Origin of the sequence: Halomonas sp. (assembly GCF_052095765.1) — a bacterium.
GTDB lineage: Bacteria > Pseudomonadota > Gammaproteobacteria > Pseudomonadales > Halomonadaceae > Halomonas.
In genome coordinates this window covers 1-49056 of record NZ_JBQDJZ010000006.1, presented here as the reverse complement: position 1 = coordinate 49056, position 49056 = coordinate 1, and the positions used below count along the sequence as shown (strand labels likewise).

At 59.6% G+C, this 49056-nt stretch carries 42 protein-coding genes, 4 tRNA genes and 1 pseudogene; 17 read left to right on the top strand and 30 right to left on the bottom strand.

Features of this window, described 5'->3' with window-relative positions; translation table 11 throughout:
- Positions 1–121: 121 nt before the first annotated feature.
- From rpsL to ACTH3D_RS01820, 18 genes are all read right to left on the bottom strand, one after another.
- Positions 122–496, bottom strand: a complete 375-nt coding sequence (gene rpsL, locus ACTH3D_RS01905; protein WP_027966104.1) for a 30S ribosomal protein S12 — start codon at positions 494–496, stop codon at positions 122–124.
- A gap of 154 nt (positions 497–650) precedes the next feature.
- Entirely contained in the window at positions 651–4868 is a 4218-nt protein-coding gene (gene rpoC / locus ACTH3D_RS01900; protein ID WP_441664676.1) for a DNA-directed RNA polymerase subunit beta', read from the bottom strand.
- Positions 4869–4953: 85 nt separating this feature from the next.
- Positions 4954–9033 carry a DNA-directed RNA polymerase subunit beta gene (rpoB, locus tag ACTH3D_RS01895; protein WP_441664674.1) on the bottom strand — a complete coding sequence of 1360 codons (4080 nt, stop codon included), beginning with the start codon at positions 9031–9033 and terminating at the stop codon, positions 4954–4956.
- A gap of 228 nt (positions 9034–9261) precedes the next feature.
- Positions 9262–9633: a 50S ribosomal protein L7/L12 gene (gene rplL, locus ACTH3D_RS01890; protein WP_441664672.1), complete on the bottom strand. Its 372-nt coding sequence runs from the start codon at positions 9631–9633 to the stop codon at positions 9262–9264.
- Positions 9634–9720: 87 nt separating this feature from the next.
- The gene (rplJ, locus tag ACTH3D_RS01885; RefSeq protein WP_441664670.1) at positions 9721–10224 is read right to left on the bottom strand and encodes a 50S ribosomal protein L10; all 504 of its coding nucleotides are present in this window, start codon (positions 10222–10224) and stop codon (positions 9721–9723) included.
- A 260-nt stretch (positions 10225–10484) separates the two neighbouring features.
- Positions 10485–11177 carry a 50S ribosomal protein L1 gene (rplA, locus tag ACTH3D_RS01880; RefSeq protein ID WP_441664668.1) on the bottom strand — a complete coding sequence of 231 codons (693 nt, stop codon included), beginning with the start codon at positions 11175–11177 and terminating at the stop codon, positions 10485–10487.
- A gap of 2 nt (positions 11178–11179) precedes the next feature.
- Positions 11180–11611: a 50S ribosomal protein L11 gene (gene rplK / locus ACTH3D_RS01875; protein ID WP_441664666.1), complete on the bottom strand. Its 432-nt coding sequence runs from the start codon at positions 11609–11611 to the stop codon at positions 11180–11182.
- A 75-nt stretch (positions 11612–11686) separates the two neighbouring features.
- On the bottom strand, positions 11687–12220 hold the full coding sequence (gene nusG, locus ACTH3D_RS01870) for a transcription termination/antitermination protein NusG (protein ID WP_441664664.1): 534 nt from the start codon (positions 12218–12220) through the stop codon (positions 11687–11689).
- A gap of 8 nt (positions 12221–12228) precedes the next feature.
- Positions 12229–12597: a preprotein translocase subunit SecE gene (gene secE / locus ACTH3D_RS01865; RefSeq protein WP_441664662.1), complete on the bottom strand. Its 369-nt coding sequence runs from the start codon at positions 12595–12597 to the stop codon at positions 12229–12231.
- A gap of 68 nt (positions 12598–12665) precedes the next feature.
- Positions 12666–12741: transfer RNA gene (locus ACTH3D_RS01860), tRNA-Trp, on the bottom strand.
- 206 nt (positions 12742–12947) lie between these two features.
- Positions 12948–13022, bottom strand: a tRNA-Thr gene (locus ACTH3D_RS01855).
- Between the two features lie 24 nt (positions 13023–13046).
- Positions 13047–13120, bottom strand: a tRNA-Gly gene (locus ACTH3D_RS01850).
- 67 nt (positions 13121–13187) lie between these two features.
- Positions 13188–13271, bottom strand: a tRNA-Tyr gene (locus ACTH3D_RS01845).
- 120 nt (positions 13272–13391) lie between these two features.
- Positions 13392–14231: a type III pantothenate kinase gene (locus ACTH3D_RS01840; RefSeq protein ID WP_441664660.1), complete on the bottom strand. Its 840-nt coding sequence runs from the start codon at positions 14229–14231 to the stop codon at positions 13392–13394.
- Positions 14228–15211 (bottom strand): biotin--[acetyl-CoA-carboxylase] ligase, encoded by a 984-nt coding sequence (locus ACTH3D_RS01835; RefSeq protein ID WP_441664658.1) that lies wholly within the window; start codon positions 15209–15211, stop codon positions 14228–14230. Before ACTH3D_RS01835 ends, ACTH3D_RS01840 begins: the two co-directional genes overlap by 4 nt.
- The gene (gene dxs / locus ACTH3D_RS01830) at positions 15208–17118 is read right to left on the bottom strand and encodes a 1-deoxy-D-xylulose-5-phosphate synthase (protein WP_441664656.1); all 1911 of its coding nucleotides are present in this window, start codon (positions 17116–17118) and stop codon (positions 15208–15210) included. Before dxs ends, ACTH3D_RS01835 begins: the two co-directional genes overlap by 4 nt.
- 58 nt (positions 17119–17176) lie before the next feature.
- Positions 17177–18049 carry a (2E,6E)-farnesyl diphosphate synthase gene (gene ispA, locus ACTH3D_RS01825; protein WP_441664680.1) on the bottom strand — a complete coding sequence of 291 codons (873 nt, stop codon included), beginning with the start codon at positions 18047–18049 and terminating at the stop codon, positions 17177–17179.
- 4 nt (positions 18050–18053) lie between these two features.
- Entirely contained in the window at positions 18054–18368 is a 315-nt protein-coding gene (locus tag ACTH3D_RS01820) for an exodeoxyribonuclease VII small subunit (RefSeq protein WP_441664654.1), read from the bottom strand.
- 260 nt (positions 18369–18628) lie between these two features.
- Here ACTH3D_RS01820 and serA point away from each other — a divergent pair, with 260 nt between their 5' ends.
- The 4 genes from serA to ACTH3D_RS01800 all read left to right on the top strand — a co-directional run bounded on the left by serA (position 18629) and on the right by ACTH3D_RS01800 (position 22717).
- Positions 18629–19879, top strand: a complete 1251-nt coding sequence (gene serA / locus ACTH3D_RS01815; protein WP_441664652.1) for a phosphoglycerate dehydrogenase — start codon at positions 18629–18631, stop codon at positions 19877–19879.
- A 127-nt stretch (positions 19880–20006) separates the two neighbouring features.
- Positions 20007–20924 (top strand): DMT family transporter, encoded by a 918-nt coding sequence (locus ACTH3D_RS01810; protein WP_441664650.1) that lies wholly within the window; start codon positions 20007–20009, stop codon positions 20922–20924.
- A gap of 82 nt (positions 20925–21006) precedes the next feature.
- Positions 21007–21795, top strand: a complete 789-nt coding sequence (locus ACTH3D_RS01805) for an enoyl-CoA hydratase (protein WP_441664648.1) — start codon at positions 21007–21009, stop codon at positions 21793–21795.
- A gap of 100 nt (positions 21796–21895) precedes the next feature.
- Positions 21896–22717, top strand: coding sequence for an IclR family transcriptional regulator (locus ACTH3D_RS01800; protein ID WP_441664646.1), 822 nt, complete (start codon positions 21896–21898; stop codon positions 22715–22717).
- 64 nt (positions 22718–22781) lie between these two features.
- Here ACTH3D_RS01800 and ACTH3D_RS01795 read toward each other — a convergent pair whose 3' ends face one another.
- The gene (locus ACTH3D_RS01795) at positions 22782–25577 is read right to left on the bottom strand and encodes a DUF349 domain-containing protein (RefSeq protein ID WP_441664644.1); all 2796 of its coding nucleotides are present in this window, start codon (positions 25575–25577) and stop codon (positions 22782–22784) included.
- A gap of 225 nt (positions 25578–25802) precedes the next feature.
- On the opposite strand from ACTH3D_RS01795, the gene minC reads away from it, so the two are divergent.
- The 4 genes from minC (at position 25803) to sbcB (ending at position 29297) form a co-directional block, all read left to right on the top strand.
- Positions 25803–26546 (top strand): septum site-determining protein MinC, encoded by a 744-nt coding sequence (gene minC, locus ACTH3D_RS01790; protein ID WP_441664642.1) that lies wholly within the window; start codon positions 25803–25805, stop codon positions 26544–26546.
- 95 nt (positions 26547–26641) lie between these two features.
- Positions 26642–27460: a septum site-determining protein MinD gene (gene minD / locus ACTH3D_RS01785; RefSeq protein WP_441664640.1), complete on the top strand. Its 819-nt coding sequence runs from the start codon at positions 26642–26644 to the stop codon at positions 27458–27460.
- On the top strand, positions 27457–27708 hold the full coding sequence (gene minE / locus ACTH3D_RS01780) for a cell division topological specificity factor MinE (protein WP_441664638.1): 252 nt from the start codon (positions 27457–27459) through the stop codon (positions 27706–27708). Before minD ends, minE begins: the two co-directional genes overlap by 4 nt.
- A 101-nt stretch (positions 27709–27809) precedes the next feature.
- Positions 27810–29297: an exodeoxyribonuclease I gene (gene sbcB / locus ACTH3D_RS01775; RefSeq protein ID WP_441664636.1), complete on the top strand. Its 1488-nt coding sequence runs from the start codon at positions 27810–27812 to the stop codon at positions 29295–29297.
- 164 nt (positions 29298–29461) lie between these two features.
- Here sbcB and ACTH3D_RS01770 read toward each other — a convergent pair whose 3' ends face one another.
- A complete protein-coding gene (locus ACTH3D_RS01770) occupies positions 29462–30076 on the bottom strand; it encodes a hypothetical protein (RefSeq protein WP_441664634.1) in 615 nt (204 codons plus the stop codon).
- A gap of 393 nt (positions 30077–30469) precedes the next feature.
- Between ACTH3D_RS01770 and ACTH3D_RS01765 the strand changes: the two genes are divergently transcribed.
- From ACTH3D_RS01765 to ACTH3D_RS01750, 4 genes are all read left to right on the top strand, one after another.
- A complete protein-coding gene (locus tag ACTH3D_RS01765; protein ID WP_441664632.1) occupies positions 30470–33376 on the top strand; it encodes a ribonucleoside-diphosphate reductase subunit alpha in 2907 nt (968 codons plus the stop codon).
- 72 nt (positions 33377–33448) lie between these two features.
- The gene (locus ACTH3D_RS01760; RefSeq protein WP_441664630.1) at positions 33449–34684 is read left to right on the top strand and encodes a ribonucleotide-diphosphate reductase subunit beta; all 1236 of its coding nucleotides are present in this window, start codon (positions 33449–33451) and stop codon (positions 34682–34684) included.
- A 124-nt stretch (positions 34685–34808) separates the two neighbouring features.
- Entirely contained in the window at positions 34809–35129 is a 321-nt protein-coding gene (locus ACTH3D_RS01755) for a hypothetical protein (protein WP_441664628.1), read from the top strand.
- Positions 35130–35211: 82 nt separating this feature from the next.
- Entirely contained in the window at positions 35212–35982 is a 771-nt protein-coding gene (locus ACTH3D_RS01750; protein WP_441664626.1) for a DUF1499 domain-containing protein, read from the top strand.
- Between the two features lie 41 nt (positions 35983–36023).
- Here ACTH3D_RS01750 and ACTH3D_RS01745 read toward each other — a convergent pair whose 3' ends face one another.
- Complete coding sequence (locus ACTH3D_RS01745; RefSeq protein ID WP_441664624.1) at positions 36024–36362, bottom strand: hypothetical protein; 339 nt, start codon at positions 36360–36362, stop codon at positions 36024–36026.
- Between the two features lie 42 nt (positions 36363–36404).
- Between ACTH3D_RS01745 and ACTH3D_RS01740 the strand changes: the two genes are divergently transcribed.
- Positions 36405–36620, top strand: coding sequence for a DUF3820 family protein (locus tag ACTH3D_RS01740; protein WP_441664622.1), 216 nt, complete (start codon positions 36405–36407; stop codon positions 36618–36620).
- Positions 36621–36628: 8 nt separating this feature from the next.
- Positions 36629–37042, top strand: coding sequence for an alternative ribosome rescue aminoacyl-tRNA hydrolase ArfB (gene arfB, locus ACTH3D_RS01735; protein ID WP_441664620.1), 414 nt, complete (start codon positions 36629–36631; stop codon positions 37040–37042).
- A 4-nt stretch (positions 37043–37046) separates the two neighbouring features.
- Here the strand turns inward: arfB and ACTH3D_RS01730 are convergent, their stop codons facing one another.
- The gene (locus tag ACTH3D_RS01730) at positions 37047–37766 is read right to left on the bottom strand and encodes a DUF3581 family protein (protein ID WP_441664618.1); all 720 of its coding nucleotides are present in this window, start codon (positions 37764–37766) and stop codon (positions 37047–37049) included.
- A 259-nt stretch (positions 37767–38025) separates the two neighbouring features.
- Here ACTH3D_RS01730 and nhaD point away from each other — a divergent pair, with 259 nt between their 5' ends.
- Positions 38026–39519, top strand: coding sequence for a sodium:proton antiporter NhaD (nhaD, locus tag ACTH3D_RS01725; protein ID WP_441664616.1), 1494 nt, complete (start codon positions 38026–38028; stop codon positions 39517–39519).
- Positions 39520–39899: 380 nt separating this feature from the next.
- Here the strand turns inward: nhaD and ACTH3D_RS01720 are convergent, their stop codons facing one another.
- Positions 39900–40667 carry a trimeric intracellular cation channel family protein gene (locus tag ACTH3D_RS01720; RefSeq protein ID WP_441664614.1) on the bottom strand — a complete coding sequence of 256 codons (768 nt, stop codon included), beginning with the start codon at positions 40665–40667 and terminating at the stop codon, positions 39900–39902.
- Positions 40668–40839: 172 nt separating this feature from the next.
- Between ACTH3D_RS01720 and ACTH3D_RS01715 the strand changes: the two genes are divergently transcribed.
- Both ACTH3D_RS01715 and ACTH3D_RS01710 read left to right on the top strand, forming a co-directional pair.
- Entirely contained in the window at positions 40840–41325 is a 486-nt protein-coding gene (locus tag ACTH3D_RS01715; RefSeq protein WP_441664678.1) for an NfeD family protein, read from the top strand.
- Between the two features lie 41 nt (positions 41326–41366).
- Positions 41367–42428 (top strand): SPFH domain-containing protein, encoded by a 1062-nt coding sequence (locus ACTH3D_RS01710; protein ID WP_441664612.1) that lies wholly within the window; start codon positions 41367–41369, stop codon positions 42426–42428.
- A 7-nt stretch (positions 42429–42435) separates the two neighbouring features.
- Here the strand turns inward: ACTH3D_RS01710 and zapE are convergent, their stop codons facing one another.
- From zapE to ACTH3D_RS01675, 7 genes and pseudogenes are all read right to left on the bottom strand, one after another.
- Positions 42436–43554 (bottom strand): cell division protein ZapE, encoded by a 1119-nt coding sequence (gene zapE, locus ACTH3D_RS01705; RefSeq protein WP_441664610.1) that lies wholly within the window; start codon positions 43552–43554, stop codon positions 42436–42438.
- Between the two features lie 39 nt (positions 43555–43593).
- Positions 43594–44538 carry a DUF808 domain-containing protein gene (locus ACTH3D_RS01700; protein ID WP_441664608.1) on the bottom strand — a complete coding sequence of 315 codons (945 nt, stop codon included), beginning with the start codon at positions 44536–44538 and terminating at the stop codon, positions 43594–43596.
- 130 nt (positions 44539–44668) lie between these two features.
- Positions 44669–44986 (bottom strand): chaperone modulator CbpM, encoded by a 318-nt coding sequence (locus ACTH3D_RS01695; protein WP_441664606.1) that lies wholly within the window; start codon positions 44984–44986, stop codon positions 44669–44671.
- Entirely contained in the window at positions 44986–45939 is a 954-nt protein-coding gene (locus tag ACTH3D_RS01690; RefSeq protein WP_441664604.1) for a DnaJ C-terminal domain-containing protein, read from the bottom strand. The genes ACTH3D_RS01695 and ACTH3D_RS01690 overlap by 1 nt, the downstream gene beginning before the upstream one ends.
- Before the next feature lie 46 nt (positions 45940–45985).
- Entirely contained in the window at positions 45986–47341 is a 1356-nt protein-coding gene (gene astB / locus ACTH3D_RS01685; RefSeq protein ID WP_441664602.1) for an N-succinylarginine dihydrolase, read from the bottom strand.
- On the bottom strand, positions 47338–48807 hold the full coding sequence (gene astD / locus ACTH3D_RS01680) for a succinylglutamate-semialdehyde dehydrogenase (RefSeq protein ID WP_441664600.1): 1470 nt from the start codon (positions 48805–48807) through the stop codon (positions 47338–47340). Before astD ends, astB begins: the two co-directional genes overlap by 4 nt.
- Positions 48807–49056, bottom strand: a pseudogene (locus ACTH3D_RS01675) (arginine N-succinyltransferase); the annotation flags it as partial. The gene astD and the pseudogene ACTH3D_RS01675, both read right to left, overlap by 1 nt.

The following is a 49056-nucleotide window of genomic DNA, read 5'->3' as shown; positions in this document are numbered from 1 at the left end:
GATAAGCCCTCAGTTAAAGGATCCTTCAGGTAAACCTGAGACAGCGCTCAGCCTAACTCTTATCAGACCGTATCAAATATGTACTTCGTGGTGACAAGCACCACCGCGCCAAGTGCCTGGATCAGGACTTCGGACGCTTGGTACCGTACTTGGAACGACCCTGCCTGCGGTTCTGAACACCTGAGGTGTCCAGCGCACCACGAACGGTGTGATAACGCACACCGGGAAGGTCTTTCACTCGGCCGCCACGAATCAGGACCACAGAGTGCTCCTGAAGGTTGTGACCTTCACCACCGATATAGGAAGACACTTCAAAGCCGTTGGTCAGGCGCACACGGCACACCTTACGCAGGGCAGAGTTAGGCTTCTTCGGGGTAGTAGTGTAGACGCGGGTGCAAACACCGCGCCGTTGCGGACAGGCCTGCAGCGCAGGGACGTCTGTCTTGGTCACCTGGCGCTTGCGCGGCTTACGCACGAGCTGATTAATCGTTGCCATGTTGTATCGCTGACTCCAATGGGTTGCCATATCCCTCAATAGCGAGGCAGATATAACTGGCCCACTATTAAAGGCTGCGTATTTTAAAGGCTGATGTCTGACTCGTCAAGCCCGATGCCTTGCGACACCGGGCAAAGCCAGTCCTCAGGCGTTACTATTTGTTGCCATCGTCGGCGTCCAGCGCGGTCAGCTGAGCGCCCAGTTCCTGCTCTACATCAAGTGCAGACGGGCGCTCTGCCACTTCGCCACCGTCACGTAAGCGACGACGTTCCATATGGTGGGTCAGACCGGTACCTGCCGGAATCAGACGCCCCACCACAACGTTTTCTTTCAGACCGCGCAGATGGTCACGCTTGCCGGTCACCGCCGCCTCCGTCAACACCCGCGTGGTCTCTTGGAAAGAGGCCGCAGAGATGAACGACTCAGTGGCCAAACTGGCCTTGGTGATACCCAGCAGCAGGTGCTCGTATCTAGCCGGGAATTTGCCGGCTTTTTCCAGCCGTGCATTCTGTGCCAGCACCTGATTGAGCTCGACCTGGTCGCCGGATATGTAGTCAGAATCACCCACTTCGGTAATTTCGACCTTGCGCAGCATCTGACGCACAATGACTTCGATGTGCTTGTCGTTGATGCCAACACCCTGCAGGCGATAGACCTCCTGCACCTCGGCGGTGATGTACTTGGCCAGCTCGGCGACGCCTAGCAGGCGAAGAATATCGTGGGGGCTGCTAGGTCCGTGCGAGACAACCTCACCCTTCTCGACGGTTTCACCCTCGAACACTGCGATCTGGCGCCACTTGTGAATCAACGCCTCGTAGGCATCACCTTCTTCCGGCGTGATCACCAAACGACGCTTGCCCTTGGTTTCCTTACCAAAGCTGACTACACCGCTGATCTCGGCAAGAATTGCCGGATCCTTTGGCTTACGTGCCTCGAACAGATCGGCTACACGCGGCAGACCACCGGTGATGTCCTTGTTGGCAGTCGCCTCTACAGGAATCCTGGCGACGACCTCACCCACACCAATGGGCGAGCCGTTGTCGGCGGTAATTATCGCCTTGCCGGGCAACGGATACTGCACTGGCGTGTCAGAGCCGGGCAGCGTGACGGTGGCACCGCTGTCATCAGACAACAGAATCATCGGGCGCTTGTCACGACCGGCCATCGGTCGGGCTGCCGACTCGATAACCTCGATGGACGACAGGCCAGTCATCTCATCGACGCTGCGGTGCATGGTCAGGCCCTCCTCCAGCTCGGCGTACTGCACCATGCCTTCGGCTTCGGCGATGATCGGGTGAGTGTGCGGATCCCACTTAGCAACCATCTGCCCCGCTTCGACCTTATCCTCATTGCGTACCGACAACTCTGCACCGTAGGGCAGCTTGTAGTACTCACGCTCGCGACCGTGCTCATCGGCTACCGCCAGGGCACCGGAACGTGATACCACGACCAGCTTACCATCCGTGCGCTCAACGGACTTGACATTGTGCAGGCGAACCGAACCGCCGTGCTTGACCTGAACGCTATCAACCGCAGAAGCCCTCGATGCCGCACCACCAATGTGGAAGGTACGCATGGTTAGCTGGGTACCCGGCTCACCGATGGACTGGGCGGCGATAACACCAACTGCCTCACCGACGTTGACCTGGTGGCCACGCGCCAGATCGCGCCCATAGCAGCTGGAGCAGACGCCGTGGGCCGCTTCACAGGTAATAGCGGAACGCACTACGATTTCATCAACGCTCATGGTATCGAGCTTGGCACACCAGGCTTCATCGAGCAGGGTCCCGCGCTCAATCAGCACGTCATCGCTCATCGGGTCGACAACATCAACCGCAACCACACGCCCGAGCACGCGCTCGGCCAGAGTGACGATGATGTCGCCGCCCTCGATCACCGGATGCAGTGTCAGACCCTGCTCAGTCCCGCAGTCGGTCTCGATGATCACCATGTCCTGCGCCACATCAACCAGGCGACGCGTCAGGTAACCGGAATTGGCCGTCTTGAGCGCCGTATCCGCCAGGCCTTTACGCGCACCGTGGGTCGAGATGAAGTACTGCAGAACGTTCAGGCCTTCACGGAAGTTAGCAATGATCGGTGTTTCGATAATCGAGCCATCCGGCTTGGCCATCAGGCCACGCATACCGGCCAGCTGGCGAATCTGGGCAGCACTACCACGCGCTCCAGAGTCGGCCATGATGAACACGCTGTTGAACGAGTCCTGCTCAACTTCCTTGCCTTCACGATTGGTGACGGTTTCTTTGGAAATACCCGCCATCATCGCCTTGGCAACCTGATCGTTGGCACGCGCCCAGATATCGATGACCTTGTTATATTTCTCGCCTGCAGTTACCAGACCTGATGAGAACTGGTCTTCAATTTCCTTGACTTCCTCTTCAGCGGCATCAACGATCGCAGCTTTCTCAGCGGGAATAACGAAGTCATTGACGCCGATGGAGGCACCCGACCAGGTAGCCATACGAAAGCCGGTATACATCAGCTGGTCAGCAAAAATTACCGCCGGCTTGAGGCCCGCACAACGATACACCTCATTGATCAGCTTCGAGATGGCCTTCTTTTTCATCACCTGGTCGATCAGCTCAAAGGGCACGCCTTCGGGTAGAATACGGAACAACAGCGCACGCCCCACGGTGGTGTCGTACAGACGCCTCACCTCAGTGCGCTCACCGCTGAGCTCATCGATATCCACTTCGTCCAGGCGTACCTTGATGCGCGCGTGTAGCGCCACATGCTGGGCACCGAAAGCACGCTCTACCTCATCGAGGTCAGAGAACATCATGCCCTCGCCCCTCGCGTTAATCTTCTCGCGGGTCATGTAATACAGACCCAGCACCACATCCTGAGACGGCACGATGATCGGCTCACCATTGGCCGGTGACAGCACGTTATTGGTGGCCATCATCAGCGCTCGGGCTTCGAGCTGGGCTTCCAGAGTCAGCGGTACGTGCACCGCCATCTGGTCACCGTCAAAGTCGGCGTTATAGGCCGCACACACCAGCGGATGTAGCTGGATCGCCTTACCTTCAATCAGCAGCGGCTCGAAAGCCTGAATACCCAGACGATGCAGGGTCGGTGCACGGTTCAACAACACCGGATGCTCGCGGATGACCTCGGCGAGGATATCCCACACCTCAGGCAGCTCGCGTTCGACCATTTTCTTGGCGGCTTTGATCGTTGACGCCTGCTCACTGGCCTGCAGCTTGGAATAGATGAACGGCTTGAACAGCTCCAGCGCCATCTTCTTGGGCAAACCGCACTCATGCAAACGCAGCGTCGGACCTACCACGATCACCGAGCGACCGGAGTAGTCGACCCGCTTACCCAGCAAGTTCTGACGGAAGCGGCCCTGCTTACCCTTGATCATGTCGGCAAGCGACTTGAGCGGACGCTTGTTGGAGCCAGTGATGGCGCGGCCGCGACGACCGTTGTCGAGCAACGCATCAACCGCTTCCTGCAGCATGCGCTTCTCGTTGCGCACGATAATATCCGGCGCATTAAGGTCGAGCAGACGCTTCAGACGATTGTTGCGGTTGATTACTCGGCGATACAGATCGTTAAGATCCGAGGTTGCGAAGCGGCCACCGTCCAGCGGCACCAACGGACGCAAGTCCGGCGGCAACACCGGCAGCACTTCCATGACCATCCAGGCCGGATTGTTACCGGAGCCATGGAAGGCTTCCAGCAGCTTGAGGCGTTTGGACAACTTCTTGATCTTGGTCTCGGAGTTGGTCTGCGGAATTTCCTCACGCAGACGTTCAATCTCTTCTTCCAGATCGATGTCCTTGAGCAACGCCTGCACGGCTTCGGCGCCCATGCGGGCATCGAAGTCGTCGCCGAACTCTTCAAGGGCTTCGAAATACTGTTCGTCGTTAAGCAGCTGGCCACGCTCCAGCGTGGTCATGCCCGGATCAACGACCATGAAGCTTTCGAAATACAGCACGCGCTCGATATCGCGCAGGGTCATGTCAAGAAACATGCCAATACGTGACGGCAGCGACTTCAGGAACCAGATGTGCGCTACCGGCGACGCCAGTTCAATGTGCGCCATCCGCTCGCGCCGGACAGAAGCCTTGGTGACTTCCACGCCGCACTTTTCACAAATGATGCCGCGGTGCTTCATGCGCTTGTACTTGCCGCACAGGCACTCGTAATCCTTTACCGGACCAAAGATCTTGGCGCAGAACAGGCCGTCACGCTCAGGCTTGAAAGTACGGTAATTAATGGTCTCGGGTTTCTTGACCTCACCAAAAGACCAGGAACGGATCATGTCCGGCGAGGCAAGCGAAATCCTGATCGCTTCAAACTCATCGGACTGAGACTGTGACTTGAGAACTTTGACCAAATCTTTCATGGATCGCTCCGCTGCGGAGTTATCGTGGCGGGGGCAACCAACACCCCCGCGGACCGTCATTCTTTGAAGTGCCCTTACGGCAGCCTCAATCCTCCAGCTCGATGTCGATGCCCAGCGAGCGGATTTCCTTCACCAATACGTTGAAGGATTCCGGCATGCCCGCCTGCATGGCATGGTCACCGTCCACGATGCTCTTGTACATCTTGGTTCGACCTTCCACGTCATCCGACTTGACCGTGAGCATTTCCTGAAGAGTGTAGGCGGCACCGTAGGCCTCCAGGGCCCAGACCTCCATCTCACCAAAGCGCTGGCCACCGAACTGCGCCTTGCCGCCCAGCGGCTGTTGGGTAACAAGCGAGTACGAGCCGGTAGAGCGCGCGTGCATTTTGTCATCCACCAGGTGGTTGAGCTTAAGCATGTACATGTAACCCACTGTGACTGGGCGATCGAACGCCTCGCCGGTACGGCCGTCATACAGGGTCATCTGGCCAGACTCCGGCAGATCAGCCAGCCTAAGCAGCTGTTTGATTTCGCTTTCCTCGGCACCGTCAAAGACCGGCGTCGCCATAGGCACCCCGCCTTTGAGGTTTTTGGCCAGCGCGATGACTTCATCATCGCTTAGGGCATCCAGATTTTCGATCCGGGTGCCCTCAATGGAGTTGTAGACCTGACCAAGAAACTCACGTAGTTCCTTAACCTGCTGCTTGCGCTCATTGCGAAGCAGGCGCTCAATCTTCACACCAAGACCATGGGAAGCCAGCCCCAGATGGGTCTCAAGAATCTGCCCCACGTTCATACGCGACGGCACGCCCAGCGGGTTGAGGACGATATCAATGGAGTCACCGTTATCATCAAACGGCATGTCCTCCACCGGCATGATCGCCGAGATAACCCCCTTGTTACCGTGGCGCCCTGCCATCTTGTCTCCCGGCTGCAGGCGGCGCTTGATCGCAAGATAGACCTTGACGATCTTGAGCACGCCTGGTGCCAGGTCATCGCCCTGAGTCAGCTTGCGCTTCTTATCTTCGAAGCGCTCTTCCATTTCTTTGCGACGGTTCTCAAGCTGTTCGTTGGCCTGAGCCAGCAGCTCGTTGAGCGCGTCATCCTGCATGCGCAGCTTGAACCACTGATTATGCGGCAGCGCCTCAAGGTACTCATGCGTCAGGACATCGCCCTTCTTGAGCTTAGGACCGCCGTTGACGGGCTTATCCACCAGGTTGCGGAGCAAACGCTCGTGGGTTGCGGTTTCGGCGATGCGGTAGGTCTCGTTGAGATCCCTGCGCACTTCATCGAGCTGCATCTGCTCGATGGCCAGCGCCCGCGAGTCTTTGTCTACGCCATCACGGGTAAACACTTGGACATCAATGATCGTGCCCTTCATGCCGGTAGGAGCGCGCAGTGAGGTGTCTTTTACGTCAGACGCCTTTTCACCAAAGATGGCACGCAGCAGCTTTTCTTCCGGTGTCAGCTGGGTTTCGCCTTTAGGCGTAACTTTACCAACCAGAATATCGCCCGGCCCCACTTCGGCACCGATATAAACAACACCCGCCTCATCCAAGTTGGACAGCGCAGACTCACCAACATTGGGAATATCCGAGGTAATTTCCTCAGAACCCAGCTTGGTGTCGCGCGACACACAGGTCAGCTCCTGGATATGGATGGTGGTAAAGCGATCTTCTTCAACGGCCCGCTCAGAAAGCAGGATCGAGTCTTCGAAGTTGTAACCGTTCCATGGCATGAAAGCGATGCGCATGTTCTGGCCCAGCGCTAGATCACCCATATCCACCGACGGGCCGTCAGCGAGAATGTCGCCGCGCGCCACGTCATCACCAGGCCGCACGATGGGGCGCTGGTTCTGGCAGGTGTTCTGGTTGGAACGCAGATACTTGGTTAGGTTGTAGATGTCAACGCCGGCTTCGCCGCCGATGATCTCGTCTTCATTGACCCGCACGACGATCCGCTTAGCATCCACCGAATCGATGACACCGCCACGACGCGCCACGGCACAGACACCGGAGTCACGCGCAACAACGCGCTCCATCCCGGTGCCGACCAGCGGCTTGTCAGCTCGCAGCGTGGGTACCGCCTGCCGCTGCATGTTGGCACCCATCAGGGCGCGGTTGGCATCATCATGCTCAAGAAACGGAATCAGCGCCGCGGCTACCGACACCACCTGACGTGGCGACACATCCATCAGCGTGACCTGCTCAGGACGCATGAAGGTGGTTTCGCCCTTGTGACGGACCTGTACCAGGTCGTCGATCAGTTGCTTCTGCTCATTGACCATGGCTGACGCCTGGGCGATAACATAATCGCCCTCTTCGATGGCCGACAGGCGCACCACTTCGTCGGTCACCTGGCTGTCTACTACCTTGCGGTAAGGCGTCTCGAGAAAACCGTAACTATTAGTGTGGCTGTAGGTGGCCAGCGAGTTAATCAGGCCGATGTTCGGGCCTTCCGGGGTCTCGATCGGGCACAGACGGCCATAGTGGGTCGCGTGAACATCACGCACCTCAAAGCCAGCGCGCTCACGGGTCAGACCACCCGGGCCGAGTGCCGATACACGACGCTTGTGGGTGACCTCAGACAGCGGGTTGTTCTGATCCATGAACTGGGACAGCTGACTGGAGCCAAAGAACTCCTTAACTGCCGCCGCCACCGGCTTGGCGTTGATCAGATCCTGAGGCATCAGGCCTTCACTTTCGGCCATGGACAAGCGTTCGCGAACAGCCCGCTCAACACGCACCAGTCCTACGCGGAACTGGTTCTCAGCCATTTCACCAACACAACGCACGCGACGGTTACCCAGGTGGTCGATATCATCGACCTCACCAAAACCGTTACGGATATTGACCAGCTCACCCAGCACATCAAGGATATCGCGCTGGTCCAGCACACCTGAGCCAGTATCTTCTTCACGGCGCAGACGGCGGTTGAACTTCATGCGGCCGACGCCAGATAGGTCGTAGCGGTCCTCAGAGAAGAACAGGTTATTGAACAGCGTCTCGGCGGACTCTTTGGTGGGCGGCTCACCTGGGCGCATCATACGATAGATCTCGACCAATGCCTCGAGCCTGGAGTTAGTAGTGTCCAGGCGCAGAGTGTCCGAGATAAAGGGGCCGCAGTCGAGATCGTTGGTATACAACGTCTCAAGCTGCTTGATGCCTGCCGCAGCGAGAGCCTCCAGAGCTTCAGGCGTGATCTCGGTGTTGCACGGACAGATCAGCTCGCCGGTCTTGGCATCCACTTGATCCTTGGCCAGGGTCTTGCCATAGAGATACTCCATTGGCACTTCAAGACGCTTCAGCCCGGCCTTCTCGAGCTGGCGAATGTGCTTCTGGGTAATCCGACGACCTTCCTCAACAATCACAGCGCCATCGGCGTCCTTGATATCGAAGGTCGCCGTCTCACCACGCAGGCGCGACGGCACTAGCTCCACCGAGAAACCATTCTTCTCGATGTGGAACGTGCTGGTATCAAAGAACTCGTCGAGAATTTCTTCGGTACTCATGTCCAGCGCACGCAGCAGCACGGTCGCCGGCAGCTTGCGACGGCGATCGATGCGCACAAAGACCGCGTCTTTGGGGTCGAACTCGAAGTCCAGCCAAGAGCCGCGGTAAGGAATCACACGGGCAGAATACAGCAGCTTGCCGGACGAATGGCTCTTACCCTTGTCGTGATCGAAGAACACGCCCGGCGAACGGTGCAGCTGGGAAACGATGACACGCTCGGTACCGTTGATCACAAAGGTACCATTCTCAGTCATCAGGGGAATTTCCCCCATATAGACTTCCTGCTCCTTGATGTCCTTAATTGCCTTGTTCGAAGAATCACGGTCATAGATGATCAGGCGGACCTTGACGCGCAAGGGGGCAGAGTATGTCACACCGCGCAGCTGACATTCCTTGACATCGAATGCGGGCGTACCAAAGCGGTAGCTGACGTACTCCAGTGCCGCATTGCCAGAGAAGCTGGCGATCGGGAACACGGACTTGAAAGCGGCGTGTAGCCCGACTTCCATACGCTCATCAGGCGAGCGGTCCTGCTGGAGAAAGTCGTAATAGGAATCAAGCTGGATCGCCAGCAGGTAAGGCACATCCATCACTTGCGGCAGCTTGCCAAAATCCTTGCGGATGCGTTTTTTCTCAGTGTATGAGTAAGCCATCTGTATTCCCCAGCTTGTTCACCATGGGTGACCGATGCATGTCGGCGCCACCTGACGAAACCGGCTTCGCCAGGCGCTGACGGCGAGACACCAACAGGAGCTCGCCATCGGAATTCATCTAGCGGTGGCCTGACGGCAACCGGCTAGCAACAACAGAAAAAGGCCGGCAGCGGGCGTCCCGCCACCAGCCATCGAAGCTCACGCTGTGCATGGCTTCGAGCACAAGGGTTACTTGAGCTCCACGCTCGCGCCAGCTTCTTCCAGCTTGGCCTTCGCTTCTTCGGCTTCTTCCTTGGACATGGCTTCTTTAACGGTCGCCGGAGCGCCATCAACCAGGCCCTTGGCTTCTTTCAGACCCAAGCCAGTGATTTCACGAACAGCCTTGATCGCGTTGACCTTCTTCTCGCCGGCACCAGTGATCACCAGGTCGAATTCAGTCTGCTCTTCAGCAGCAGCAGCGTCACCGCCACCAGGGCCAGCCACGACAGCAGCCGCAGCAGAAACGCCAAACTTCTCTTCCATCGCTTCAATCAGCTCAGCAACATCCATGACGGACATTTCGGCGACGGCGTTGATGATGTCTTCTTTGGTCAGTGCCATTTTACTCTTCCTAAACTTTGCGGGAGCCTCGACGCGCGATGACTCAATGGTTCAATATCGATTCGGCGACAGGGTCGAGCAGGCCAATCAGGCCGCTTCTGCCTGCTTCTGGTCGCGCAGTGCGGCCAGTGTACGAACCAGCTTGCCAGCAGATGCTTCCTTCATGACGGACATCAGCTTGGCGATGGCTTCGTCATAGGTCGGCAGGGTTGCCAGACGATCCAGATCGCTAGCCGGGATGAACTCGCCTTCGTATGCCAGCGCCTTGACTTCGAAGTTCTGCTCAGTTTTGGCAAACGCCTTGAACAGACGAGCAGCAGCGCCCGGGTGCTCAGTGGAGAAAGCCAACAGAGTCGGACCAACGAAGCTCTCATTCAGACACTCCCAGGGAGTATCCTTCAGGGCGCGACGCGCTAGGGTGTTACGGATAACACGCACCTGCACGCCATTCTCGCGAGCCTGCTTGCGCAGTTCGGCCATTTTGTAGACCGGTACGCCACGAGCGTCAGCAACGACGACGGAGAGAGCATCCTTGGCCGCTTCACTGACTTCGGCAACAATGGCCTTCTTGCCTTCAAGTGCTAGTGCCACAGTGATCACTCCTTCGTGCCGGAACCTCTTCGAGAATTCCGGTGGTTACCATCTCTCTCTGACCTGAGCCAGAGAGCCTAATGATGGTGCTCACCAGTTAGCTGGCGGCCACACCATCTGCGCAGGCTATCTCAAGGGATGATTAAGCGACCTTTCCTTGGAAAGGCGCGCCTGCGGTCTTTGACGGCGCCCCGCCCCTGGCATCTCGATGAAATGCTGCACGGGGACCGCAAAGTTCACTGCCTGTTTTCGACCGCCGCTCAGACCAGCGCGGAATGGTCGATAGTCAGCCCCGGCCCCATTGTGCTGGACAGAGAGACCTTCTTAAAATAGATACCCTTGGACGTGCTCGGCTTGAGTCGCTTCAGATCAGCGATCAGCGCTTCTAGGTTGCCACGGATGGCGGCAGCGTCGAAATCGACCTTACCTAGGCTGGTGTGAATGATACCGTTCTTGTCGGTACGGAAACGCACCTGACCGGCCTTAGCATTCTTGACGGCAGTCGCCACATCGGGCGTTACCGTGCCAACCTTAGGGTTCGGCATCAGCCCGCGTGGGCCAAGAATCTGGCCCAGCTGGCCAACCACACGCATGGCATCCGGCGAAGCAATGACCACATCGAAATCAAGCTGGCCCTGCTTGACCTGCTCTGCCAGGTCGTCCATACCGATAATATCGGCACCAGCTTCCTTGGCCGCCTCGGCATTGGCGCCTTGGGTGAAGACGGCAACGCGAACATCACGACCAGTGCCATTGGGCAGCACAGTAGCGCCACGCACCACCTGGTCAGACTTACGCGGATCAACGCCAAGATTGATGGCAACTTCCACGGTTTCCTTGAACTTCACCGTAGACAGCTCAGCCAGCAGTGCAACAGCCTCGTCAAGACTGTACGCCTTGGTGGAATCAACCTTTTCGCGAATCATCTTCGCGCGCTTTGAAAGCTTGGACATGATCAGAGACCCTCCACGTTCAGGCCCATACTACGGGCACTACCGGCAATAGTACGCACGGCGGCGTCGAGATCAGCAGCCGTCAGATCCGGCTCCTTGGTCTTGGCGATCTCTTCAAGCTGCTCGCGGGTCACGGTACCGACCTTTTTCTTGTTCGGCTCGCCTGAGCCAGACTTGATGCCAGCGGCCTTCTTCAGTAGAACTGCCGCGGGCGGCGTCTTGGTGACGAAGGTAAAGCTGCGGTCGGAATAAACGGTAATCACTACGGGCGTCGGCAGACCCGGCTCAATGCCCTGGGTCTCGGCGTTGAACGCCTTACAGAACTCCATGATATTGACGCCGTGCTGACCCAGCGCAGGGCCCACGGGGGGACTCGGATTGGCTTTACCGGCTGCAACCTGCAGCTTAATGTAAGCCTGTACTTTCTTGGCCATGATGGACTCCAGTTGGGTAGTAGCGCCTTGCGGCTTCCCGGTTCAAGCGGCCACCTAAGTGGCCACGATAAAAATCTACTCTTTCTCGACCTGGGCAAACTCCAGCTCGACGGGCGTGGAGCGGCCAAAGATCAGCACGCTGACCTGCAACCGGCTTTTATCGTAGTTGACTTCTTCGACCACGCCGTTGAAATCGGCAAAAGGCCCGTCAATAACGCGCACTGACTGTCCCGGCTCGAACACAGTCTTGGGGCGCGGCTTATCCACGCCGTCTCTGACACGGCTTAGGATACCCTCAGCCTCACGCGCCGTAATTGGTGCCGGCTTTTCCTTGGTGCCGCCAATGAAACCCATGACCCGCGGCGTTTCATTGACCAGATGCCAAGTTTCGTCGGCCATTTCCATCTCGACTAGCACGTAGCCAGGATAGAATTTACGCTCACTCTTGCGGCGCTTGCCGTCACGCACCTCTACCACTTCTTCGGTCGGCACCAGAATTTCGCCGAAACGATCTTCCATTTCATACATCTTGACTCGCTCGATGAGCGAGCGCATAACCTGTTTTTCAAACCCGGAATAGGCGTGTACGACGTACCAGCGCTTGGACATGAGATCTCCTAACCAATAACGCTGGTCATTAACCAGCCGATTAGCGTATCGATCGCCCACAGCATCAGGCCGACCACCAATATGGCCGCCAATACAATGGCTGTCGTCTGGATGGTTTCGGGGCGCGTTGGCCAGACGACTCGCTGAATCTCTTTTCTGGCGCTGCGCGCCAGCTCCACCAGGGCCTTGCCCCGAGAAGTTACCAGCGCGACACCAGCAGCGACAGCACATACCGCCACCACGCCCAGGACGCGGTAGAGAATCGCCACATCGGTAAACCAGGCGTTGCCGATCACAGCAATCGCCAGAAGAATGACGACTACCAACCACTTGAGACCGTCGTGGCGCGAGCCTTGCACCTCGGCGTTTGGCTTCATGAATCAAGACTCCTCAAGGTGCGGCAATCGAAGCGTAAAATATGAAATGAAGCCAGTCTGGGGAAGACTGGCAGGCCAGGAGGGAATCGAACCCCCAACCTGCGGTTTTGGAGACCGCCGCTCTGCCAATTGAGCTACTGGCCTGTATCACCCTCATGAGCTGCTCTTTGCAAGCACCCCAGTGACAGCGGGCGACATCATAGCGAATCAGATCGCCAATGACAACCCTGCCGACATTTGCTCCCGAAAAACCCGCCTGACATGACCCGTAACACACAACCACCCCAGGCAGACCAACAGCAACATCGGGAGCAGAAAAAGGCGAGCCCTGGCCCGCCTGATTTTCTGTTTGGAGCTCATGGACGGATTTGAACCGTCGACCTCACGCTTACCAAGCGTGTGCTCTACCCCTGAGCTACATGAGCAAATCTTATGCATGCACTTCAAGCTGGAGCGGGCAGCGGGAATCGAACCCGCATCATCAGCTTGGAAGGCTGAGGTTCTACCATTAAACTATGCCCGCCTAACCTGGCTTACCAGCTACCTGCTGCACTACCTGACCACATGTACTCATGCAATCGGGCAAGATCTGGTGGAGGGAGAAGGATTCGAACCTTCGAAGCTTTCGCGGCAGATTTACAGTCTGCTCCCTTTGGCCACTCGGGAACCCCTCCAGATGGCGGTGCATTCTACCGCCTGAGCCCCGCGTGTCAAGTGATTGTTTTACTAACCACTTAATAGTAGCTGCATGCGCGGCAAAGCCGCCAATTGCCCACGGAACGCGGCGCAGTATTTCAAACGAGAGAGGACAATGCAACCCTTGCCCGGATTTTTTCCAGCGCAATAGACTCCGGCACCTCGGGCGCTCCCGACATGCGCCCGGCCCGCTCAGCCACAGTCAACGGAAAAGAAGCTTCTAAGCCACCGTAAACCATGTCCGGCCACACCGCATGAGGCATCTGCAGTCCGCGCGAAATTACCCGCGCATCACCGCCGGTCACCAGCATCGGCAAGGCGATATTCTCCCGGTCACATACCTCATGGTAAGCGCTGTTTACCGCACTGATCGCTGCCATATAGATTCCATGATTCACCGCCTCAACGGTACGCCGCCCGGGCACCAGCAACTCTTCTGCCTCGCTGTCCGGATCAATGGCCACGTTGCGCGTGCCAAGCTTCAGGCTCTCTTTCATCAGGCGCAACCCCGGGACAATATAGCCCCCTAGGTGCCGGCCGCCAGGCAGCACAAAGTCGATGGTAATGGCACTGCCACAGTCCACACTACAGCAGCCACCAGCCAGCTGATAACTGCCCAGCACGCCCATCCAGCGGTCCACACCCAACCGGTCGGCATCCCGATACCCGTTGGTAACACCTAGCGCTTCAGGCACCGAACGAGCCACATGCACCTGCCTGACCTGCCGCCGCAGCAGTGAGACCGTACGCGCCAGCACCGACTTACGCGCCACGCTGGAAATACGCACCGCCTCGACCACATCGAGATCTGGAATATCTGCCCCCGGACGCCACTCCTCACGGGTCCAAACGGCGCCACGCGAGCGAATCTCGCTGCTATCAGCATCCTTGAGTCGCCACTTGGAAAGCGTATTCCCGATGTCCAGGTCAAGTATCACACACGCCTCCGCAGACTGACCTCACCACCAGCCAAACGCTCTCGCCCACCAGCATGCTGGATCCACAGGTTGCCCGCGGCGTCCACAGATCCGGCAGTGGCCAACAACCGTTGTTCGCCACGCAGCACCTCGACTGGCAAACCAGCGAAGCCGTGACGCGCGTTCCAGTCGTCCTGCCAGCCAGCAAAACCACCTGCCTCGAAACCCGCCAGCAACGGCAACAGCGCATCTATCACGTCTGCGGCCAGCACATTGCGGCCCAGCTCTGGCGCCTGATCATGTACGATAGCCACCGGCCGCTCAATGGCGTCGCGAAAGGCAGCGGGAAAGTCGACGTTGATGCCCAGCCCGACAACTGCTTCGCAGGGTCCTGCAGCATCACCACTGACCTCAACCAGGATCCCGGCCAGCTTGGCAAAGCCACCGTCTGCCGTTGCCAGTAACACATCGTTAGGCCACTTGAGGAAAGGCCTGACCGCGTGACGCTCCAGGACCTGTGCCAAAGCAACGCCCACGGCCAGACTGAGCCCCTCAAGAGCAGCCACACCGGCCTCGAAGCGCCAGCCCGCTGAAAGCATCACAGCACCACCCCAGGGTGCTGCCCAGCTACGCCCCCGCCGACCACGTCCGGCCTCCTGATACTCCACCAAGCACACTTCACCGTGGCCTGCGCCCTGAGCAAAACGTTGGCGCAGATACTCATTGCTCGAGGGCAGGCTGTCCTCGACCATCAGCCGCTGCAAATGCCGACGCGCATTACGCGAGAGCCTTGATACCAGGGTAGCGCCGTCAAGCAGCTCCAGGGGGCTGGCCAGCCGATACCCCTGCCCCCTGACCGACACCATCTCAATGCCCAGTGCCTCTAGCTTGCGCAGCTGCTTCCACACGGCAGCCCTGGACACGCCAAGACGCTCGCCCAGCTGCTGGCCCGAATGCAGCTCACCATCACTGATCAAGCGGATCAGATCGCCAATGGTCATGCGCCCCACTCCAGTCGCTGACGAATACTGGCCTCGATACCATCGGCATCCAGGCCACACCCCGTCAACAGCTCCTCGGGCGAGCCATGCTCAACAAACACATCTGGCAGACCCAGATTGAGAACAGGCACCGCATGCCCTTCTGCCAGCAACAGTTCGTTGACAGCACTACCGACCCCGCCAGCGATCACGTTTTCTTCCAGGGTAACCAGCAGAGCGTGGGAACCGGCTGCAGCCAGAACAGCGTCCCGGTCGAGCGGTTTGACCGAACGCATGTTCAGATGGGAGGCATCGAGCCGTCGGGCTACTTCGCCAGCCACGCCATTGAGCATACCGAAAGCCAACAGCGCCACCCTCGCCCCATCACCGCCAGCCTCACGACGCAGCTCTGCGCGACCGATCTCCAGCGGCTCAAGATTGTCAGGAATCTCCACGCCAGGCCCAGTGCCACGGGGATAGCGCACTGCCGCCGGCCCTGAGTAATGATAGGCAGCACTCAGCATGGCGCGACATTCGGCCTCATCAGCGGGCGCCAGCACCACCAGCCCGGGTATACAGCGCAGGTAAGACAAATCCAAGGTGCCATGGTGGGTTGGCCCATCCTCGCCAACCAACCCAGCTCGGTCGATGGCGAAGGTCACATCCAGGTTCTGCACTGCTACGTCATGACTCAACTGGTCGTAGCCGCGCTGCAGGAAAGTTGAGTAGATCGCCACTACCGGCTTCATTCCCTCACAGGCCATGCCTGCCGCCAGTGTCACCGCATGCTGCTCGGCAATCGCCACGTCGTAATAACGCTCGGGAAATTCTGCCGAAAAACGGATCAGGTCTGAACCCTCACGCATGGCCGGTGTAATGGCCACCAGACGCCCATCGGCAGCCGCCATGTCGCAGGCCCAGTCGCCGAACACACTACAGAACTTGCGCGGCCTTGGGCCCGCGGGCGCGACCCCCTTCTTCTCGAGCTTGGTTTTTTCAAGCTTAGTGATGGCGTGATAGCCAATAGGGTCGCTCTCGGCCGGCAGGAAACCTCGCCCCTTACGCGTTTTGACATGAAGAAACTGCGGGCCTTCCAGGTGGCGCATGCCGCACAGCACATCGCTCAGGGCCTCAAGATCGTGCCCGTCAACAGGTCCGACATAGTTGAAGCCCATCTCTTCAAACAGCGTCGCCGGGCTGACCATGCCTTTGACATGCCCCTCGGTGCGCCGCGCAAGCTCCAGCGCCCCGGGCAGATGCGAAAGCACCCGTTTCCCGCCTTCACGCAGGGTGGCATAGGGTTTGCTGACCAGAATCCGCGCAAGATAGCTGGCCAAGCCGCCGACGTTTTCCGAGATCGACATCTCGTTGTCGTTGAGCACCACCAGCAGATTGGCATTCACATGACCGGCATGGGCCAAGGCCTCAAAGGCCATGCCGGCCGTCAGGGCGCCATCACCGATCACCGCACACACGCGACGCGACTCGCCCTTAGTACGCGCCGCCAGCGCCATGCCCAGTGCTGCCGAGATCGAGGTGCTGGAATGGCCGACGCCAAAGGTGTCGTATTCGGATTCTGCACGGCTGGGAAAGGCTGCCAAACCGCCATGCTGACGAATACCAAGAATGGCATCACGCCGCCCGGTAAGGATTTTGTGGGGATACGCCTGATGGCCGACATCCCAGACTAGACGGTCATGGGGCGTCGACAAGGCATGGTGCAGCGCCACAGTAAGCTCTACCACTCCCAGACCTGCGCCAAAATGTCCGCCCGACACGCCAACGCTGTAAAGCAGGTAGGCGCGCAACTCATCGGCCACCTGCTCCAGCTGGCCGAGTGTCATGGCACGCAGGGCCGCCGGCGTGTCCAGGGTATCTAGCAGTGGCGTGGTTGGGCGCTCAACCGGAATTTCATCGAACAGCTTCATGGTTGCTCTATCTGTCGTAGAAACGAAACGCGCCTTGCTACAGGCGCCAACTCTCGTCTCAGTGGTCTCGCTCGATCATGTAGCGTGCCAGTTCAGCCAGCGGTACGCCGGCCTCGCCCAACGGCTCTAGCGCTGCTACCCCTGCATCGACCAGCTCACAGGCCTTGGCCCGAGCAGTCTCTAGGCCCAGCAGGGCCGGGTAGGTTGGCTTGTGGCGAGCCGCATCGGCACCGCTGGCTTTGCCCAGCGTTGCGGTGTCACCCGTCACATCGAGAATGTCATCATGAACCTGGAAGGCCAGCCCGACTGCACCAGCATAGCGCTCCAGCGCTGCCAGCCGCGCATCGCTCTCTTCTGCGACCACCAGCCCTCCCAGACGGACCGCTGCGCGTATCAGGGCACCGGTCTTGTGGTCATGAATGGCCGCCAAGCCAGCCAGATCTGTGTCCTGCCCTACCGCGGCAAGATCCAACACCTGGCCAGCCACCATGCCGCTTCGTCCAGCGGCGTCCGCCAGAGTGGCAACCATGGGTGCCAGGCGCGGCAAGTCCGGGGCACGGGCCAGCACCTCAAAGGCCAGCGCCTGCAGGGCATCGCCGGCCAGAATGGCCGTGGCCTCATCAAAAGCGCGATGCACAGCTGGCTGGCCGCGACGCAGGTCGTCGTCATCCATGGCCGGCAGGTCATCGTGCACAAGGGAGTAGGCGTGAATCAACTCCAACGCCATGGCCGGCGCATCCAGCGTGGCATCCTCAGCACCCAGCGCCCGGCCGGCCGCATAAACAAGCACAGGGCGCAGCCGCTTGCCACCCACCAGTACGCCATGGCGCATGGCCTCTTCAAGCCTCGACGCCACTGCCTGGCGGCTGTCGAACAGCGCCTCGAGGCAAGTGTCAATGCGCGCACGATCAGCCGCCAAGCGAGTCTCCATACTGTCAGCGCTCACTGTTGTCGCCCTCCTTGAATTCACCAGCATGTTGCGGGTCAAAAGGCGCAAGCACCAGTCCGCTATTACCGCCTTCCGTCAGGGTGCGCACCCTGAGTTCGGCCTCGTCGAGTCTACGCTGGGCTTCATTGGTGAGGCGTACGCCCTGCTCAAAGGCTTCCAGCGAGCCTTCCAGACTCAGCTCTCCTGACTCCAGCTGCTGCACTAGGGTTTCCAGGCGCTCAACCGTTTCGGCGAAGCCGACCGGTGGTTGCTCGTCAGCGCTCTCCCGGGATCGCCTGTTCGCCTGCTCATTCGCCGCCATGGGTTCCTCGGCTATGGTTTCTTGAAGTCGGACAGTATACACACTCACAGAGGGTGAGCGCTGACACTGAATGCTATTGAATACATACGTGCCACCATGCATCCCGCTCATGGTCGCGGCACAGCTTTTTCATTCGAGGCCGTCAGCGTCTGTGCTATTATACGCGTCCTTTATGGAACGCCCGCCGCTGCCAGCAGCCTCGGGGCTTACCTTACTTCCTGATCCGAATACGCCACGTATAGCAAGAGGTTGTTTCGACCATGGCCAAAACGTCCCTGGACAAGGGCAAGATCAAGATCCTACTGCTCGAAGGCATCCACCAGAGCGCAGTGGATACCCTCCTCAATGCCGGTTATACCAACATCGAACACCTCCCTACGTCCTTGGACGAGGAGGCCTTGATCGAAAAAATCCGCAATGTGCATTTCATCGGCATCCGCTCACGCACTCAGCTTACCGAGCGCGTTTTTGCGGCTGCTGAAAAGCTCGTTGCTGTGGGCTGCTTCTGCATCGGTACCAACCAGGTAGACCTTGGTGCAGCACTAGTGCGCGGCATCCCCGTTTTCAACGCACCCTATTCGAATACCCGCTCGGTGGCCGAGCTGGTACTGGCCGAGTCGATCATGCTGCTGCGCGGCATCCCAGAAAAGAGCGCGCGCGCCCATCAGGGCGGCTGGCTGAAGTCAGCAAAGCATTCCCATGAAGCTCGCGGCAAGGTGCTGGGCATTATCGGCTATGGCAACATTGGCGCCCAGCTCTCAGTACTGGCCGAATCACTGGGCTTTGAAGTCATCTACTATGATGTCATCACCAAGCTGGGCATGGGTAACGCAAGACAGGTGGGCAGCATGGAAGAACTGCTGGCCCGTGCCGATATTGTCAGCCTGCATGTTCCCGATCTGCCTGCCACTCGCTGGATGATCGGTGAACCCCAGATCGCCTTGATGAAGCCAGGCAGTGTGCTGATCAACGCCTCTCGCGGTAGCGTGGTGGTTATCGAGGCGCTGGCTGATGCCATCAAGGAAGGTCGCCTCAACGGTGCGGCCATTGACGTCTTCCCGGTTGAGCCCAAAGGCAACGATGAAGAGTTCGTCAGCCCGCTGCGCGGCCTGCACAACGTCATCCTGACACCGCACATCGGTGGCTCAACGCTGGAGGCACAGGAAAACATCGGCACGGAAGTCGCCGAAAAGCTGGTCACCTACTCCGATAACGGTACCACCATTACCTCGGTCAACTTCCCGGAAGTCGCCCTGCCGGCCCACCCCGACAAACATCGCCTACTGCATATCCATGCCAACGTGCCGGGCGTCATGTCAGAGGTCAACCGGGTGCTGTCGGAAAGCAACATCAACATCCTCGGCCAGTATCTGCAGACCAACGAGAAAATTGGCTACGTGGTGATTGATGTCAACAAAGAGTACGGTAGCAAGGCCCTCGAAGCGCTGAGCGAGGTCAAACACACCAAGCGCGTTCGCGTTCTCTACTCCGAGACCGGCCTCGCAGACTGATCCGCAGACGAACGGCAGACAACACTGCCCGCCTGCCACAACCGCGCCTGATCAGCGCCACCTCGCCGCCACGGCCTAGCCTGGCGGCGATTTTCTTTCGCCACCCAGCATCACAAGGAACACCGCCATGCCCACCGGACTGGCCTATTTCACCGTCATCATAGTCTGGGCGACCACGCCGCTGGGTATCAAATGGAGCGCCGAGGCGGGCGCGCCCGTCGGCAGCGTCATGTTGCGCATGGGCATTGCGCTGGTGGTTGGTACAATCATCCTACTGCTGATGCGTCGGCCGTTTCGCCATGACCGCCGCGCTCTAATCAGCTACGCCTGCGCCGTGCCCGGCGTATTCGGCGCCATGGCGCTGAGCTACAAGGCCTCTCAGGCATTACCCTCAGGCATGCTGTCGGTAATGTTTGGTATGGCACCTCTGATCTCAGGCTTGATCCTGCAGGCGCTACCCGGTTCCGTCCGGCTGCAGCGCTGGCATTGGCTGGGCTGCGCGCTTGGCGTAGTGGGTCTAGCTGTGGTGTTTATCAATAGCCTAACACTAGGCGGCTCGGGGCAACTCATGGCCCTGGGCATGATGCTGGGGGCTGTCACCTTGTTTAGCGGCAGCGGCATCGCCGTTCAGCGCGCTGCTGCAGGCCTGCACCCTATGGTGCAGACAGTGGGCGCCCTGGCACTGTCGATGCCTTTCTTCCTGGTCCTGTGGCTGAGCAGCGGTGAGCCGTTGTCGATACCGCTATCGGCTCGCGGCTTCTGGGCGGTACTCTACCTAGCGCTGTTCGGATCGGTGATCGGTTTTCTGTGCTATTACCTGATCTTGTCGCGGCTGCATGCCGCTACGGTAGCGCTAGTGACGCTGATCACACCGGTACTGGCTCTCACCTTAGGCATGCTGCTCAACGGGGAATCCCCCTCCCCGCCCATGTTGACAGGTGCTGCCCTAATACTAATTGCACTAGGCGCTTACCTGTTCGGTGATCGCATCGGCCGGCGCAATGCCGCGCGACTGGTCGCAGCCACACGCTCACCAGACAAATAACGGCCCTTCTTTGGTCGCAAGCCTGAGCACAGACGCCAGCATCGCGTTAGGCTTGGGGTAAATCCCTGCTGGAGATACCGCAATGCCTGCAACCGATGCCCCTGCCGTCAACTGCCAGCTGGTCGATGGCGTCGCCACCCTGACACTGAGCCATCCAGAGCGCTTCAATACGCTGTCAGAAGCCATGCTCGGCACGCTTGCTGGTGCACTGACTGAGCTGCGCGACGAATCCAGCCTGCGCTGCGTGGTAATCGCCGCCGCAGGTCGCGCCTTCTGCACCGGCCACGATCTCAAAGAAATGCAGGCACGCCAAGACCACGCTTACTATCAGGACCTGTTCAGGCGCTGTGGGCAGCTGATGCAGAGCATCGTCGACTTTCCGCTACCGGTGATCGCCCGGGTTCACGGCGTAGCCACAGCAGCAGGCTGCCAGCTGGTGGCCAGCTGCGACATGGCTGTGGCTGCCCGCAGCGCCCGCTTCGCGGTCTCCGGTATCAACGTCGGGCTGTTCTGCGCCACCCCAGCAGTCGCCTTAAGCCGCGACATCGGCCGCAAGCGGGCGTTGGAGATGCTGCTGACCGGCGAGTTCATCAGCGCCGACACGGCACTAGAATGGGGGTTAGTCAATCGTGTAGCCGATGACGAGCAACTCGATGAAACCATCAATACCCTGACCACCAGCCTGACCGCCAAGAGCGCTCTGGCACTCAGCACCGGCAAGGCCATGTTCCGACGCCAGGCCGAGCTTCCGCTGGAGCAGGCCTACGCCTTTGCCGCCGACACCATGGCCGACAACATGCTCGCCGAGGACGTCAGTGAGGGAATCTCGGCTTTCTTCGACAAGCGTCCCGCCCAGTGGCAGCATCGCTGAGCGAATAAGCTCATGGAAACAGTTTCCGAAACAAGACAGCGCCCCAGGCTCACGGTATCCTGACACAGGAATTATCATTCGGATTCGGGAGAGTATATCAGTGACGGAACCCAAGCGCAGAGCAGCAGGCCGGCCTGCAACAGGCAAAGCCAGTGGCGGGCACAGCCAATCACTGGTGCGCGGCCTGAGCCTGCTGGAACGGCTGGCAGCCAACCCCGATGGCCTGACCCTCTCAGAGATTGCCGAGCTGGCTGAGCTGGCTCCTTCGACAACCCATCGTCTGCTGCAGGCGCTTCACAGCCAGGGTTTCATCAGTCATAACGCCGAGCTCGCGGTGTGGAAAATAGATGTCAAAACTTTCCGGATCGGCAACAGCTTTCTTGAAGCGCGCGATTTTGTGGCCACCAGCCGGCCCTTTCTGCGCAAGTTGACTGCTGCCACCGGCGAGACAGCCAACCTCGGTATTCGCGATGGCAGCACGGCGGTGTTCCTGGCACAAAGCGAGTCGCCCCAGATGATGCGTATGATTACCCGGCTCGGCTCACGGGCCCCGATGCACGCCTCAGGCGTCGGCAAAGCGCTGATGGCCTGGCTGCCGGAAGATGAGCTGGCCCAGGTGCTGGAAGAGCGCGGCTTGGCACGCATTACCGAAAACACCTTGCACGACCCGGCTGTACTGCGAGAGCAGCTGGCCAAAATTCGCCAGCAGGGCTACGCCTGTGATCGTGAAGAGCACGCTATTGGAATGAACTGCGCAGCGGCCTGCATCCATAACGAACACGGCATTCCACTGGCTGCGATCTCGGTCTCGGGGCCGGTAGCACGCATTTCCGATGCACGCTTGGTTGAATTGGGTGAGCTGGTGCGCCAAACAGCACAGGAAATTACTGCCCAGCTGGGTGGCCACCTACCAGCGCCCTGACTGCTAGCAGGCGACTCTTTCAATACAGGTTCAGCGCAGGCTTTTAGCATGGTTGCTGCACGGGTCAGTCGTTCATCTGCCGGGCCAGATACGCTATACACTCGCCCAGTGCACCAGCTTCTCTGGCCCATAAATCAGCAGAAATTGGACCAGTGGCCAACAGCTCGAGCAACAGCCGGCGAAGCTCCTGGTCTGATCTGTGGGGCTTGGTGGCCTGACCGATGCCTTGGTTGAGACGCTCAACCTGAACTGCTAACCGGTAAGGCTCATCCCCGGGCGGCACGCGGCCATGGGAAAGCACCGCTAAATGTACGCGCAGCATCGCGAGTCGCTGCTCGACCTGGGCTGGGCTATCAGGCACAAGACGAGCCGCGTTGCGCCGCTCATGGGCCTGATGCACGTCCGCAGAGAGCGGCTGATTCTGCCCAGCACTCTCAATGCCAACCGCCACTACCCCGCCTCCTTCAAGCAACATGTCATCAGCGGCCAGATGGCTATCGATCAGAGGTCCCAGCTGCTGCCAGTACTTCGCCTCCTCAGCCAGAGCAAGACGCTCAAGGTTGATACGCCGCGCCTGGACTATCCCCGCCCAGCGCCGACTCATACCCTCACTACGCCTGCCATGCGGCAGCGGCTCCAAGGCGGCAGCCTGCTCCACAGCGGAATCAAGAGCTGCACTATCACTGACGCTAACCGGACGCCAGGTGTCGAGCTGATCAATCAGCACCTGCATGTCATCAAGACGCTGCTGAAGGTGATTCTGACGATCCTTGCGCGCCGCATCGCGCCGCGAAAAAATCTCGTCACACAAATGACGAAAGTCTCGCCAAAGCGCCTGCTCCTCCCCCTTTGGCGCTCGCCCCAACTGGCGCCACTGCTGCTGCATTGCCTTGGCTTGCTCAGCGCGCTGGTGTGCGTCCATGTCACGATCGCGCAACGCCCGAAGCTGTTCAATCAGCGCACGTTTGGCTGCAGCGATCTCACTGGCGCGGCGCTCAATCAGCGCCTGCAGGGCATGGCGTGCGTGAGAAAAACGTCGCTCAACGCCATGAGCCTGCTTGCTGGGCACAGGAGAATGGCGCTGCCACAACTGGCGGGAACTGTCGCGAATACGGCGCAGTGCATCGGGATCAGCCTGCTCACAAGGTTGCTCAAGCAGCGCCTCAAGCTGCTCACATAGCTCGATACGTGCTGCTAGGTTGTGCTCACGCTCCTGCGCCTGGCGCTCGCGCCACGGCTGCAAGCGTTGGCGAATATTATCTGACGCTGTGCGAAATCGCGCAGACAGATCGCTATCACCAGCGGCATCACCAAGGCTTTTCCACTCCTGTACCAGCTGGCGATGGCGATGATTCAGATCGCTGTCATTCAACTGTGTCTGCTCGGCGAGCGCATCAATGCTTTCACACAGCTGCTGACGCTTGGGACCCGCCACAAAGGCCCGCCAATCGCGCAACTCGGCAAGCCTGGCGCCAAGCCGCCGGAAACGTGCTAGCGCCCCCTCTGCAGCGGCAGGGTCCAGAGCCTCTGCTTGCTGAGCAATACGTTGATAAAGACCACTGGCATTACGCACCTGGCCTTTATCCAGCTGTTGCTGCAGCCGGTCAAGCCCAGCGCTGAAGGCCGCCAGACTTACCGACTGAACTTGAACCGTTTCAGCCTTGTTTTCCTGCAACTGCTCCTTGGCATGCCTGAGCAGTGGTGCAAGCGGAAGCTCTTGTGGCCAGCGACAGGCAGCAACCAACGCGGCCAGCTGCTGATCGTCGTTATCACTGAGCGCCTGGATAATAGACTCCGTGTTCGCGTCCAACCTGCCACGCGCAGCAAGCACGTTTTCGTAACGCTCCAGAATTGACGCATATCGCCGGCGCAATACTTCGTCAGGACTATGTTGCTCGGAAAGCGCCAGCCAGTGTTTGACAAGCAACTGCCTCTGTGATCGAAGAAGTGCTATTTCCTGATCCGACAGCCCCTCTCCCTTAGTGAGGCCATTGAGCCCTTCTTCCATGGCCGCCAGCTGGGCTTCTCGCTCCTGACTAGCTGCTGCACGCCGCTGCCTGGCGTCTTCCTGCGCCCGGTCATGATGCTGCTGGTCGCTGAGCACTTTTCGATAGTGCTGATGAGCCTCCCGAAAGCGGCGCTCCTGCTCCGCACTGGCCGGCCCGAGCTCCCGAAAAGACTTTTCGAAATACTCGAAGCGTGCTTTGTCATGTGACTCCCAGGAGCTGCCAACCAGATGTTCTATCTGCTCAAGCAGCTGGTCGCGTCGGGAATTGGCTTTGGCCTGCTGGTCTGCGTCGGCGCGGCGCTGAGCAAGACGTTGACGCGCCTGACGCATGACCTGACCGTCACGCCGCGCTTCCCGCGCTAGGTGCGAGAGCCCTTCGTCGCTATCAACTCGCGCGGCAGCAGCCTGGCGTATAGCGGCAATCTTGTTGTCGCAGGCCAGTCGAATCAGCGCCTCCTCATCCTCAAGCTGAGCCAGCGCCTCCATCCTGAGCTGCTGGTTATCAGCTTCCATGGCAATACGCTCAAATAGCACGCCATCACCGAGCTGAGTCAGATACCCGATACGCTGCGATAAACTAGGCGCTCCGGCGTGTCCGCTGAGCAGCCACACAAGGCGATCATCTAGCTCTCTGCTGCTACCAGCAGTGCGTAGCCTCAGCAGACAATCGATATCCTCGAGCCGTGCCAAAGCCGCCAGGCGAACTTCTGCGTCAACGTCCTGCACAAGATGCTCAAGCGCCTGTCGGTGGTCAGCACGCTCGGCTGAAAGTCGCGCAATGGCCTGATAACGCACGCTGGCTGAAGAATGTTGCCAACGTGGTTTAAACAGACGTAAAAAAATTCCTCTCATAGGGTGTCCTGAACAAGACGCGGCGCACAACTGCCGCAAACAAAGTAGTCTATCCATCTAAGCACGGGCAACGATGCCTGAAAAGAGCAAGCAAGGCTGCCTGTATGTAATAAGAGACACTGACAACAGTGCGTATTGGGCTTATTATCAGTTGCATGCAACTGGTGACTCGCCTAGCGTGAGCCTATTAATTAACTGTCACCTATATTTCTGCGGAGTTCGGCAATGAGTCTCAATGTGGACAGAGCCGAAAGTGCATTCACTTTCAAGGGCGGCATGCTACCCATGACCGTCATGGAGCTGACCAGCGCCGATCCTGAGCGAATTCGCGAGCAGCTGGCGGGAAAGATGAGCCAGGCGCCGGCCTTCTTTCAGCATACCCCGGTCGTTCTCAGCGTTGAGCGGCTTGATGAACCACACTTGTCGCTGGAGCGTATCTGTGCTGTGTGCCGCACCCACAAGCTGCTGCCCGTTGCTGTTCGTGGTGGCAGCGATCCGGTACGTCAATCGGCCTGGGCGCTTGGCCTCGGCTGGTTTCCTCCGCTGGAGACATCACGGCCGCGACCGCTGGAAAGCGTTGCCGTTGAAGCCGAACTTTCACAGGTCGATGAAGAGGACGTGACAGAAATGCTGCCTGGCGGCATTGGCCGCATCTATCGTGGCACCGTTCGCTCAGGGCAGCAGGTTTCAGCGCCTGAAGGCGACCTGGTGGTGGTAGGTGCGGTGAATGCTGGCGCCGAAGTGCTGGCGGGTGGCAGCGTACACGTTTATGGCCCACTGCGCGGGCGTGCACTGGCTGGTATTCATGGCAACCCCCTGGCCAGCATATTCTGCCGCGAGCTGCGCGCAGAGCTACTATCGGTGGCGGGTAATTACAAGCGGCTCGACGACATCGACCCGCGTCTGCTGAATACAGCGGTCCAGGTCCGACTCGCAGACGATCAGCTATCCATCTCGCCGCTGGACTAGCAGCCAGCATATGGGCGAGTTAGTCAACTCAAAACAATGCAGCAAAGGCGTAAGCCTATAGCTGCACCCAGACACCAAGACATAGGATGCGACACTTGGCCAAAATCATCGTTGTGACCTCCGGCAAAGGAGGCGTCGGAAAAACAACCAGCGCAGCTGCAATCGCCACAGGACTGGCGCTTCGCGGCCAGAAAACCGCCGTTATCGATTTTGATGTGGGGCTCCGAAACCTTGACCTGATCATGGGCTGCGAGCGCCGGGTCGTGTACGACCTCGTCAACGTGATCCAAGGTGAAGCGGGGCTGAACCAGGCGCTGATCCGCGACAAGCGAGTGGACAACTTGCATATTCTTCCGGCATCACAGACCCGCGACAAGGATGCTCTGACCAACGAAGGCGTCGAGCAGATTTTTAAATCGCTGAGTGAAGACTTCGACTTCATCATCTGTGACTCACCGGCAGGTATCGAGCGCGGCGCCCAGCTGGCCATGTATTTTGCCGACGAAGCCATTGTGGTCACCAACCCTGAAGTGTCTTCAGTGCGTGACTCTGACCGCATGCTCGGGCTGCTGGCATCCAAGACACGTCGTGCAGAGCGCAATGAAGAGCCGATCAAAGAGCACCTGATGGTGACACGCTATAACCCCAGCAGAGTGGACAGCGGAGACATGCTGAACCTCGACGATATCCGCGAGATTCTAGCGATTGATCTGCTCGGCGTGATTCCCGAGTCCGAGGCCGTACTGCGCGCCTCAAACCAGGGCGTGCCAGTCACCCATGACAGCGAAAGTGATGCGGGGCTTGCCTACACGGATGCCGTTTCACGGCTGCTGGGCGAAGATGTCCCGTTACGTTTTTATGGTGGCCAGAAGAAAAGCCTGTTAAGCCGCATGTTTGGAGGAGGCCGTCGGTGAAGCTACTCGATTTCCTGAAGCGTGAGCGAAAGAACAGCGCCTCGGTAGCCAAGGAGCGCCTGCAGATCATCGTGGCGCACCAGCGCAGCCAGCGTGGGCAGCCTGACTATATGCCCATGCTCGAGCGCGAGCTACTGGAGGTTATCCGCCGCTATGTCCAGATCGACGACGATGCGGTGAATATCAGCATGGACAGCGAGGACAACTGCTCGGTACTTGAGCTGAACGTCACTTTACCACGCACTTGACGCATCTCCGGCGAGATGCCCGCCGCTCGCCCTAATTGCCAGACGTCGCACACAGCGGTGTTGATAATTCTTTTGTTTTCGCTTGAACGGGGGTCTCGCTCATGGCGCAGCCGACCACGCCAGGGGCTTTTCTCTGGCACGACTATGAAACCTTTGGCATCGACACGCAGCGCGACCGCCCCGTTCAGTTTGCTGCCATTCGTACCGATGCCGAACTCAACGAGATCGGCGAACCGGTCGAAATATTCTGCCGTCCGGCGGATGATTTCCTGCCTCACCCACAGGCCTGCTTGGTGACAGGTATCACCCCGCAAAAAGCACTGCGCCGGGGCTTACCCGAGGCGGAATTTGCTGGCCGTATCGCCGCAGAAATGAGCCAGCCCGGCACCTGCTCAGTGGGCTATAACAGCCTGCGCTTTGACGATGAAATCAGCCGCCACTTATTCTACCGCAACCTGATCGACCCCTACGCCCGAGAGTGGCAGAATGGCAACTCCCGCTGGGACCTGATCGATGTGGTACGTGCTTTTCATGCACTACGCCCCGACGGAATCGCGTGGCCGCGGCGCGAAGACGGGACGCCCAGCTTCCGGCTTGAAGAACTGACCCGGGCCAACGGCATTGCCCATGAAGGCGCCCACGACGCTGTTGCCGACGTACGCGCCACCATCGAGCTGGCACGACGACTCAAGCAAGCCAATCCCAGGCTGTTCGCCTATCTGCTGAAGCAGCGTGGCAAGCACCGGGTCGCTGAGCTGCTGGATGTTGCTGCCCAGGTGCCGGTGCTGCATATTTCACGGCGCTATCCGGCCGGCCGTAATTGTGCAGCGCTGGTGATGCCCTTGGCCAAACACCCGACCAACAACAATGGCGTGATCGTCTATGACCTGTCCGTCGACCCACAGCCATTGCTGGACATGTCGGCCGAACAGATTCGCCAGCGTGTTTTCATCAGCAATGACGACCTTGCCGAAGGCGAGTCGCGCATCCCGCTGAAAGTCATTCATATCAACAAATGCCCTGTCGTCATGCCAGTGGCCTTTCTCAAGGATGTGGATGGTGAACGGGCCGGCGAATACGGCCAGATCGTCGAGCAGATGGCACTCGACCTTGAGGCGGGCCGCCAGCACTGGAAAGTTCTCAGGGCAGATTCCGATGTTGCGGCACGCGTTAGGGACGTGTTCTCCCAGCCCTACCCGGAGCCGCCTCAGGATCCGGACCTGATGCTCTACAGCGGCGGTTTCTTTTCTCCCGCTGATCGGGCTCAGATGGAGCGCGCACGGGCCACTGACCCTTGGGATCTAGTGGGCGCCACTTTTTCTTTTCAGGATCCGCGTCTTGAGGAAATGCTATTTCGCTACCGTGCCCGAAGCTATCCTGAAACCCTGGAAGATGAAGAGAAGGAACGCTGGGAAAACTGGCGCTGGGAGCGGCTACGGGACAGCCAGCTGGCTGGGTTCACGCTGTCTGACTTTGGCCGCGAGATTGAGCGGCTGAGCCGCCAGGAGCTGACCGACATCCAGCGCCAGGTACTGGAAGAACTAGTCATGCATGTCGAGTCCATTCTTCCCTCACAGGCATTCGACTGACCCTAGCCGATACCGCCGCCAACGGAACCAGCCTGCCTGCAATGCAGCACAATCAAGACAACATAGACGAGAAGGCCGGACAATGTATGCTCGGCCTTCTCGTCACCTACATCTTAATGCCTGCTGGATAGCCGTCACAGTAACCGGTCGCCAGGGCAATTCGCTTACAACTCTTCGGCGTCTCTCTTCAGCTCGTCGCCTGCCTTCTCGATATCCCTTTCGACATCATCGGCCAGCTTTTCAGCTTTCTCGTCAGTCGCCTTGGTGGCGTCTTCTGCGTCCCACTTGGCGCCGTCGCCAGCTTCTTTCAGCTTATCGCCTGCCGCATCAGCTGCGTCCTTGGTCTCCTCAACGGCCTCGTCGGCCTTCTGACCAGCAGCACTGGCAGTATCTTCAGCAGCCTGCTTGGCGTTATCACCGGCTTCTTCCAGCTTGTCGCCAGCTGTGTCAGCCGCGTCCTTGGTCGCTTCAACAGCTTCCTCAGCCTTCTCTTCAGTGGCTTTGGCTGCATCTTCAGTAGCCTGTTTTACATCGTCGCCCACTTCTTCAAGCTTGTCGCCTGCTGCATCAGCTGCGTCCTTCGTGTCTTCAGCGACTTCGTCAGCTTTCTTTTCAACGGTCTTGACTGTGTCGTCGGCTACTTTTTCGGCGCTTTGATCAACCTTCTTGTCGGCGTCTTTATCGGTGCCAGCATCCTTGCTGTCGCAAGCAACGAGAGCGACAGAGGTCGCCCCGACCAGCAGTGCAAGTCCGAAACTGCGCAGTAAATTCTTTTTCATGTGATCTCCCTATTTAAACCATCAGGCTTTTCGAAGTTTACCAGCCCATAGTAGTCGTCAAGAATAACGACTTCCAACACTCTTTGCTTATCCTCTAGGTCAGCAGGAGCAGTTTACCCTGGGCATTCTGCCACATTAGAGACGCGATACCTGAGCCGCTCGGACTGTGCGCTCAACGGCTCTGGCACCATCCCCTCACGCAACACCTGAGCCTGGGCGTTTAGACAGCCTCAGGAAAACACCCCTTGAAACACACAACGAAACACACTATCTTGTGCCGCAATGCGATAGACACACCACATGTAGTAGCTAGCAAGTCAAGGGAGTGCTGTCAACCACTGCTTGCCTAGCGCCCACAACCCGATCAACCACCCACAGGATCCCATCGGCGCCATGAGTATTACGACACCCTCAAAGCAGGCTTCGGTCTCTGTCACAGCCCCTCAGACGCTGCGGGTTATCAAGCGCACCGGCGATGTGGCACCCTTCGATATCAGCAAGATCGCCGTGGCCATGAACAAAGCCTTTATCGCCGTAGAAGGCGATGATGTGTCAGGTTCATCGCGCGTACGTGACTTTGTTGCCAACGCCTCCGGAAGTATCGCCCAGGCATTTCAACGTCGCATGCCAGACGGCGGCACCTTGCATATCGAAGACATCCAGGACCAGGTCGAGCTGGCCCTGATGCGCGCCGGCGAACAAAAAGTCGCCCGCGCCTATGTACTCTACCGCGAAGCCCAGGCCAGCGCCCGCAGCGCCAAAGGCGACATTACCAAACCTCATCCTTCACTCAACGTTACCGCCCTGGACGGCAGCACTCGCCCGCTGGATCTGGGCCGCATCGAAACCCTGGTCTTCGAAGCCTGCGAAGGCCTTGATGCGGTTGAACCCGGCAAGATCGTCGAGGACTCACTAAAGAACCTCTACGACGGCGTGAGTGTGGATGGCGTTTCTCAGGCGCTGATGATGACCGCCCGCACTTTGGTAGAGAAAGAGCCCAACTACACTTACGTCACTGCTCGCCTGCTGCAGGACAGCCTGCGTCGCGAAGCGCTATCGTTTCTCGATATCGCCGAGGAAGCCACCTACCATGAGATGGCCGATTTGTATAAGCCGGCCTTCCAGGCCTATGTGGCCCGCGGCATCGAATTCGAACAGCTCGACCCGCGTCTGGCCGAGTTCGACCTCGAGAGGCTGGGCGAAGCCCTGGATCATGCCCGCGACGCCCAGTTCACCTACCTAAGCCTGCAGACCCTCTACGACCGCTACTTCATTCACCGCGATGATGTGCGCTATGAGCTGCCCCAGGTGATGTTCATGCGCGTGGCCATGGGGCTGGCGCTTAACGAAGATGACCGCGAAGCCCGCGCCATCGAGTTCTACGAGCTGCTGTCGAGCTTCGACTACATGGCCTCCACGCCCACTCTGTTCAATGCCGGCACTGTGCGCAGCCAGCTTTCCAGCTGCTATCTCACCACCGTGCCCGACGCGCTGGACGGCATCTACAGCGCCATCCGCGACAACGCCCTGCTGTCCAAATGGGCCGGCGGTCTGGGTAACGACTGGACACCAGTACGCGCACTGGGTTCCTGGATCAAGGGCACCAATGGCAAGTCCCAGGGCGTGGTGCCTTTCCTCAAGGTGGTCAACGATACCGCCGTTGCCGTCAACCAGGGCGGCAAGCGCAAGGGCGCGGTATGTGCCTACCTGGAAACCTGGCACCTGGATATCGAAGAATTTCTGGAGTTGCGCAAGAACACCGGTGACGATCGCCGTCGCACCCACGACATGAACACCGCCAACTGGGTGCCAGACCTGTTCATGAAACGGGTCTTCGATGACCAGCAGTGGACGCTGCTTTCGCCCTCCGATTGCCCGGACCTACACGACCTGTATGGCGCAGCCTTCGAGAAGCGTTACCGAGAATACGAGGCGATGACCGAAAGCGGCCAGATCACGCTGTTCAAGCGGGTCAAGGCCAAAGACATGTGGCGTAAGATGCTCTCCATGCTGTTCGAGACCGGCCACCCATGGATCACCTTCAAGGATCCGTGCAACCTGAGAAGCCCGCAGCAGCACACCGGCGTGGTGCACTCCTCCAACCTGTGCACCGAGATCACCCTGAACACCAGTGTCGATGAGATCGCAGTGTGCAATCTGGGTTCGATCAACCTGGCCAGCCACATGGTCGACGGCCAGCTGGACAACGACAAGCTTAAGAAGAGCGTACGTACCGCAGTGCGAATGCTCGACAACGTCATCGACATCAACTATTACGCGGTACCCCAGGCCAAGAACTCCAACGTCAAACACCGCCCGGTGGGGCTGGGCATCATGGGATTTCAGGACGCCCTTTATGCTCAAGACATCGCCTACGCCTCCGAAGAAGCCGTGGCCTTTGCCGACCGCTCCATGGAGTTGGTCAGCTACCACGCCATCGAGGCGTCCTCTGATCTGGCCGCTGAGCGCGGCCACTACGCCAGCTTTGAAGGCTCACTGTGGAGCCAGGGCATCCTGCCCATCGACTCCATCGACAGACTGGTGCAGGAGCGCGGCGAGAAGTACATCGAGGTCGACACCTCTTCGACCCAGGATTGGGGCCGTATTCGCGACAAGATCGCGACCCAGGGCATGCGCAACTCCAACGTGATGGCCATCGCTCCCACCGCAACCATTTCCAACATCTGCGGCGTGTCGCAGTCCATCGAGCCGACCTACCAGAACCTGTTCGTCAAATCGAACCTGTCTGGAGAGTTCACTGTGGTCAACGCTGCCCTGGTCAACGACCTCAAAGAGCGTGGCCTGTGGGATGCGGTGATGATCAATGATCTCAAATACTACGATGGGTCTGCCCAGCCCATCGAGCGCATTCCGGATGACCTCAAAGCCAAGTACGCCACCGCTTTCGAGGTCGAGCCCAAATGGCTGGTCGAAGCTGCCTCACGTCGCCAGAAGTGGATCGACCAGGCACAGTCGCTCAACCTCTACATCCAGGGCGTGTCAGGCAAGAAACTCGACGTGACCTACCGCATGGCCTGGTATCGCGGCCTCAAGACCACCTATTACCTGCGTGCGCTGGGCGCCACTGCGGTGGAAAAGTCCACCGTCGAGCGCGGCAATCTCAACGCGGTCAGCAACGCCGCACCTGGCGCGACAACGGATGGCGCCGAGCTAAACGCCCAGCAGGCACCACAGGCGCAGGAGCCACGCGGCGTCGACGACTTTCTGAGCGGCAAGGGCGGCCAGCGTCCGCCGTCGGCCGGGGAGATCGATGAGCTGGGCTGCGAAGCCTGCCAGTAAATCCGCGCCAATGAACCTGCTGCGCTACGCCGGCAGGTTCTGACATCGAGTTAACAGACAAGGGGAATCAAAATGCTGAACTGGGATGATTTTCACGAAGACGACACCACCGTGGCCGAGACCCCCAAGCCGACACCAGCCTCCGAGCCGGTGCAGGAAAAGGCTCAGGATAAGATGCAGGAAACCCCTGCCAGCTATCAGGTCGCCGAACAGGACCGCGTCGAGCGCGCACGCCAGTCACTGAGCGAGCTCGACGTGGCTGCCGGACTGGAAGAGCTTGAAATGGGTGCGGCGCGCATCGAGGTCGATGACAAGAAGATGATCAACGCCCGCGCTGACCTCAACCAGCTGGTACCGTTCAAGTACGAGTGGGCCTGGCAGAAGTACCTGGACGGCAGCGCCAACCACTGGATGCCCCAGGAAGTCAACATGACCGCCGACCTCGCGCTATGGAAAAGCGCCGACGGCCTCAGTGCCGACGAGCGCCGCATCGTCGAGCGCAGCCTGGGCTACTTCTCCACCGCTGACTCGCTGGTGGCCAACAATCTGGTACTGGCGGTATATCGCCTGATCACCAACCCCGAGTGTCGCCAGTACCTGCTGCGCCAGGCATTCGAGGAAGCTATCCACACTCACGCCTATCAGTACTGCGTGGAGTCGCTGGGCATGGACGAAGGCGAAGTCTTCAACATGTATCGCGAAGTGCCGTCGGTGGCTGCCAAGTCCACCTGGAGCCTCAAGCACACCCAGTCGTTGGCGCGCGCCGACTTCAACACCGGGACACCGGAAACCGATCAGGAGCTGTTACGTAACCTGGTGGCCTTCTATTGCGTGACCGAAGGAATATTTTTCTACTGCGGCTTCAGCCAGATACTGTCCATGGGTCGGCGCAACAAAATGACCGGCGTGGCCGAGCAGTTCCAGTACATCCTGCGCGACGAATCCATGCACCTGAACTTCGGCGTGGACATGATCAACCAGATCAAGATCGAGAACCCGCACCTGTGGACGCCCGAGTTCCAGGACGAGTGCACCCAGATGATTCTCGAGGGCACCGAACTCGAGATCGCCTACGCCCGCGACACCATGCCCCGCGGCGTGCTGGGCATGAACGCCGCCATCATGGAGGAATACCTGCACTTCATCTGCAACCGCCGCCTTGCACAGATCGGCCTCAAAGAGCAGTTCCCCGGTGCCGGGAACCCCTTCCCGTGGATGAGCGAGATCATCGACCTGCGCAAGGAAAAGAACTTCTTTGAGACCCGCGTCACCGAGTATCAAGTGGGGGGCGCACTGAGCTGGGATTAATATGACACCTCGTCCGGCACATGAATTATCTCCGATGGCCGGGCGGGCGCTTTTCATACAACACCTTGAGCTCCATTCCACGCAGTAGCGCCTGGCCAAGACGAATCCAAAAGAGGGCAATCCAATGCATGCAACCCATGAAAACGGCACCCGACAGCGCGAGGCACAGGCCTGGCAGTCGGCCCTGGACCAGGCGCTGGCCGCCCACGGTGGAGAGGCGGCATTGGCTTACTATCCCCATGTGGCCAACGCCTTTCCTTCTTCTGCGCCCAACCCTTACGCGCCAGAGTTTCCACTGCTTGACCTGCACGAACTGAAAAGCTGGGCCATCCATCGCGGCTGGCACGTGCGGCCAGCACCGGAGCGCGCCCATGACAACAATCGATACAGGAACCCACCACTGCGCTTCAGTCGCCAGCCGGTCAGGGGCTGGAAAAGCCACTGACACCTGAATCTGAGCGGTTACACACTCCGGCAATAACGCGGTAGGCTAAAAGCATCGAAGGTTTCACGCAACAGGAGCCAGGATGCTTTCTTTTTCTGACAAACCCCGCCTGCGCGGCGGTCGCTGGCCCAACCGGCTGGCGTGGCTGGCGCTTTTTGTCCTACTGACGGCCGCCATACTGGTGGTAGGCTCAGGTTCAATGTACCGGATGCAATGGCTGTCGCTGGGTGACTCGTTCTCGCTGCTGCGGCGCGGTGCTCAGCTAGCACTGGGCAGCGCAGCCGTCGCTGCGCTGACGTTGCTGGTGGCGCTGATCTGCCGCCGCTGGCGGATAATGCTAGCCAGCCTCTTGATCGCTGTCGCCGCCATGGCGCTGGTTGCCATGCCGATGCAGATGCAGCAGATAGGCCGCAGCGTACCGCCGATCCATGACATCACCACCGATACCACTAACCCGCCAGCCTTCGAGACACTAGCCTCGGCCCGGCGCGCCGCACCCAATTCGGTGAACTATCCCGGGGAGTCGACGGCCCGCCAACAGCAACGTGCCTATCCGCAGCTCGGCCCGCTGATACTGGACATGCCGCTGGCCGAGGCACTGGCTAGCGCTGAGGCAACCGTCCGTGACCAGGGCTGGGAAATCGCCAGCGTGAATGACCACCGCATCGAAGCCACGGCCAGTACCCGCTGGTTCGGCTTCAAGGACGATGTGGTCATCCGGCTCGCGGAAACACCGCAAGGGGTGCGGGTCGACGTGCGCTCGGCATCAAGACTAGGCAAGAGTGACCTCGGCACCAACGCGGCCCGCATTCAGACCTACCTGGAGGCACTGAAGGTCCAGGCTGGCCGCTGAGCAGCCGGCCTGGGCACGTCACTCAGGGACTGCGGTGGGGGCTAGCCGCGCACCACAAGGGCACGCTGAAACTCATCACGGTAGGCGTTGAGCTGAGCGTCCGGGTCAGCCGGAAAGCGCTCCAGCGCTACTGCTAGTTCAAAGAACCCGACGGCTGGCAGACCCTCGCCGCGACGGCTGACCACCAGCGCAGCGATCATTGGCCGCCCGTCGTCGACATCTTCGCGCATCAGCATTTCAAGTGCCTGAGCCACACGTTGGATGGTACGTGGCGGCTCAAGCCCCAGCGCCTCAGCTAGCTGACGGTAGGTCAGCGGCAACTCAGACGCTGGCAGGGTCTCCAGCAGTCTTCTTGCCCGCGCGGCAAGGGCCTGTGTCATTTGGTATTCTCCCCACATCATCATACACACAGGAGCGCGACAATGAACCCCGAAGACCTTGAGCAGCTGGTCACGCTCCGCATGCCATTCGGCAAGCATCAGGGCACGCTGATTGCCGATCTGCCCGGCCCCTACCTGAACTGGTTTGCCCGGGAAGGCTTTCCCGACGGCCAGATTGGCCGCCTGCTGAACCTGATGCACGAAATTGATCATAACGGGCTGAGCGCTTTGCTTGCCCCGCTGCGCCACAACAAGTGAGTCACACCATGCTACGCATATCCAACAGCGTGGAGCTTGCTGCCCACGAGATCGAGATCAACCAGGTCCGCGCCCAAGGCCCCGGCGGCCAGAACGTCAACAAGGTGTCGTCAGCGGTGCACCTGCGTTTTGACATCCCCGCTTCTAGCCTGCCCGACTTCTACAAACAACGACTGATAGCACTGAACGATCAGCGCATCACCAAAGACGGCGTGATCATCATCAAGGCCCAGAACCATCGGACACTGGAGCTGAATCGCGAGGATGCGTTGGCGCGACTGCGTGAGCTAATACGCCATGCCATCAAACAGCGTAAGGTCCGTAAGCCGACGAAGCCCACTAAAGGATCCCAGCGTCGGCGCCTGGACAGGAAAGTACAGAAAGGCCAAACCAAGGCGCTACGGAGAAAGGTCCGCTACTGAACCCTCAGACCTGCTCCTCGTAGGCGGCCTTGAGCCGGTAGAACTCTTCAACCACAGCGTCCATAGCCTGGGCGTCATAGTCGCAAAGCCCGCTGACCACCAGTTTCTTTGACCCGGTACCGATCTCTTCGCCGCCGGCCAGAATATGGAACTCCAGCCTGACATCACCGCGTTTACCATTGACCTCAAGGGTCGAGTCGGTCAGCTCAAGACCCGGCTCCAGGCCGTCCAGTCGAGTCAGTGAAAAGCCCATGCTGTCGTAGATCACCAGCGGCCGCCGGGGATTAAACATGACGCCGCCGTCTTCCATTAGTGGCTTCAGATAGTGGGGGAAGTTTTTGCCGGAAAAGGCCACATAGCAGCGCGTAAAGGCTTCGACTACCGCCTCGTCATGGGTGCTCTCACCGCTACGCTCGACTTCCAGATAACACTTGCCGGCGTTGTCATGCACACGGATTAGGCCGTCGTCGCCTTCGGTAAACTGTAAAGCGACATCGGCGCCCACCATGCTCAGAAAGCGGAAGGTCATGTTCTGAAAAAGCCCGAAGCGGGCCAGCACCAAGGCGAAGAGCAGATCCCCCGGCACACAGAAACGCCGCGCATCAGGGTTATGGATCGGGTTGTAGTCACCAGCCACTCGCTTGGCAAACCGACTCGCCTGCTCCGCACTGATGCAGGTTTGCGCATCGGCTGTCGAGCACGAAAAATAATCATCGAGGAACATGCGTACCTGGCCTGCCTTGGGTCGTTGGCGTTGTTACAGGATAATGGCCTTGCTCGGCCTTAAGCAGCTGATAATGCCACAAATTGAACAATAATGGCGCACAATTTCTTGCCTTCATGCCCCACATCAACACTCTGGTGAGTCGTCGGGTTCTCCTACCAAAGAAGGCCGCCGTAAAGTGCCGTGAGACGGTCGCTATGTTAGTATCTTACAGGCTTCTGGCCCTTTCCTCTCATCCAACCTGTCGGACGACTTCCCAATGTCACCTGCTCCTTTCGCCTCGTGCGCACCCGGACTTCCCAAACGAAGCTCGGGTGCGTTGTTGTGCCTGTTGCTGCTGATCGGGGTGTCGACCCCGGCGCTGGCATCCACGGCGCCAGCCATTGATCTCACCTCATCGTTTATCGGATTTCTTGCCGTCGCCATATTTGTCTTCGCCTATGCACTGGTCATGGCCGAAGAAGCGATCAAGATGCGTAAATCCAAACCGGTACTGATAGCCGCGGGCATTATCTGGGGGCTGATTGGTTGGGTCTACGTCAAGGCTGGCATGCCGGCAGAGTCCGAGAGCGCTTTCCGCAGCACGCTGCTTGAATTCACCGAGCTGATGCTGTTCCTGCTGGTGGCGATGACCTATATCAACGCCATGGAAGAGCGTCGGATCTTCGATGCGCTACGCTCTTGGATGGTACGCAAGGGCTTTACCTACCGCGCACTGTTCTGGATAACCGGCGCACTGGCCTTTGTGATCTCACCAATCGCCGACAACCTGACCACCGCCCTGCTGATGTGTGCAGTGATATCCAAAGTTGCAGAAGGTGACAGACGCTTCATCAACCTGGCCTGTATCAATATCGTAGTAGCCGCCAACGCTGGCGGTGCCTTCAGCCCATTTGGCGATATCACGACCTTGATGGTGTGGCAGGCCGGCATGGTTGGCTTCCAGGAGTTCTTCGTGCTGTTTATCCCGGCACTGGTCAACTTCCTGGTTCCAGCCGTCATCATGAGCGCATTCATCAAGAACCGTAAGCCAGACAGCATCGATGATGTGGTCTGGCTCAAGCGCGGCGCCATCCGCATCGTTCTGCTGTTCCTACTGACCGTAGCCACAGCTGTTGCCGGTCACACCCTGCTGCACCTGCCGCCGGTGCTTGGCATGATGACCGGCCTTGGCTATCTGCAGTTCTTCGGTTATTTTCTGCGCCGCAGCCTGCCGCGTTCGCTGGAGCGCAAGCGCTCCCGCTACACCCAGCGCGGCGACTGGCGCAAACTGGAGTCACTGGGTAGCGTGGTGCCTTTCGACGTATTCAACCGAGTGGCGCGCGCCGAGTGGGATACCCTGCTGTTCTTCTACGGTGTGGTGATGTGTGTGGGCGGCCTGGGTTTCATGGGTTACCTGAGCCTGCTGTCAGACGCGCTGTACACTAACTGGGATGCCACCTGGGCCAACGTGGTGCTAGGCCTGATCTCGGCGGTGGTTGATAACATCCCCGTCATGTTCGCGGTGCTGACCATGGCACCTGACATGTCTCACGGCCAGTGGCTGCTGATTACCCTGACTGCTGGTGTCGGTGGCAGCCTGCTGTCCGTCGGCTCTGCCGCGGGCGTTGCCGTAATGGGCCAGGCACGCGGCAACTACACCTTCATGGGCCACCTACGCTGGGCGCCGGTGATCGCGCTGGGCTACATCGCCAGCGTACTCATGCACCTTTGGCTCAACGCCGACTTGTTCCTCATTTACGGGCCCTCATGAAAGCAGGTATTACAGCCAGCGGTCTGAGATAGCACTAAGGACGGACCGGACGGCCACAGCGCCCCGCGGCTCACAAACCCGGGGCGCTGTTGTTTGTGCAGTGGGCAAGTTGGCTGAAGCCGATGCGGACAGCACAAGTCCGGGATAGAGACGCTCTGACCAATCCAGCAGTATGATCGCCAGCACGTTGCGATGCTCCCCAAGCGTCCCGCCTTGTCTGCCGGCACACCCGGCCAGCAGCAAGACAACGAGCCCAAGCAACATATACCGGTAGCACAGCAATAGACGTTGCCAGGGGCGCGGCATGCTGCGTGGTAGGACTCGTGGAGTGGTTCTTTGCATGGACTGTGTTCCAGCCACCCGCTATGAACACTTATCGTTTACTCTGGCGGCTTCGATGAAGACGACGAGCGCCGCCGCTTTCTGCGTTCAGGTGGAATCAGCTTGACCCTGACCTTGGGCTTGCGTTTAGCTGGCGGGGCTTTGCTGTCTCCCTGCTCGCCCGGTGGTGCCGGCAGATGAGGACGCTCGATCTCCACCCAGGCAAACGTTGGTAATGCCAGATGCCAGTAGATGGCGGCCAAGCGCAGGCCCAGCGTAATAGCAAGGCCGAACCCAATGGCCACAATATGTGGCACACCCAGCTTGTAGCCTGCCACCATACAGACTCCGCCGGCAATCGAGGCAGTGGCATAGATCTCCTCACGCAGCACCATCGGTACCCGGCGCGCCAACACATCGCGCGTCATGCCGCCAGCCACGCCAGTCATCAGCCCCATCAGCACCGCAACAACGCCAGACGAGTCCAACATCAGCGCTTTATGGGCGCCAATCACGGTAAACAGCGCCAACCCGAACGCATCGGCCACCGGCAGGAATACCCGCGACAGACGATGGATATAGTGAAAGCCCAGTATCGACAGTGCCACCGTGGCAATGATTACCCACAGGTAGGCCGGGTCACTGACCCAGAATACCGGACGGATCCCCAGCACCAGGTCGCGCAGAGTGCCGCCGCCAATCGCCGTTACCCCCGCCAATACCAGCATGCCGAACGGATCCATACGCGACCGACAGGCAAGTAACACGCCCGACAGCGCAAAGACAATCACCCCGACCATATCCAGCCAGTACACCAGTTCGCTCACTGTCGTGTCTCTCCTGTGTCGCCAGCCCCCTTTTGTCTGAAACTTTCTTGCCTATTCAGCCAAAGACTGCATCATATCAGGCTGGTCTACGATACTGATGCAGTCAGTGACCTATCCTTGCCGACCGCTGACAGAAAGCCCGCGCAGCGGCACCCAGCTCACGGCAACCGTCATGGAGTGGAATCCGGCCTATAGCTGGCTTGTCATTACCCTACTACTGGGGCTCGCAGAGTTGATGTCCGGCACCTTGCTGCTGCTGGCACTTGCTGTGGCTGCGGCTTTGACAGCCATATTGCCGATGCTGGGCTTATCACTGCCATGGCAGCTGCTGGGCATGGGTCTGTTCTCAGGTATTCTAGTACCGGTGGCCATCCACGGCATTCGCCCGCGCTTCTCGCCCCGCGGTGTAAACTATGGCACGACCGGCAGCGGTGTGGAGCGCGGTCAACGCTACCGCGTCATGCACCGTGACTTCGATGGCGCTTCGGTACTGCTGATCAACGGTGACCTGTACCGGCTACGCGTTGCCAGCAACCCCTCCGGACTTGATGACGACCTTGCTGAAGGCACCGACGTCATCTTCGAACGCTTCGAGGGCACAACCGCCATCGTACAGCTGGCGCCCGACACAGGTGTAGAAACCTCTCCCAAAGGGTGAACTGTCTCACCCACCCTCTCACTCCTTAAGGAATCATGAATATGGATAGCTTCAATCTGGGTCCGGGTCTGATATTTGGCATCATCATCGTCGTCATTGGCGTGATGATCGTCGTCAAAGGGCTCGTTGTTGTGCGCCAGTCAGAAGTGATGGTCATCGAACGTCTCGGCTCATTCAACCGGCTGCTGGAAAGCGGCGTCAACATCATCATTCCCTTTATCGACCAGCCGCGCCCCATCAGCATGATCCGCTACCAGAAGCTGGGTGATGAATATCACCCCATCGCCAGCAGCGAAGTGCGTATTGATCGCCGCGAAACTGTTATGGACTTCCCCGGCCAGCCGGTGGTCACCACCGATAACGTCACCGTGACCATCAACGGTGCGCTCTACTACCAGATCATCGACCCCAAACGTGCTGTCTATGAAGTCGAGAACATGAGCCAGGCCGTTGAAGTGCTGGCCAAGACCACACTGCGTTCAGTAGTCGGCAAGATGGAGCTAGACAAGCTGTTCGAGTCCCGGGCCGAGGTCAACAACGAGATCCAGGCCGCCATGGAAGACGCCGCCTCCAAATGGGGCGTGAAAATTTCCCGGGTTGAAGTGCAGGACATCGAAATGCCCGAGGAAGTTGAATCAGCCATGCGCCTGCAGATGGCGGCCGAGCGTAAGCGCCGCGCCACGGTGACCGAAGCCGAAGGCGAGAAGTCTGCCGCCATCGCCATGGCCCAGGGCCAGCGCGAATCGGCGATCCTTAATGCCGAGGGCGATCGGGAGTCTGCCATTCTGCGCGCCCAGGGTGAAGAAGAGTCAATCAAACTGGTGCTCGGCGCGCTGGGTGCTCAGGAAAGCGACAAGAACACCGTTATCGGCTACCTGCTCGGCCAGAGCTACATCAAGATGCTGCCGCAGATGGCCCAGAACGGCGAGCGGGTGTTTGTCCCTTACGAGTCCTCCGCGCTGCTCGGCTCCATGGGCATGTTCCGCGAGCTGACAGGCTCACCGGAAGACACCGTGGCACACCATCTGCGCGAACAGTCCAATACCGGCCCCATCAACAGCATGCGTAGCGGCATGGTTGGCGGCGCGGCATCAGGCAACTGACCGCCACTCAGGGCCGCGCAAAACGCGCCAGCTGCATTTCCCCCAACCGGCTGAGCGTGCGGCGGAAGGGAAACGCCAGATGACCGTGGCGATACAGCTCATCCATCGCCACGGCGGCGCTCAGCGTCAGCGGCACACCACGGTCATAGCATTCATCGACCAGCGCGATGAAACGGCGCACGCCGTCATCCAGACGAGTCAGCATCGGTAGCTGCCGATCACCAGCGGCGACCTGCTCACTGGCATCCTCGGTGCCCCGGGCGATGCCACCAGTAAGCGGGCCTTGATCCAGCTGCGGCACGCCTTCCAACAGCACCTGGTCGAAACGATCACACAGATCGATGAAATCAACGGCGGCCAGTGGGGCTTCGCACAGTGACTCATAGCGACACCACAGCACGCTGTCACTTGCGCCAAGCACCGCAATATCACGATGCCCCAGCCGAATCGGCTCACGATGAATGCGCTGGCCACTAGTCAGGCGCTCAAACACTTCGGCCAGTGCCGGAGTTTCGCTATCATCCTGCACAAAGTAGCGCGGCTCGGGCTCTCCAGGGTGCTCCCGATGATCCTGAGAACCATCCAGCGCCATGACCTGCAGATGATGAGAGAGCGCTTTCACCGCCGGCACAAAACGCTCACGGTTAAAGCCATCGGCATACAGCTGTTCAGGCGCCTGGTTAGACGTGACCACCAGAATCACGCCCTGTTCAAACAGCGCCGTCAGCACACCGCCGAGCAGCAGGGCATCGGCGATGTCATTGACGAACAGCTCATCCAGGCACAGCACACGCGCCTCAGCGGCCAGCTCCACAGCCAGCTGGCGCAACGGATTGGGCGTGCCACTTAATTGGAACTGGCGACGATGCACCCAGCGTATGAAGTGGTGGAAGTGCTGGCGACGGGCGGGCACCGAGAGGCCGCGATAGAAGCTGTCCATCAGCCAAGTCTTGCCACGCCCGACACGACCCCACAGATACAGGCCATGCGCCTGGCCTTGGCCGTGCTCAAGCGCCTGATAAAGTGCCTCCAAGGCCTCTACAGCACGGTTCTGGGCTTCATCTTCGACAAAGCCCGCGGCCCGCGCCTGATCATAGGCTGCCCTGGGTGATGGTCCGCGGGTCAATGAGACGCTCCGCTGTTGTCCGCTTTGCGATCCACTTCGTTATACACGTTCATTATTCACGCCGTCTGTTCCGCGCAGCCGCTGAACCAGAGTCATCACGGCTACCAGTAGCCCACCAACCACCAGGCCCACCAGCAGGTTGATCAGCACCGGACCCAGTCCACTGACGATAGCACCGGCCGCGGGCATGGTCAGCTCTGCATCGGCCACGCCCTGAACCACCTCATGCAGCGCAGGCAGGCCATGCACCAAGATGCCGCCGCCCACTAGGAACATAGCCAGAGTGCCTACCACACCGAGCGTTTTCATCAACCAGGGTGTGCCTTTCACCAGCGCATTACCTACGCCTTCCATGGCACCGCCGCGCTTGACCAGATACAGCCCCAGGTCGTCGAGCTTGACGATGCCCGCCACCAACCCGTAAACACCGATTGTCACCAACAGGCCAATTGCCACCAACACCCCCAACTGCATACCCAGCGATGCACCAGCCGCCGTTCCCAGGGTGATCACGATGATTTCAGCAGAGAGAATGAAGTCGGTGCGTATCGCGCCCTTAATCTTGTCCTTCTCATAGACGCGCAAATCAACATTTTCATCCCTTAGCGCCCTTAACTGTTCAGCACGATGATCCTTCTCCTCAGCGCTATGAAACAGCTTGTGTACCACCTTTTCAGCGCCTTCATAGCAAAGATAGGCACCGCCCATCATCAGCAGCACGGTCACTAGTCCGGGCAAAAAAGCACTGATGACAAGCGCCGCCGGAATCAGAATGCCTTTGTTGAGGAATGACCCCTTGGCCACAGCCCACACGACCGGCAGCTCACGCTCGGCTCTTACCCCGGTCACCTGCTGGGCATTCAGCGCCAGATCATCACCGAGCACACCGGCGGTTTTCCTGGCGGCTACCTTGGTCATCATCGAGACGTCATCAAGCAACGTTGCGATGTCATCAATCAAAGTCAGCAGACTGGCACTGGCCACGGGAAGCTCCTTGGTTAGTCTGGTTGTCAGGGCCTAAATTCAAACAAGTAACAGATGCACAGGGCAATCGTCCTTATCGTATGAACTGACTCCTGCGTGTAACGCCGCAAAGATATGTCTTGGCTGGCCGCTACGACCCAACCGGCAGGCCTGCGGCACGCAGCCGTTCCTTGAGGTGCTCGTTATCCTCAAGCAGGTCGGCAACCAAAGCGGCGAGCTCCGGCTCAGCGTCGAAGATGCGCTCAAGCTGGCGCATGCGTCGTGCACGAGTCAGGTCGTAGCTGGTAAAGCGCCAGCTCGCCACATAGCGCGAGCCGTCGGCCAGCAAGCCACTTTCGACACGCTCCACCACCCACTGGCGCTCAACCGCGCAAGCCCGGGCCAGCTCATCAAGCGTCAGGGCGGTCTCGTCGATCAACACACCTCTGGCGGTATCAGACTCTTTCATTACGTAGCCTCCTTCCGCTGTCGCGGGTCGAACGCAAGTTCCCGCGCCATGGTCTCGTATAGCTCCCGTGCCTTATCGGTATCAGCCGCAGGCAATATCACCTCGAGGGCCACGTACAGATCGCCCGCCTCTGCTCCCGGAATACCACGCCCCTTCAGGCGCAAACGGCGGCCGGTCTGGGAGCCTTCCGGTACCTTGAGCTTCACTGAGCCAGACGGTGTCGGCACCTCGACCGTAGCGCCCAGTGCGGCTTCCCAGGGTGTCACCGGCAGACCCACATGAACGTCTCGCCCTTCGACCCGGTACAGCGCGTCGGTCGTGAAGTGCACTTCCAGGTAAAGATCACCCGGCGGGCCACCCCCTATGCCGGGGCTGCCCTGGCCGGTGAGGCGAATATGCTGACCCTCTCTCACGCCTTTGGGAATTTTCACGCTCAGGGTGTGCTCACGGGTCACTACACGCCCTTGGGCATCAACCTGAGGTACCTGCAGGGTGATGTTTCGCGTCGCACCCTGATAGGCGTCGGCCAGATCGATCGAGACCGTGGCATGGCGGTCCTCGCCGCGCATCTGGTAAGCGTGGGCACCCTGGCTGGCACGACCGCCGCGGCCTGCCTGCCCGAACAGGTTGGCGAAGAAGTCGCTGAACTGGTCGGCTTCGGCGCCGCTGAAGCCGTGCCCGCTGGACTGAAAGCCCGTATCCCAGCCCGGCGGCGGCTGAAAATCCTGTCCGTCACGATGCTGCTGGCCAAGTTGGTCATAGGCGGCCCGCTTCTCCGGGTCACCCAGCACCTCGTTAGCCTCGTTGACCTCGCGCATACGCTCCTGAGCATTGGGCTCCTTGCTGACATCCGGATGGTACTTGCGCGCCAACCGGCGGTAGGCCTTCTTGATATCGTCGGCCGTGGCCGTCTTGTCCACGCCAAGCGTCTGATAATAGTCCTTGAATTCCACGCAATAGGGCTCCACAAGAATGTATCGGATGGCTCTAGACTAGCATTCAAGCTAGCTGGAAAGGATACACACTGCCGATGGCCAGTATCCGGGTTAGTTCGTCCAGCGCAGTCAGGGCTTCCACGGCCAACTGCGGGTCGGCCAGATCCGCCGTGGCCAGGCGGTCGCGATAGTGGCGCCGAACCCACTGGCTGAGCTCGCCATACAGGCCATCATCGAGCAGCACCCTGCCGGATAGCGCGGCCTGTTCGGCGTCATTCATCACCACCCGCAACCGTAGGCAGGCCGGACCGCCGCCGTTGCGCATGCTTTGCTGGACGTCTTTGACCACCACCTCAGAGATCGGATTGTGCCCGGCCAACAGATGATCCTGAATGCAGCGCCATACCGCCTCGCGCTCCTGGCACTCGCCGGGCACCACCAGCGTCATGCTGCCATCAGCATTACTCAGCAACTGGGAGTTGAACAGATAGGACGCCACCGCGTCCTCCAAACCCACCGCCTCCAGCGGCACCCGTACCGGTATCAGCGGCGTACTCATCTTGCGTCGCAACGCATCAAGCGTGGCCTGCTCGTCACGAAAAGCCAGCTCGTGGTAGAGCAACACCGGGCCGTTGCCTACCGCGATCACGTCGTTGTGAAACACCCCGGCATCAATAGCCTCGGGGTGCTGTTGGGCAAACACTACCTGGGCCTCACCCAGGCCGTGCTGACGGGCGATGGCCTGGCTGGCTTCCAGAGTCTGGCGCGCCGGATAGCGGCTGGGTGCCACGCCGTCGCCGTCAAAGGCCTGGCGGCCATAAACAAACAGATGCACTCCGCTCTCGCCGTGGGAGGCGCCAAGCCGGGTATGGTTGGCCGCACCCTCATCGGAAAACGCCGGGGTGGCTGGCAACGTCGGGTGATGGGCGAAGTGCCCAGTATCGGCAAAGATCGCTGCCAGCACGCGCCCGGTGGTGGCCGGTTCCAGAAAGCGATGAAAGCTCGACTGCAAATTGGCCGGGGTAAAATGTACCCGGCCATCCGGCGTGTCGATGCTGGGCGTCACCGTCGCGGCGTTAGCCGTCCACATGCTGGACGCCGAGCACACCGCGCGTAGCAGCTGCGGTGCCTCATTGGCGGCCTGGTTGAGCAGCTCGGCGTCACTACCGCGAAAGCCCAGTGCCCGCAGCGCGCCAAGATCAGGCCGCTGCTGGGGCGGCAGCACACCCTGAGTGTAGCCAGCGTCCAGCAGCGACTTCATCTTGGCCAGGCCTTGCAGCGCTGCCTCGCGCGGATTGGCCACCAGCCCCTCGTGGGTCATCGAGGCCACATTGCCGTGAGCCAGTCCAGAATAGTTATGGGTGGGACCCACCAGGCCGTCGAAGTTGACCTCTCGTACGCTGGTAAACGACTGGTTCATAGACTCACCCCGGGCGGCAGCTGATCCGGCAGGTTGAGCGCCACGCTTTCCACCGAGGCCACCGGATAGGCGCAATAGTCCGCTGCATAGTAGGCGCTGGGCCGATGGTTGCCACTGTCGCCGACACCGCCGAAGGGCGCATCGCCTGAGGCGCCGGTGGTCTGGCGGTTCCAGTTGACGATACCGGCACGAATACGCAGCAGAAAGTCGTCCCAATCCTCTTGCTCCCCGCCGATCAGCCCCGCCGACAGCCCATAGCGAGTGTCGTTGGCCAGCGTAATGGCGTCGTCCCAATCGGTGTAACGATGCACTTTGAGCAGCGGACCAAAATGCTCCTCGTCGGGCACATCCAGCCCGGTCACATCGATCAGTGCCGGGCTGAGCAGGCTGGTATTGTCTTCCAGCCGACGCATGCGCGCCAGCACGCTGCCGCCCATGGCTTCGAGTTCATCTTGGGCCTTGAGCAGCCCATCGGCGGCGGCCACGCTGACCAGCCCGCCGTAGAAGGCTGGCTCTTCGCTAAACTGCCCCGCCACCCTTAGCCGCGAAATGGCATCCGCCAGCGCCGCCAGCAGCCGATCACCCACCGGCCCTTGGGGCACAATCAGACGCCGCGCACAGGTGCAGCGCTGCCCCCCCGACAGATACGCCGACTGCAGAATGGTCAGCACCGCAGCGTCCTGATCGGGCACATCCTTGACCACCAGTGGGTTATTGCCGCCCAGCTCCAGCGCCAGCACCTTGCCCAGCTGACCCGCAAACTGGCGATGCAGCAGGCCGCCCACCTTGGCGCTGCCGGTGAACAGCAGGCCGTCGATGCCGGAATGCGCCGACAGTGCCTGGCCCACCGGCGCGCCGCCCTGCACCAGATTGATCACGCCCTCAGGCAGCCCGGCCTCGACCCAGCACTGCAACACCAGATCAGCGGTCAGCGGCGTCTGCTCGCTGGGCTTGAACACGATAGTATTGCCGGCCAGCAGCGCCGGCACGATATGGCCATTGGGCAGGTGGCCAGGAAAGTTGTAGGGGCCGAACACCGCCAGCACCCCGTGGGGGCGATGGCGCAGCACCGCTCGGGCATCACCCAGATCGCGATCACGCTCGCCGGTGCGCTCCTGATAGGCGCGAATCGACAGCGCCACCTTGCCGATCATGGCGCCCACTTCAGTGCGCGCCTCCCACAGCGGCTTACCGGTCTCGCCGGCGATCGCCGTAGCCAGCTCTTCACGATGGCTCTCAAGCACACCGCGGAAGCGTTCAACCAGCGCCTGGCGCTCGGCAAAACTGCTGCGCGCCCAGTCACTGAAGGCACTGCGCGCGGCCTGTACTGCCGCAGCCACCTGCTGTTCGCTGGCGGCATCGCCCTGCCACAGGGTCGCGCCGGAGACCGGGTCGTGCTTAGTGAAGCTGTCAGCGTCGCCGTCATGCCAGTGACCGCCGATCAGCAGCTGTTGGGTCGCTTTCATCACGCTACCTCCAGAGTGTCCAGAATGCGCAGTGTCTCTCCTGAAGTGATGTCCAGGCGCCGGGCCTCGTCCTCACTCAGCAGCACGACACCTTCGTCGTCAGGGCCACGGCCTATCCAGGCGGCGCGGAAAGTGGCCAGCTCGGTGGTTGCCGCCAGCCAGCGCGGTGTTTCTTCGCTGGGTAACGGACCTGTCCTGACGTCAGCCCGATAACGGTGCGAATGACTTACCCCACGCACGTCGTCAATA

What these genes read in the sequence shown, in the direction of transcription:
- rpsL (WP_027966104.1), bottom strand. Translation starts at nt 496, where the DNA reads ATGGCAACGATTAATCAGCTCGTGCGTAAGCCGCGCAAGCGCCAGGTG.
- rpoC (WP_441664676.1), bottom strand. Translation starts at nt 4,868, where the DNA reads ATGAAAGATTTGGTCAAAGTTCTCAAGTCACAGTCTCAGTCCGATGAG.
- rpoB (WP_441664674.1), bottom strand. Translation starts at nt 9,033, where the DNA reads ATGGCTTACTCATACACTGAGAAAAAACGCATCCGCAAGGATTTTGGC.
- rplL (WP_441664672.1), bottom strand. Translation starts at nt 9,633, where the DNA reads ATGGCACTGACCAAAGAAGACATCATCAACGCCGTCGCCGAAATGTCC.
- rplA (WP_441664668.1), bottom strand. Translation starts at nt 11,177, where the DNA reads ATGTCCAAGCTTTCAAAGCGCGCGAAGATGATTCGCGAAAAGGTTGAT.
- rplK (WP_441664666.1), bottom strand. Translation starts at nt 11,611, where the DNA reads ATGGCCAAGAAAGTACAGGCTTACATTAAGCTGCAGGTTGCAGCCGGT.
- nusG (WP_441664664.1), bottom strand. Translation starts at nt 12,220, where the DNA reads ATGTCCAAGCGCTGGTACGTCGTACACGCCTATTCCGGGTTTGAAAAA.
- secE (WP_441664662.1), bottom strand. Translation starts at nt 12,597, where the DNA reads ATGAAGCCAAACGCCGAGGTGCAAGGCTCGCGCCACGACGGTCTCAAG.
- ACTH3D_RS01835 (WP_441664658.1), bottom strand. Translation starts at nt 15,211, where the DNA reads ATGACCATTGGCGATCTGATCCGCTTGATCAGTGATGGTGAGCTGCAT.
- dxs (WP_441664656.1), bottom strand. Translation starts at nt 17,118, where the DNA reads ATGAAGCTGTTCGATGAAATTCCGGTTGAGCGCCCAACCACGCCACTG.
- ispA (WP_441664680.1), bottom strand. Translation starts at nt 18,049, where the DNA reads ATGGAGACTCGCTTGGCGGCTGATCGTGCGCGCATTGACACTTGCCTC.
- ACTH3D_RS01820 (WP_441664654.1), bottom strand. Translation starts at nt 18,368, where the DNA reads ATGGCGGCGAATGAGCAGGCGAACAGGCGATCCCGGGAGAGCGCTGAC.
- serA (WP_441664652.1), top strand. Translation starts at nt 18,629, where the DNA reads ATGGCCAAAACGTCCCTGGACAAGGGCAAGATCAAGATCCTACTGCTC.
- ACTH3D_RS01810 (WP_441664650.1), top strand. Translation starts at nt 20,007, where the DNA reads ATGCCCACCGGACTGGCCTATTTCACCGTCATCATAGTCTGGGCGACC.
- ACTH3D_RS01805 (WP_441664648.1), top strand. Translation starts at nt 21,007, where the DNA reads ATGCCTGCAACCGATGCCCCTGCCGTCAACTGCCAGCTGGTCGATGGC.
- ACTH3D_RS01795 (WP_441664644.1), bottom strand. Translation starts at nt 25,577, where the DNA reads ATGAGAGGAATTTTTTTACGTCTGTTTAAACCACGTTGGCAACATTCT.
- minC (WP_441664642.1), top strand. Translation starts at nt 25,803, where the DNA reads ATGAGTCTCAATGTGGACAGAGCCGAAAGTGCATTCACTTTCAAGGGC.
- sbcB (WP_441664636.1), top strand. Translation starts at nt 27,810, where the DNA reads ATGGCGCAGCCGACCACGCCAGGGGCTTTTCTCTGGCACGACTATGAA.
- ACTH3D_RS01770 (WP_441664634.1), bottom strand. Translation starts at nt 30,076, where the DNA reads ATGAAAAAGAATTTACTGCGCAGTTTCGGACTTGCACTGCTGGTCGGG.
- ACTH3D_RS01765 (WP_441664632.1), top strand. Translation starts at nt 30,470, where the DNA reads ATGAGTATTACGACACCCTCAAAGCAGGCTTCGGTCTCTGTCACAGCC.
- ACTH3D_RS01760 (WP_441664630.1), top strand. Translation starts at nt 33,449, where the DNA reads ATGCTGAACTGGGATGATTTTCACGAAGACGACACCACCGTGGCCGAG.
- ACTH3D_RS01755 (WP_441664628.1), top strand. Translation starts at nt 34,809, where the DNA reads ATGCATGCAACCCATGAAAACGGCACCCGACAGCGCGAGGCACAGGCC.
- ACTH3D_RS01750 (WP_441664626.1), top strand. Translation starts at nt 35,212, where the DNA reads ATGCTTTCTTTTTCTGACAAACCCCGCCTGCGCGGCGGTCGCTGGCCC.
- ACTH3D_RS01745 (WP_441664624.1), bottom strand. Translation starts at nt 36,362, where the DNA reads ATGACACAGGCCCTTGCCGCGCGGGCAAGAAGACTGCTGGAGACCCTG.
- ACTH3D_RS01740 (WP_441664622.1), top strand. Translation starts at nt 36,405, where the DNA reads ATGAACCCCGAAGACCTTGAGCAGCTGGTCACGCTCCGCATGCCATTC.
- arfB (WP_441664620.1), top strand. Translation starts at nt 36,629, where the DNA reads ATGCTACGCATATCCAACAGCGTGGAGCTTGCTGCCCACGAGATCGAG.
- ACTH3D_RS01730 (WP_441664618.1), bottom strand. Translation starts at nt 37,766, where the DNA reads ATGTTCCTCGATGATTATTTTTCGTGCTCGACAGCCGATGCGCAAACC.
- nhaD (WP_441664616.1), top strand. Translation starts at nt 38,026, where the DNA reads ATGTCACCTGCTCCTTTCGCCTCGTGCGCACCCGGACTTCCCAAACGA.
- ACTH3D_RS01715 (WP_441664678.1), top strand. Translation starts at nt 40,840, where the DNA reads ATGGAGTGGAATCCGGCCTATAGCTGGCTTGTCATTACCCTACTACTG.
- ACTH3D_RS01710 (WP_441664612.1), top strand. Translation starts at nt 41,367, where the DNA reads ATGGATAGCTTCAATCTGGGTCCGGGTCTGATATTTGGCATCATCATC.
- ACTH3D_RS01695 (WP_441664606.1), bottom strand. Translation starts at nt 44,986, where the DNA reads ATGAAAGAGTCTGATACCGCCAGAGGTGTGTTGATCGACGAGACCGCC.
- astB (WP_441664602.1), bottom strand. Translation starts at nt 47,341, where the DNA reads ATGAACCAGTCGTTTACCAGCGTACGAGAGGTCAACTTCGACGGCCTG.
- astD (WP_441664600.1), bottom strand. Translation starts at nt 48,807, where the DNA reads ATGAAAGCGACCCAACAGCTGCTGATCGGCGGTCACTGGCATGACGGC.